Genomic DNA, 57671 nt, shown 5'->3' on the forward strand with positions numbered 1-57671 from the left:
TCATTAGGGGTGCTAGTTCCTACTGTATATTTTTTCTCATTCCTTGATTCATCAACACCTTTTAGGGTGTACAGAGCTCGTCCCTTATGATGATAATCTGGAACACCATATCCCTTCGCAATGGCGTATACATTTTTTTCTTCAGCAATCGGATTAAATCTATCCAAATCCCCTCGTAATATGAAAGGTAGTATGTATATAGGTAGGCCTATTCCTAGTATGCAAAGTATAAATTTCTTCATAAGCATTGCTCCTCTTGTTCATTTACATGATTCAGTATAGAAAAAAATTCTTATAAATATAGAGGGAAATTCCTTAAGGTTTTCTTAATAAAGTTTAACCGAGTGAAAAAAGATTAACTTGAGTATTAAGCTTAAGGAATGAATAGCCAAATAACCTGTTTTCTTTATTTTTGATGGTAAGTTATTTAGTTTTACATTGGTATGAGTGAATTAAGAAATAAGTGAGATTTAGGAACTAGAATAAATGTATTTTATAGTAATAAGAGAATTATCTAAATAAATTTATAGTGCGAACCATTAAAGAAAGCATCTAGCGAGATGCTTTCTTTTGGAATAGAGAATTCTATGGGATAGTTACATGTAATGCAGCGCTGTGCTTCTATGTCATTGGAAAATCCAATGATAAAAAAGAGGCTTGTCTTCTAAGTAAATTGTTATTTGTAACACTGTTATCAAAGCAAAGTTCTCATGACAGTGCTTGGATATTCAAAAACATTAATAACCTATTACATAAAATTTTTTGAAAATTTAGGTTTAACATCTTTAAAATAGGTGTATTACATATCACATAACAACTAAATAAAAAATCTAAAGGAGGAAAAATACAATGCATAAGAATGAAAGAAAACCGGTGGTTCATGAATATGAAAATGAACAGGAAGTAGTTATGAAAGTAAAAGAGCTAGAATTGCAAGGGATTCACCAAGATGACATTTACGTCTTAACACATGAAAAACATATAACAAAAAAGATTGCGGATGATACAAACACAAATACGATTGGAGTAAAAGAACAAGGATTGGGCACAAGTATTATCAACTTTTTCTCTAAAAAAGGGGACGAGCTCAGAAATCAAATGGAAGAAATGGGGTTGTCGAAGGAGGAAGCTAACTTATATGAAGAAAAACTAGATCAAGGGAGAATTTTACTCCTAGTAACAGATGGAACACTAACGGCGAGTGATAGGCAGCCGCAAAACTATCATTCTCTCTAATAGATTGCAATAGGTAAGGTAATTATTTTAGGTTGTAGCATGGAAGAAATTAAAAGTAGAGAAGGGTGAGAAAAATGAAACATACAATATTTAAATATGCTGTGATTGGGATTACGACCGGAGTGATAGTCTCCCTATTAAAAAAAGAAAATCGGAAAGCTATACAAACAACAGGAAAAAACGTAAAAGACAAACTACAAGAAGGAAACATAAAGGAAACATTAGAGAAGGTAACTGAGACAAGTAAACAATTCTCTGTAACTGCAGCTAATGTTGCAAAACAAACATTACCACAACTGCTTACAGCCACACCAGTTGTTATTTCTACCATTAAAGATTTAACAGAAAACGAAAATAATAAAAAGAAAAAAGATGAAAAGGATTACGAAAAAAATAAAAATAGTAAGGAAATAGACGGGGAAAAAACGAAAAATGAAAAGAAATATGTGAAAGAAGGGAAAGAAGAGAGTGCTTAGATTTAATTCTAAAAATAGAAAGTGAGGAAAAAAGTATGAAATCTTTGTATGCAATTGATGTAGGAATCGGCTTTACTAAGCGAGCATATCGACAGGATGAAGATTCTGAGGTGACGGTTAAGAGTGAAGCTTCCACACTAGCCCCTGTACCTAATCATGATGAAAGTGAAGATTTAACAAAGGTAAGTTTTATAGACTTAGACTTTGCATACTACATGGGAAATGAAGCGCATCAATCTGACGCTTCATTTCTTCCTCCATTTGAAGAAGAAATAGAACATTATTATGAAAGCGAACAGTTTAAACAACAAATATTTGGTTGCATTGCAAAGGATTATAAAGAAAATGTCGTGTTACCTTTAGTTGTTACCGGGCTTCCTGTCACTTATTTTGGTAGTCAGCATGAGCAATTACAACGTGCGCTAAAAAAAGAAACTTCCGTACAAATTGATGGCAAATTTATTCATATTACGGTGGAAAATGCTTTGATTCTTCAGCAACCGGTCGCTTTACATGCTTATTTCTTAAAAGAGGGAATCATTGAGGAACGAGATCGTATCTTAATTATTGATGGTGGATTTCGTACATTAGAAATGACAGATATGAAACAGAATGTCATTTTAAATCATTATGAGACGGAACTAGGATGTAGCAAGCCTTTGAAAAATATTAAGAATATCGTGCAGAATCATGCGGGTGAAAGTAATCAATTGCATATTAACGACATGCCAAACATATTAGAAAAAGGATATGGAGGTCGAGAAGAAAATCCTCAGGCAAGTCAGGTTGATACTTTGATTCAAAAAGAGTTGGATACACACTTCCAAGACGTTATGTGTGTATTACAAGAACAATTTAAGTTAGACCAGTATGACACTATTATTTGGACAGGAGGAATAGTAGATCTCCACAAAAAACGAATTGAAAAAATGCAAGGTGAAATTTCTTCTTTCCGTATGGTAGACGCTTCGAAAGAGGCTGCACTTCATGGGTACTATATGATTGGAAGTCAAGTATTTGATGACATCACCAATCAATCTGTATATGAATCTAAATTATAATAACGACCGAAATGGAGTTCGTTGAATAGACGTGCCACATATAAATAAGAAAAGATAAAAAGTGCTTGTATAGAGGAACTGTTTAAAATTGAGAATACAAATAACTAATATATAGGGGGTCTTCCTTGTAACAGAAGAAGACCTCCTATGCCATTTAGTTTGTAATGTAGAGGATCTAAAAACTTTTCCTCCAAGACATGAATACCTACATATAAATTTCATATTACGGATACTATTCAATGAAACATAAAACTATTCAGAAAGGAAGAATAATATGGAATGCATAAAAATGCCGAAATGGGATTGGTATCATGTGAAAACCAGTGAACTTGAAAAACCTTCTTCTATCATCCCTCGTGATGTAACACCTTATTTCTCTCAATTTGTAAAAAAAATAAGTTCTCCTTGTGAAAATGGATTATATGTTTATACGTTATCACCAAATCAAACTTGTGTATATGGTTCGTTTTTATATGATCAAGATAAAAAGGACGCCAAAATTCAAAAATTTCTTCATTATTTTGTAGCTCATGGAATACTGATAACGGTCCAGGAAAAAGAGGAAGAGGATTTCCAAAAATTAATACATAATTCCTCTTTTAGTGTGAAAAATTGTAATAGTTCCGCTGAAGGATTATGTGCTATCTTATCAATGTTTATATCTCACTACTTGCGAAAGGTTGACTATTTCGAAAACAATTTCAGAAATGTATTATGGGATTTTTATCATCATAATAACATAGCAGTTTTAGAAAGAATTTATCATATTCGTCATGAATTATTTATGAATACACATGTGTTTCGCTTAATACAAGAAGTGTTACAAGGCTTGGAGGAAGCTTGGTTAGAAAACTTAACAAACACCCTTTGTTATAAACAAACACACGTAAAATTAGAGCGTGGATTACAACTTGTTAAAGAGTACCAAGAAGAATTAGACACGATGATTCATTTACAAGAAGTTGTTTCTTCTCATCGTGGGAATGAAATTATGAAAGCCCTTACTGTATTAACTGCTGTAAGTACGCCGTTGACAGCTTTAGGAGCATTATGGGGTATGAACTTTAAATATATGCCTGAACTAGAATGGAAATATAGCTATTTAATCGCTCTCTTATTTATCATTTTTACAACAGGGGGTATGTATTTATATATGCGAGTCAAAGGATGGACAGGTGACTTATTACGAGTAAAGAAAAAGAAATCTTTTTTTAAATCTAATTAATCTTGTTTATAAAAAATATGATAGATATTAACTTAGAAATATGGTTAGTAATATTTATTAATTGGGGTAGTGCCACCCAACAAGCTAAGCTTATATAAGTTTAATTTCACATGAGATTTTTTTCTTTTTCTAAAGATCCAGTGTCAGTTCTTTAAGGATTTGCATACGAAATAAATCCTAACGAGTTTCCTTTTTTGAATTAATCCGCTTAATTATTAGACTTAGTACAATTGTAAACGACACCTAATATATCAAAGACTGTTTTCTTCCCATACCGATGAGATTTTCGTCCGTTTTGTTGTAGGTGATTGAACAGGCGAAGTAACACCTTTGATAGTTCTTGGGTGTTTTTCTGTATGGTTTGATAAATAAGAAGAAAATAATCTTTAATCATATATATGACCTTATATTCACTCAGTTCTTGTTTCTTTTCATAAGAAGTAATTGATGCATTTGAAACATAATAGCAGAACAGAGTAGGGCGCGATCAATTGACCATACAAATAGTAGGATGCTATTCCGATAATTGTAGTTTGCTAATAATTTTACCTTACATAAATGTAATACAAATGAAAGGTAAATGAATATGTGAAATTCCATAAAACAATTATTCTATATAAAGAGAAAATACAAATTAAAGAAACGGTATACGTATAGATGATGTGCAGCAATTATCTTAACTAGTTAAGCCACCTTTAAACAATAATTCTAAGGAGATTAAAAATGAGAAAAATCATTAACCTATGTATGATTGGAGCCATCTTATTTGGTTTATACTTGGCGTTCACGCCTAAAGAACCAAGAAATGGAATTTTGATGTTGGGAGATAAACAAGCTTTACAAGATATACGAAGTGAAAATAAAAGTAAAATTAAGTCTATCGATTTATATAAAGTTAAAACAGCACAATATAATGGAGAATCAGTATTTATTATGGATCAAAAAACAAGTGAAGCCGTAATAAAAAAAGGGATATTACGAGAGGGAGAAGATCATTTTACACCGATTTCAGATCCAATAAAGTCTATGCCTAAAATAACAAATGATACTGCTGTGTTATTTGCGAGTGAAAAAAATAAAAATATAAAAAAAGTAGTAATTGCTGACAAAGAAATACCGGTAAAATATGATAGTAATACTTGGTTTGGGCATTATCGTAACTCGAATTATGAACAGTGTATTTTAATTGTCAATAATTCTATGTTTACTCAAATTCCTATACAAGAAACCTATATGGGAATTTTTGAACTTAACAAAGTTTATGGAAATAATCATGGAGTTGTCGATACCGAGGATAAAAACTCAGTACAAGTGGAGAAAGAATTTCAAAGAATTATTGAGAGTAGAAAAGATAATTCACAGTTTTTAGAAGCGTTATCAATTATAAAATAATAAGCCTAAAAAAGGTGAAAATTAACTGAAAAATAATATAAATATTACGGAGGATTCATATGGCTGGCGTTATAGGACATACAGTAGTTACCGCAACTGTAGGATTAGTATATAAAAAACATTTAAATATCACAACTTTATTTTTCGGTATGGCGATTCCAGATGCTATAAGCATGTTCATTGGAAAGGTACCGCTTATACCAGGAGGAGCGGTAGATGAGAGTTTCATAGGTGGACTAGCTTGCGCTTTAGTGTTGACTTTACTAATTAATCTAGGTCTTAAAACAATACCTAGATTAATGAAACTGTTTACTTATAAACAGAGCTCTTCATTAAAAATTATTTTTATTTCTGCTTTAATAGGTACAGAATTACATGTATTGATGGACCTTATTGCTATAAACGGATGGCTGAATGGAACCATATTATAATAGTTTTATTTTAATGAAATATATAATTTAGGAATATCACTTCTTTTATTGTAAGGAGTGGTCTTTTTTATATATAGGCTAAATTCTCACAAATAACTGTAAAGGGAAAATTTCGTTATGGGGGTGTCTCAAAATCTTAGCTTGATGGTGATGGGGTAGTACTATATCCCACCAAGTTAAAGTTTTGATGTCTCCGCAATGATAAAAATGGTGAATATTTATCCCGCGTTAACGGACAGTAAAACCCCCACTGATTAAAGTTTCACTTTATATGAAAGATTAGAGCTCTCCTTTTTGTAGAAGGACTCTAATCTTTGTTTAAAAACTATATCATATACATAGGCAGACTCATCATCTGAAATTTGCCCAGATTCAATTTAGAATATGACAAAAGAGAACTTGCGTTAGACAACAAGCTCTCTTTAAAAGAAATGACGTAATTGAGATACTTATATAGTAACAATTAATTGTTTTCTTCTATTACACGTAGTGCTCAAATTTCAGACACATTAACAAGCACTCTTTTGTATAGCGAAGAGCTTGTCCTTGTCATTCCAAAAAAGCATCCTTTGAATGAAACATCATTTGTTTCTTTTCGAGAATTAGTAGGGCTCAGTAGAATAATGGTTTCATGTAGTTGTCGTGAATCTATTAAAATATATTGTGAGAGTTTAGGGTTATCTTTATCTGAAGCAAATATAGAAACAAAATCTTCTATTTCTTTATTGAGCCTCGTATACAATGGATAGAGTGTTGCCATAATACCTCTTTGACTAGTTGACTTTGTTAATAATGATAATTCGAGCATAGTTCGTATTATTGATCCGACACCAAGTTAAGATATTAATCTTATTCACTTTATGGTAACTTTGTTGTATCTCTTTAAACATACCTATATTAAAACCCAAATTTCTCAATTTAATGCTGAGAAATTTGGGTTTTTCTAAAGTAATCAATTTTTTAAAAAATTTTTAGAAATTTAAAGATAAAGTATTGTATACATGTAAGTATGATTAAAAATGAAAAGTTGTAAATGCTAAATTTAATGAAATACGCCTTACTCTCTTTACCATTGGCCTGAATGAATAGTTTATAGGAGATTACACTGGCTAAAGATGCGATAATTGTTCCAAGCCCTCCAATATTTACTCCTAGTAATAAAGCTTTCCAATCAGAAGTAAAGTTTGATAGAAGAATTGAAGTAGGAAAATTACTAATCAATTGACTCAAAAATATGGAACTAAAGAAGACTGAAGTATCTCCTCTTAAATTAGCGCGAGCGAAGGTCTCCAGCGCATCAGAATGAGAAATGTTTCCAATAAAAATAAAAAAACAGACAAAGGTTATTAGAAGAAAGTAATCAACTTTTAATAGTAAGTTTCTATCTAACGTAAAAGCCGCCATCAGTGTAACTATTAGCGCAATGTAATAATTAATGAAACCAAAAATAGATGCAATGATAGTGATAAGTATCAAAATCCAGATGGTAGCTTTTTTTCGATTCTTCACGGTAATAACAGGTAATTCTATTTTTAAATCTGTTTTTTGAAGTTTTTGAGTAAATATAAATAACAAACTAATTCCAAGTACAGCTAAAAGCAGGATTGAACCTAAAAATGGGATGAGCTTAATTCCATAGTAAGAATATAAGTATAAATTTTGTGGGTTTCCCATAGGCATCAAGCTACTACCGATGTTTGCCGCAATTGTCTGTAGGATGATTGTATCCATCATGTTCATTTGTGTTTTTTTACTAATGACAAGTGTTATTGGTACAAAAGTGAGAAGAGCGACATCATTTGTTACAAACATAGAGCAAATAAAGCATAACAAAATTAGAATAATAGATATTGACCTGCTGTTATTGCATTTATTTAAAATCGCAACGGCAAGTTTGTCTAATATCTTTAGCTGTTCAAAAGCCTTAATGGCCACCATTAGATTAAATAAACTAATTAACACTTCAAAGTTAATATATTCGATCTTTGGCGAATATATGAAGCAGCTTACAATTGCTAGTATCAGTGAAATGGTAAGTACTATATCCTTTTTTAAAAATCCGAATTTCATAAGGAGTCTTTTTTTATTTTGAACGAATACTATTTCTTTCACAATACACCACCTGTAATCAATGTTAGTAAATATACATTTTGGGGATAACTCGATATTGCTAGAAAAGAGGATGTCATAAGGTCCTAAATAAGAGTTTTGTAATGTTTCATCCCTTCAACAAAATCCTTTTTTGCTTAGTGTCTTTAATATTGTAAATATGGCAATATAGACGAATCCAACTAGAGGAATTAATTGAGAAAACAAATGTTTTTTGTATGATACCATAAAAAAAATTAAATGTTTTATTTTTTAAATATTCTTATAATGTCCTATTGATTTTTGATTTCAAATACTTTATATGAACTTCTAAAAGAGAAAAAGTATGCATGTTTTTATTAAGAAAATTGAGGCTTGTCAAAGGTTAGGTAGAACGGAATCCGCGATGTTTGAATTCTGTATAAAATTCACAAAACCTCACTGTTTTTTAGATGAAAAACCTTAAAATATTTTTTTGTTTTTATAAAAACCTGTACTTTTTCGTAACATTCTGTACTTTTGATTATAAATTAAAGACAAGCTTCTCTTAGTTGAAGATTGAAAGCGCTTCATAGTTTTTCTGTGAATTTTTTACCTAGCCTATTTTGGAGATTAGTAGTGAGAAAGGAGATATTTCCATGTTCTTGAGAAAATTAACAAAAAACCAGTTAATCACTAATGATTATTATGATTTAAATGTAAATCACCGGTAAACGAAACAAACATAATAGTACAACATTAGTGGATAAGAATATTAGTTTTACAGAAGGGGATAGAGCACCGGGTGTATAAACGTGAAGTTCTTCAAAATTTCAGTTTTACAGTTGCATATTGTAATGTTTGCTTAAACAGACCAATCCTATTAGTATAGGAAATTTTTATCCTTGTTGTATTTGAATATGAATGAAGTATTTATGCCAGGGAATATAGGTGATTTTATATAGATTATAATAGATAAATTTTTGGTATGGAGTGATGATATGGAAAGGTTTTTTGTAGATTTAGTTGGATCAACGAATGATTTTTTATGGTCTAAATTGTTAATTATTATGCTTGTTATTTGCGGAATTTATTTTACATTTAAATTGAATTTTGTACAGTTTCGAATGTTAAAAGAGATGGTCCGTGTATTAATGGAGGGGAAAAGTGGTTCTAAAGATCAAATCTCTCCTTTTCAAGCGTTTTGTATTGGTATGGCAGCCCGGGTTGGAACAGGGAATATTACAGGAATTGCAATTGCGATTGCATTAGGGGGTCCTGGAGCTGTATTTTGGATGTGGATTATTTCTATTATTAGCTCAGCATCCAGTTTTGTTGAAAGCACATTAGCACAGATATATAAAGTAAAAGATAAAACTGGCTTCCGCGGTGGTCCATCCTATTATATGGAAAAAGGGTTGAATAAACGTTGGATGGGGGTATTATTCTCTATTCTAATTACAATTACTTTTGGTCTTGTATTCAATTCAGTACAATCAAATACAGTTACAATTGCTTTTCAAAACTCATTTGGTACAGATCGTCTAACAGTCGGGATAATCATGGCCATTGCTTTCGCTGCGATCATCTTTGGTGGTGTACAACGTATTGCAAAAATGGCTGAATACAAAGTGGTATTTTTAGCGGTATTATACATTGGAGTTGCATTATTTGTTGTAGTTACCAACATATCAAAAATGCCGGAAGTTCTTTCTCTTATTGTTCAAAACGCATTTGGTTTTAAACAAATAGCAGGAGGTTCAATTGGTGCAGCACTTATGAATGGAGTTAAACGCGGTTTATTCTCAAATGAAGCTGGTATGGGAAGTGCACCAAACGTTGCTGCAACAGCAACAACAAGCCATCCGGTGAAACAAGGACTAATTCAAGCATTTGGTGTATTAACGGATACACTGATCATTTGTACTAGCACTGCCTTTATTATTTTGCTTTCTGATGCATATAAACAACCGGGATTAAATGGTATTGCACTGACACAAGCAGCATTAAGTGAACACATCGGTCCTTGGGCATCGGGTTGTCTTGCTATCTTTGTTTTTTTATTTGGATTTGGTGCGTTAATTGGCAACTATTATTATGGTGAAACAAATATTCGCTTCTTACATACAAGTAAAGTGTGGTTAATGATATACAGAATAAGTGTGTTGGCTATGATTGTATTTGGTTCTGTTGCAAAGATCCAAATTGTATGGGATTTAGCGGATTTATTTATGGGCTTTATGGTTATTATTAATTTAATTGCTATTACCTTACTTTCAAAAGTAGCATTTGCGGCGTTACAAGATTATATAAACCAGAAAAAAGCTGGTAAAGATCCTATTTTTTATAAAGAAAACATTAAAGGACTTGAAAATATTGAATGTTGGGATAGTTATGAGAAAACTTCAAAAAAGAAAAGTGTGTAATAAGAAAAATATTCAGACTGCAATATGTCTGAATATTTTTCTTGGTTCTAGTGCAAATAGTATCGATGATATTAAAGAAAAAATTATTTTATATCAAGTTAATAGTACGGGGGAATATTTTTAAATGATAAAAGATTATAACGTTCAAATTGAAGGTCAAGAAAAAGTTTGCTTAGATCAATGGGTAGCTCATTATCGAACGTATGCAACTAAGGGACGAAGCGCCAGTTATATTCCCGCTCTGGGAGAAATAAATGTATCGCAGTTAGGTATTTGTATAGTAAAGCCAGATGGAACAATGATAAAATCAGGAGATTGGAAGGTACCTTTCACATTACAAAGTATATCAAAAGTAATCGGTTTTATAGCCGCTTGTTTAAGTCGCGGTATTTCTTATGTATTAGAACGAGTTGACGTAGAGCCAACTGGAGATGCCTTTAATTCAATTATTCGTTTGGAGATACATAAACCAGGAAAACCTTTTAATCCTATGATTAATGCTGGAGCGATTACGATAGCTTCACTTTTGCCAGGGACATCGGTGCAAGAAAAATTAGAATCTATATACGTATTAATTGAAAAAATGATAGAGAAGCGTCCCGCTATTAATGAAATAGTATTTCAATCAGAATGGGAAACGGCTCATCGTAATAGAGCATTAGCATACTATTTAAAGGAGAATGGTTTTCTAGAATCAGATGTGGAGGAGACACTAGAGGTTTACCTAAAACAATGTTCGATTGAAATAAATACAGAAGATATTGCCTTAATAGGGCTTATACTAGCACATGATGGATATCATCCTATTCGCAAAGAACAAGTGCTCCCTAAAGAAGTAGCTAGGTTAACAAAGGCTTTAATGCTTACTTGTGGAATGTACAACGCTTCTGGAAAATTTGCTGCTTTCATTGGATTACCAGCTAAGAGTGGGGTATCCGGCGGAATTATGACACTTGTTCCCTCAAAATCTAGGAAGGATTTACCCTTCCAAGATGGATGTGGTATTGGTATTTACGGACCAGCCATTGATGAGTATGGGAATAGTTTACCAGGAATTATGTTGTTAGAACATATTGCAAAAGAATGGGATTTAAGTATATTTTAAAAAGGAGCACAGATATTTTGGTGTTAGAGCGAGTCCAAAAGTGTTCAGACCTTATATTGTGTCTGAACATTTTTGAGTTATAAAGTATCTTTCTAAAGTAGAAGAGTGTAATGAATACTCACAATCTATAATGCTTTCGTTTATATCTTATTTATCAGTTTTTGAAAAAAATAGAGTAAGTATTGTATTAATGCAAATAGGTTTGTATACTGACTGTTAGGCGAAAGTGAGAAGTGATTATTTTGAATCTTAGTAATTTAGTAAAAAAAGACATCTATATTCTCGTTTTAATGATACTTACAGTACCCTTAGTAGGTGAAATAAAGTCATTTCCTTTAAATGAAACATTTAGAATGAGCTTTGGTGCACCAACATTTTTCTTTTTTTTGTTATTGTTTCGACGAATTCCAGCATTTTTACCGGGTTTTTTAACAGCGATAGTCGTGGTAGTATTTCGTATCTCAATGGATGTCATTATAAAGGGAAATATGGATTGGCTAGCCGCTTTTCATACTCACTATCCTAGTTTTTTCTTTTATTTTACTTATTCGTATCTCTTTCATTTAGCCAAAATTAAACGTTTTTATCATCAACCACTAATGATTGGTTTGATTGGTTGCATGATTGAAATACTGTCAGACTGTGTGGAATTAATGATTCAATATTTCGTATTAAAAACATCGATCACATCCGAGGCAATAAATGAGATCATTGTTATCGCATGTTCCCATAGTTTTATAGTTCTAAGCTTTTTCAATATGATGAAATTGTATGAAGCGCAATCAAGGGAGAAACACATAAAGAAACAAAATGAACACATGCTCATGCTCATCTCTAATTTATATGAAGATGCTGTTCATTTAAAAAAAACATTACAAGATGCTGAGAATATAACAAAAAAATCCTATGATTTATATAAAACTTTAGACTCTTTTGAGCACAAACAGATGGATTTTCAGTTTGGGGATTTAAGGCAACAGGCATTACAAATTGCTGGTGAGGTTCATGACGTTAAAAAGGATAACCAACGTATTTTTGCAGGACTTTCAAAATTAATTTCTGATGAAAGTTTTACAGATTATATGTCTGTACATGAACTAGTAAATATCATTATACGGGCAAATGCGAAATATGCACGGTTGCTAGAGAAAGACATCCAATTTGTGTATAAAATTGATGGTGTGCATCCTCATTATCATATTTACACAATCTTATCTATTATAAATAATATCGTTACAAACGCTGTAGAAGCTATCCAAAGTATGGGAACCATCACAATTGACATTAATAAAGACCACCATTTTGTTGAATTTCAAATAGGCGATAATGGTCCCGGTATTTCTTCAAAATATAAAGATTCAATTTTTGAGCCTGGGTTTACTTCTAAATATGATGATTTAGGCAATCCATCGACAGGTATCGGATTATCGTATGTTAAAGAAATGGTCGAACAACTTGAAGGTGATGTTACGCTTGAGGACAGAACCGAAGGAAAAGGATCAATTTTTATAATTAGATTAGGGATTGATCATATAATTTCGAAAGGGTGATTCTATGTATTTTTATATAGTAGATGATGAAAAAGCGGTTCGCTCAATGTTGGCTCAAATTATCGAGGATGAAGATCTTGGGGAGGTTATAGGAGAAGCTGAGGATGGTTTATCTTTAGAGCAACAAATGCTAATCCTTAAAAATATAGACATTTTATTTATCGATTTGTTAATGCCGATTCAAGATGGAATAAAAACAATTCGTCAAATAAAGCCTTCGTTTAAAGGGAAAATCATCATGGTTTCTCAAGTAGAATCAAAAGAGTTAATTGCTGAAGCTTATTCGCTTGGCGTTGAATACTATATTATTAAGCCAATTAACCGGATTGAAGTCTTAACAGTTGTTCGGAAAGTCATTGAACGAATTCGTTTGGAAAAATCGATAAAAAACATTCAAGAATCGCTTAATATGGTATTAAAATTGGATAGTAATGCAAGTACGCAAGAAAAATACCGTAATGAAAAACATTTAAATACTTTTAATCACTTTCAAAATTCCATTCATTTTCTTTTGTCTGAATTAGGAATAGCCAGTGAAAGTGGAAGTAAGGATTTAATGGATATGCTAGATTATTTATATAAATATGAACAAGATAACACGTTGGAACAAGGTTTTCCTTCACTAAAAGAGATTTTTATGAATTTAGCTCAAAAAAAACTTGGGGATTCAGCTGAAGACGCCGAATTAAAAAGGTTCATAGAAGCTTCCAAACAACGGATTCGGAGAGCAATATATCAATCATTAAACCATTTAGCTTCCCTTGGACTTACTGATTTTTTAAACCCGAAGTTCGAAAATTATGCTTCTAGATTTTTTGATTTTACTACCGTAAGGAGAAAGATGACAGAATTGAATAATGAACCAACATTACCTGCTCGTATTGATACAAAAAAATTTATTCAAGTTCTTTATTTTGAAGCAAAACGAATACACTTGGAATTAAGATGATAAACTCTTGCTCATTAGTATTTTCAATTAATAGATTGATAGTTGTTTTCATGTTATTTGTTTTATATAGTCTTTCTAAGAGTGGATTTTCCTTTATTTCATATTGATTTTAAAATCAGAAAATTCCGTATCGATTTGGTAGAAGTGTATGAACTTAGAACAAAAGAATATGTATTTTTTATTTTTTTAAACATTAATATTCATTAAAAAAAACGAGTATTTCCACAATAAAATATAAATACATAGTAAGTTGAGTTGAAAAAAGATGCTATCTTCTAGCATCTTTTTTTCTTTAAGAGGAAATATCATCGATCCTTATATTATTTGAAATTCAAATGCGGGCATATAAATAAGGGAAAAGGAGATAATATTTAACAAATTATAATTGGAAATGGTATTTTAGGTCAGAAATGTTTTTATACTAACTAGGTTATTGGTACGAAATAAGCATAATGTCTTGCTTTTCTGCTCTTTAATCTTACAGTTATTTTTTATTAAGTACATACCGTTCTTTAGAAGTCTCAATCCTAGCAGAGTATATAAATTGGGTGATAAACATGTGGAACATAATTACTTCTTATCTTCCAGATTGGAAAGTCTTTGTACAAGCTTTTATCTTGTTTTTAATTCCGTATACTATCTCAAGATTTTTTCATTGGGTTCGTATGTCAGAGAAAGAGTGGGAAGAATGAGTTGGTGGAAGTCAAGAGACAAACAAGTGAAAAAAAATAATATTCAAAGTAAAACGAAACAAGAGTATAAACCTTCTCAAAATACAATCGTTCATTTCACAAATGATTTTGCCTCTAACTTAGAACTTATAAAGCAACAAATCGGACATAATTCTGATGTTCGCTTTCGGAAGTTTAATATTGGGCGCACAGATATTCAGGCTGGGATCGTTTTTGTTGATGGTCTATCAGATAAAGAGATAATTGACAAACATATTATGAAATTACTAATGGATGATTTTTCTGATGAATATAAAAATGAATCTTCTTATGTGGAGGGGACTGTTTCAAAAGAATATATTAAAAATAAAGTTCTTACAATTAGTGAAGTAGCAGAAGTCCATTACATAAAAGATTTAATACCTAAAGTATTGATAGGTTCAACAGCTCTTTTAATTGATGGTTTAGCAGATGTGTTTATTCTTGGTACAACAAAAGCAAATAAACGAAACATTGAAGAACCAGTATCGGAGGCATTAGTCAGAGGGCCACGGGTCGGTTTTACTGAAGTATTAAGTGATAATACCTCACTTTTGCGACGACATTGTGCGGATGAGAGTTTATCATTAGTAAAGCTACCAGTAGGAGAACGTGCAAAGAAAGAGTTAGTTGTCGCATTTATTAACGATCTTGCTAGTACAGAATTGGTGGATGAAATAAAAAACAGAATTCAGAAAATTGACATAGACAGTGTACTCGAATCTGGTTATATAGAGCAACTCATTGAAGATAATTATCTCAGTCCTTTTCCGCAGATTCAAAATACAGAACGACCTGATCGTGTTATTAGTGCTTTGATGGAAGGTCGAGTAGCTATTTTGTTAGATGGAACACCATTTGTTTTAATTGCTCCAGTTACATTTAGCATGCTACTGCAATCACCAGAAGATTATTATGAAAGGTGGCTTCCTGGTACACTTCTCCGCTTATTACGCTTCATGACAGCTTTTGTTTCATTATTTGCTCCAGCACTGTATATTTCTTTCATTTCATTTCATCCAGGATTAATTCCCACTAAGCTCGCTATTTCTATTATCGGATCGAGAGAAGGAGTTCCTTTTCCCGCTTTAATAGAAGCGTTAATTATGGAAGTAGCTATCGAAGTTTTACGAGAAGCAGGTTTACGTCTGCCTAAACCGATTGGACCGGCAATGGGAATTGTGGGCGGTTTAATAATTGGTCAGGCTGCCGTAGAAGCAGGAATTGTTAGTCCAATAATGGTTATCGTTGTTGCGGTAACAGCTATTTCTTCTTTTACTATTCCGCAATATAGTGTGGGAATTACGTTACGCATTCTTCGTTTTGTAGCTATGTTTTGTGCTGCGATATTTGGATTGTATGGAGTTATTCTCTTCTTTCTTTTACTTTGCAGTCATTTAGTGAAACTGAAAAGTTTTGGCGTTCCTTATACCAGCCCTGCTGTTCCATATCGATTCAGTGACTGGAAAGATTTTATGGTTCGCATGCCATTAAAAATAATGAGACGTCGACCGAAAATAATGCATACAAAAAAAACTATCCGCAAAAGGTAGCTGATGACGAAAGGAAGTGGCCTTCAGTGATTACTATACCTAAAGACCGAATAACAACTTCACAAGCAGTTGTTATTATTGTAAATTACATACTTGGGACAGGAATTCTTACTTTGCCCAGAGCATCTGTGGAAAAAGTGAAAACACCAGATGTATGGTTAAGTGTGATATTAGGTGGGATACTCGCAATGGTTTCAGGAGTAATTATGGTCAAATTAAGTCAGCAGTTTCCAGAAAAAACATTTTACCAATACAGTCAAGATATTGTAGGGAAATGGATAGGCAGATTGTTTAGTTTTCTTATTATAGGGTATTTTCTTACGACTTCAGCATTTCAAATTCGTTCAATGGCAGAAGTAATAAGCTTTTTTTTGCTCGAAGGAACCCCCACATGGGCTATTGTTATGCCTTTTATGTGGATAGGTCTCTATTTGATTATGGGTGGTATTAATTCAATTGCACGGATGTTTGAAATAATATTTCCTATTACTGTTTTTATTTTTTTAATCATTTCCTTTATGAGTATCGGAATATTCGAGATAGATAATCTCCGTCCCGTATTAGGTTTGGGAATTAAACCAGTGTTAGATGGGATAAAAACAACGTCTCTCGCATATACAGGTCCTGAAATTATGTTAATTCTTTTGGTATTTATGGAACAACGAAAGAAAGCAGTAAAAGCTATTTTAGTTGGAATTTCTATTCCGTTAATCTTTTATGTAATAACTGTTGTAATGGTCATTGGTGCATTATCAATTGATGGGGTTGTAACAAGAACATGGCCGACAATTGACCTTATGCGCAGTTTTGAAATTTCTGGTTTGATATTTGAACGTTTTGAATCTTTACTGCTTGTAATATGGATTATGCAAATATTTGCTACCTATACGATTAGTTACTATGCAGCTGCATTAGGATTAGCGCAACTCTTTAAAAAGAGTATTCATCCGTTTATTTTTGCTTTGATTCCAATCATTTACCTCATTGCTATGACTTCGAAAAATATAAATGACTTGCTTAAATTGGGGGATATGCTCGGTAATGTTGCATTATTTTTATTTGGTTTACTACCACTGCTTCTTCTTATTATTACGCGATTAAAAGGAGGAGTAGTGTGAAACATAAATTTAATTATATGCGGTTCTATTTGGCTTTGTTAGGGACGCTTTTGCTTCTATTTTTAACAGGATGTTGGAGCAGTAAAGAAGTAGAAGAGTTGAGCTTAACTGCAGGTATAGCACTAGATAAAGGGAAGGATTCAACAATTGAGAAAGAGGATGAGGAAGGAGGTTATCCTAAAAGAAACCTTATAACAGCTACTTATCAAATTGTTAGTTCGCAAGCACAAAGTAAAGGAAATGGACAACAAAAACGTTATATAAATGTTTCTGAGACTGGTGATTCCATTCATCAAATTGTTCGTGAGTTTTCATTGAAAAGAGAGAGCACAATGTTCAGCCCACATTTAAAAAACATTGTTATTAGTGATAATCTTGTACGTACATACAGTTTAGAACAATTACTTGAACAGTATCTCCGTGACAATGAAGTTCGGCTTAGCTGTATGCTCTTAATTAGCAAGGGTCTAGCGAAGGAGGTACTGGAATCAAACAAAAAAGGAGAAATCCCAGCATTTCGTTTGTCTGGAATTGCAGATAATAGAAATAGAACAACAAGGATTTTACCTCCTGTATCGCTCGCTAAATTGGAAGGAAAGATGCGGTCAGGGTCCAGTTTTCTTTTGCAAAATGTAATCTCGATAAAAGGAGAAACAAAATTTGCAGGAGCTGCTGTAATTAAAGGGAAGACAAAAAAGTTGATGGGCTTTTTAAATGAGCAGGAATTGGAAGGAGTAGTATGGATAAACGGAAAAAGGAATGGTGGTGTGGTAAAAACTTTTGATAAAGAATCAAAGAAACTCATTATATACGAAATAAAGTCAATAAAAAGCAAAATCATACCACATGTTAACGGAAATAATATTTCCTTTGATGTAAACATTGAATCAGAAGGGCGTTTGTCTGAAAATTGGATGCAATCAGGAAAAGATTTTGAAAATGAATTTTTAAAAAGAGAAGAAAAAGCTATTGAAAAAGAAGTAAAGTACTTAGTACATCATGTTACAAAAAAAATACAAAAAGAATATCAAGTCGATATTGCGGGTTTTGGAAACCAATTAAGAATTAAGCACCCGAGAACATGGGAGAAAGTCAAAAAAGATTGGGATCGAACATTTAGTAAAGTACCGATTAAATATCATATAAATGTAACTATACAAGATTATGGAGCATCAAGTTTAAAACGGTGAGACGTCTAAATTGACCTTATATTTACACAAAAACAAAAAGTTACAAAAATTTTAATTTGAAAATTTTTGTAACTTTTTGTTTTTTTATGTCCTTCTTATTATAGATTAAAGAAATGATTTTATTAAAAGTTCATTCTTTATCCTATACACTTCTTTTGCACTATAAAGTAAATAACAACCGTTACTAATGGTGTTTTATTTAGCGTTAGGAAAAAAAGAGGAATCGTTATATATCCTTTACAAGTTTGAATAGGAGGGAGTTTGAAGTGCAAGCGAAAGCAGTGCAAATAGAAGGGGATTTTGAAAATAAGTAATTATTAGAGGTATATGTAAGCTCTATATAGGAAGGAGAATTTTAAAATTCTATTGATAAACCCAGTAATTGTAATAGCCCTTATTTAGACTAATAATTTCAAAATCAATAAAATTTAGAGTAGAAGGAGCAAGAGCAAATTATTATGAATAAACAAATAGGATTCATCGGATGTGGAAACATGGGTATTGCTATGATAGGTGGGATGATTAAAAAAAATATAGTTTCTCCAGATCAAATAATTTGTTCAGATTTAAATGTCATTAATTTAAAAAATGCTAGTAATGAATATGGCATAACTATAACTACTAATAACAATGAAGTCGCTAACAGTGCTGACATTTTAATCTTATCAATCAAACCAGATTTATACTCATCGGTAATTAACCAAATAAAAGATCAAATAAAAAATGATGTAATCGTTGTAACTATTGCTGCAGGAAAAAGTATTAAGAGCACTGAGAATGAATTTGGTAGAAAGTTAAAAGTTGTTAGAGTAATGCCTAATACACCGGCACTTGTTGGAGAAGGAATGTCTGCGTTATGTTTTAATGAAATGGTTACAGAAAAAGATATAAAAGAGGTACTGAACATATTTAATATTTTCGGTCAGACGGAGGTCGTAAATGAAAAACTAATGGATGTTGTTACATCTATTAGTGGTTCTTCTCCAGCATATGTGTATATGTTTATAGAAGCCATGGCAGATGCTGCTGTACTTGGCGGTATGCCGAGAAAACAAGCTTATAAATTTGCGGCTCAGGCTGTATTAGGTTCTGCAAAAATGGTATTGGAAACAGGAATACATCCAGGTGAATTAAAGGATATGGTTTGTTCTCCAGGTGGAACGACGATAGAAGCTGTAGTAACGCTAGAAGAAAAAGGTTTAAGAACAGCTATCATTTCAGCTATGAAACGTTGTATGCAAAAATCTATGGAAATGTCTAGTTTAACTAGTAAGTGAGAAGCGAATTTATATAATATTTCAAATCTATTTAATGTAAAAGAAATATTATGAGGCTAGTTAATAACTAAGTAAATTTATATAAAACACTAACGAGACGAACAAACCTTATTTTAAAGGGGATACAGAAAATATGAGTAATTTACTAAAAAAGAAATCCGTTACACAATTGTTAGAGCATAATCAAAGCAAGACTTTAACGAAAACATTAGGAGCATTTGATTTAATTATGTTAGGAGTAGGCTCGATAGTTGGAACGGGTGTTCTTGTCTTAACTGGATTAGTAGCAGCAAGAGATGCTGGTCCAGCAGTTATTTTTTCATTTGTACTTGCAGCAATTATATGCGGATTTATAGCATTATGTTACGCAGAAATTGCTTCCACACTCCCGGCGTCTGGTAGTGTATATACGTACTCATATGCAACAATTGGTGAGTTTGTTGCTCATCTAGTAGGTTGGTCATTGCTGTTAATATATATCGTGGCAACAGCAGCTGTCGCTGCTGGATGGACAGGCTATTTCCACAATTTAATAAAGGGATTTGGATTAGAGATACCTAAAGCTCTAGTAACGATTCCTTCGCATGGTGGTATTGTGAATCTACCAGCAGTAATTATTACATTGATATTGGCATGGATGTTATCTCGTGGTACGAAGGAAAGTAAACGAATCAATAATATAATGGTATTGATTAAAATTGGAATGATTTTGTTGTTTATTACGGTTGGTATATTCTATGTAAAACCAATGAACTGGATACCAATTGCACCATACGGTTTAAGTGGAGTTTTTACGGGTGGAGCAGCTATTTTATTCGCTTTTACGGGTTTTGATATATTAGCAACTTCAGCAGAAGAAGTAAAAGATCCGAAACGTAATCTTCCCATCGGTATTATTGCATCATTAATCATATGTACAATTATTTATATTATGGTATGCCTTGTTATGACAGGAATGGTTTCCTATAAAGAATTAAATGTTCCTGAGGCAATGGCTTATGTAATGGAAGTTGTAGGACAAGGGAAAGTCGCTGGTGCAATTGCTGCAGGTGCTGTAATTGGCCTTATGGCTGTTATTTTTTCAAATATGTATGCGGCAACACGAGTATTCTTTGCAATGAGTCGTGATGGATTGTTACCGAAATCATTTGCGAAAGTTAATAAGAAAACTGGAGCACCCACTTTTATAACTGGATTGTCAGGAATAGGGAGTTCTATAATAGCTGGGTTTATTGATTTGAAAGAATTGGTTAATTTAGTTAATATAGGTAGTTTGGTGACGTTTGCGTTAGTTTGTCTATCAGTTATTATTCTCCGTAAATCTCACCCAAATTTAAAACGTGGATTTATGGTACCTTTTGTACCTGTATTACCAAGCGTTTCAATTGTTTGTTGTGTGTTTTTAATGCTAAATTTACCGTTAAGAACATGGTTGTACTTTAGTATTTGGATTACTATTGGGGCGGTCATATATTTCTTTTATTCGATAAAACACAGTAATTTAAATGAGGAAACGATCTCGAAATTACATGATAAAATTGCGAGATAATAATGATAGAAAATTTTATTAATAATCATATTGATAGTTGAGTAAAATAGAAACAGTTTTTTGACATTTAGCAAGAAATAAAATGAAAAATCCTAGGACAGCTGAGTGCCTTTTTTAGAAACCTTGCCTGTTTTTCATGATTTAAAACTAATAAGGAGAGGAAAGTATGAGTGAATTGCATTTTATGAGTCTAGAAGAACTGGATAATGAATTAGAAAAAGATGACAGTGGTATTTATTTTATTAAAGATTATAATGACAATATTATTTATATAGGCAAGGCTTTTAGTATAAAAAGTAGAGTATTAGCTCATTTTAATAGTTATTCCAATATTAAGGAATATGTACATTTATTTAATAAAGTAGCGTATCTCATTGAAGATAGTTTGTTAAAACGCTCATTGTTACAAGTTACTTATATGATTAAATATAAACCAGTATTAAACAAAGAAGTCCAAAAAGAATTCCCAGAGTTATATACTCAATACATTAAGCAAACAAATAAAAAATCCATGTTGTTAGAAATTGATGAAGCTAAAGAAAAAAGGGATGAGTTAAAGAATAGATTAGTAAAATTAGTGGGTGGAAAAACTATGTTTTATGACATAATTTCTCTGTTAAACAATGGATATAACTATCATGTCCTCGCAAAAGTATTGAGCATAGAACTTCAAACTTTAATTATAATGAAAGAACACCGAAACAAATTCCCGATACCACATAATTATAAGAGAACAATCAAGCATCAAGATATAATGTATGCTTTATCTGGAAAAAAGAATTTAAGTACGTCAAGGTTAAACACTTAACTTTAAAGTAGTAAATTCGTTGCTTTTGTAGCTTTTGTTGTTATATTGAAATGCAATGTACATTTGTGTTTCAAATTTAATTGGTGGAATAAGGGGAGAGAAAGAGTTCCCATAAAAGTACTAGAAGAAATTAGGTTGCTCATGCTTAAATAGCATAATTAGGCACATGTTATTTATTAATATATTGGAAGTGCAATTATAAATATTCAAAGATACAAAAGTAATACAAATGAAATTCTTACTTCTGCTACTACAAGTACTATTGAGCAAATGAAGTATGAAACTGCTCCTTGAACTAGGAGTCACACTGGGACCTGATACATCATCATTTTGATCGGTGGAGAGATTACAAAACGCTTAGTTCGAATGGCTGAAAAACAGTTAACAGGTCAATACAGATTACACTAAGAAAATAATCCGTATATATATACGGATTATTTTTCCTTTAATTTACAAAAAATAAATTTTGAAATTGAAAAAACATCTCAGATTCCTTTGTAATAACCTTTTGTGGTCGCGTTAATGTAATAGGTATCGAAAGAAGATTTGTTCGATACAAGCGATGTATGGGCCCTTAAAAGAGTTTTGGTGTTATTTGTAATTTTAATTCCATAATACTTAAGCCAATATAATAAAATGTTTTATGTCTAAATCGATATAAGGTAATGATTATTAAGAGATATTTCTTTTTTTATAGAATAAGTAAAACTAATGTTGCGACCAGTAATATAATGCCATTTTTTTGAATATTCCATTCGTTATTTTTAGTTGATGAAAAGACCTTTCTCTCAATTAAAAGTTTAATTGAGTACTTGAATTTCCTTCACTTTGTACTTTTCAAAGCATAGTGCTTCAAAAATAGCCTTATCACTTTCAGCTGTTTCCAATTTTATGACTTCGTTATTATCTTTTTTTAAATTTGGAACGAAGTGGTTTTTCAGTTTCACATTTAAATTAGCAGTATGTATTTTTGGAATTCAATTTGTATAAGTGATTGAATTGGAACTTTGTCTGTTGTTTCTTGCGGTGGTACAGTATCTCCTGTTACTTTCGCTGTATTTTAAATCTTTTTCCAGCTTGGTCCTCGCATTGACTACCACTGTATTTTGTAGTACTTCACTGTTTTCTCAAGTTCAATAATTATATCTTGTAGAATTAAGAAAAGAACTTAACTTATTTCATTTACTTATCTACTCTGATGTTTAGATGCTAACTACAATTAAATAATATATGATTTTTATAAAAAAGATATAGTAATATTTTGTTGTGAATTGTACTAATTTGATATTTTATAGTATTATTTGTCGTGAATTATATATAACAGAATATATTTTATGGATCTATAAAGGAGAATGTAATGAATACTTCTATCGATATACAACACTTGTGTGATCTTGCACATAAAGCATTTAATGCCCCTGTACATATTTTATCTGCAGACAGAAAGATTTTATATCATTCTACATCTGATAATGTTTGTAGTCCTTTTTATTCTTCAAAAGAAGAACATCTTACTGATATTTATCAAGAAAACGATCCCTGTAACTTGCCACTTTTCCGAAGTAACAACTATCTTGAAAATTTTGTTCTAATTCATATAGAAAATCATGATGATATTAAAGGGACAATTATAATCGGTCCTACTATACATTCAAAAGATTCAGATGATATGATCATAAAATTTCAGAAAGAATTTAAATCAAATGATAACATTCAAGAAAGACTTGCCTATTATCAGTGTTTATCTGAGATTAAAAAAACTACATTAATTGATATGGGAATTTTATTACATTACATGATTTTCAATGAAAAGTTAGATGTAGATATTGTCTTGGAAAAAAATAAAGTACTAGAGGAAGTTCCTAATAAAATTGTGAAACCTGATTTATATATTTTAAAACGCCGACAAAACAAACCTAAAACGCACAATATGGCATTAGTAAATGATTTCTTTTCGACTATCAAAGAAGGGAATAAAAAAAAGTTAATACAGTATATGTATGCGGTTTCGCAAGAAGATGTTGAACTTATGCTAATAGAGGATCCGCTCAGGAATCAAAAAAACCTTGGAATTATTGCGATTACCTTAGCCACTCGATATGCAATAGAAGGAAACCTGCCACCAGGTATTGCTTTTGCTCATAGTATTTTATATATACAAACCCTAGAACAATTAGATAATGTAGAATCTGTAAAGCGATTGTCAGGGGACGCTTTACGTACCTTTGCAGATCGTGTGAAAGAATACAATGCAAAAAAGTATTCTTACGCGGTTACTACATGTATAAAACATATTAATAAAAATGTTTACGATGGAATATCTCTGAATGAACTTGCTAATCATTTAGAAATTACGCCTACTTATCTGTCTAAACTATTTAAAAAAGAAATGGGAATTACTTTGAGCGAATATATTCAAAGGGAACGAGTGGAAGAAGCAAAAAAATTATTAACACTCACTACTTATTCGTTATCAGATATCTGTGCGTGGCTTAACTTTAATGACCAAAGTTATTTTATAAGGGTTTTCAAAAAAATCACTAGTATGACTCCTAGGCAGTACCGTGAAAAATATACAGTAATATAAGCTTGTTATATACTGTCTCCAATGTAAAGACTTAAACAGGGGTATAAGTATCCCAAAAAATGAAAATTCACTAACCATTATTTTGTTAAAGGAAATAAAAAGATAGAAGGCTGCAAAGTGCTCCAAGGAAACTTTGCAGCTTTTTTGTAATTTAAAACCTATGTTTATAACGATGATAAGTTTATAGACTAATATCTTCATACTAAATATTTATTAATTATTATATTAGGATGTTTTGTGAAAAAATCAACAATATAACATATATTACTAAATATATCTACATGTTATGCAATTATACATAACTAAATAAAGGTAAAAAAGTATAAAAAGACCTATTATATTATTCTATAAGTATTTTTTCTAAAATAAAATTTCTTGGTTGAGCTAAAATAGTTATTTTTAATCGTATACACATTAATTTGTAATCATTCCAATTACAGAAATGAAATTTACGAATAACTATATTTATATAATTTTTTTCGGGGCATATTTTTATTTAACAGTAAATTATCGAGCTTAATCGACAAAATTTTTCTATTTACGCATTAAAAATTTAATGTTTTAATGAACAACATAACTGGTATGACCAGACAGAAAGGAGAAGGTTACGCTAATAGGAATTATAGTGAAGTTGTAAGTAACATTATGTCGTTAATAATTTTCTAAATAGTCAATTTATTTATAGGAGGTCAAGAATCAAATTGGTAATAAACGTGTTCTAAGTTTCTGCATAACAAAAGTGAAGTTATTCCGCAATAAAAGTATAAGCAATGTACAGTATAATTTCATCTTTCGTTGTCTAGTAAGGAGTTTGCTGACAAAACTAAGAGGGATATTATCAAATTGAAATTAAACAATGTTATGACAAGATTAACTGTAAGCATTGGTTTATTGATCCTCACGATTCTGTAAGTTAAACCGCAACTTTAGGAAAGAATTAATAATTTACTACTCATAAGGTGCCCGATTCAAATATAGTTAATAAATTTTTGTTATTTATATTTTAAAAAATAGAGTATCGAAATGAGAGATAAATAAAATCCTTACATCCTATTAGAAGTAAAAAACAACGATATTAACGTATCTGAAAGATTTCTCCTTCTTATCCAGTTTACAAAGAGAGCGGTCGTACAAGTTATATGAATTAAGTTATAAAAACAATGGTAAAGGAGTGTACGGAATGAAAACTAAAATAATGACAGGATTATTAGTCACATCCATTGTAACTGGAGCAACTATTCCTATCAATACTCTCGCAACACCAATCGTTCAAGCGGAAACTCAACAGGCAGGCATGGATATTTCCTCTTCATTACGAAAATTAGGTGCGCAATCTAAATTAATCCAAACGTATATTGATCAATCTTTAATGAGTCCTAATGTACAGCTAGAGGAAGTCCCAGCTTTAAATACGAATCAATTCCTAATCAAACAAGATATGAAGGAATGGTCATCGGAACTCTATCCACAGTTAATTCTATTAAATTCAAAAAGTAAAGGATTTGTAACAAAATTTAATAGTTATTACCCGACATTAAAATCGTTTGTAGACAATAAAGAAGATAGAGAAGGGTTTTCGGATAGACTTGAAGTACTTCAAGAAATGGCTATGACGAATCAAGAAAATGCGCAACGACAAATCAATGAATTAACAGATCTTAAATTACAGCTTGATAAAAAATTAAAAGATTTTGATACTAATGTGGCAACTGCGCAAGGCATACTAAGTACAGATGGAACAGGAAAAATAGATCAGTTAAAAAATGAAATATTAAATACCAAAAAAGCAATTCAAAATGATTTACAGCAAATTGCATTAATACCAGGAGCTTTAAATGAGCAGGGATTTGCCATATTCAAAGAAGTTTATAGTCTTTCAAAAGAAATTATTGAACCAGCTGCTCAAGCAGGGATGGCAGCGTATAACAAAGGAAAAGAAATTAACAACTCTATTCTAAAAGCGGAGAAAAAAGCGGCGCAAGAAGCGATAGAACAAGGTAAAACTGCTCTAGAGATTGAATCAGCAAAAAAAGCAGCTCGCGAAGCAATTGAGAAAAGCAAACAAGGTGAAATAGCTGCCGCTGCTGCAGCCAAAACACAAGAGTACGACCTGGTGAAGGCCATTGATACCGAAAAGATTAAGAAAACATTTGGTGTTTTTGCTGAAGTAAATAAATTAACAGCAGAACAGCGAGCATATTTAGATGATTTAGAGAAACAAAATCAAAAAATATACGATTTAACAACGAAATTATCAATAGCTGATTTACAAAAATCAATGCTTCTTCTTACACAAAATGATTTGCATACGTTTGCAAATCAAGTAGAGGTAGAACTTGAGCTACTAAAGCGCTATAAAGAAGATTTAAATTTAATAAAAAATAGCATTACAAAATTATCTACTAATGTTGATACAACTAACGAGCAGTCTCAAAAAGATACATTAAGACAATTAAAAAATGTAATAAGTTACCTCGAAGAGCAAGTATATAAATTTTGATATTACATTTTTGGATAATTCATAAAGATTATAACTATTTAGCGAAAGAAGGAGAATAGTCATGAAAAAATTTCCATTCAAAGTACTAACTTTAGCTACATTAGCCACTGTTATAACTGCTACTACTGGTAACACTATTCATGCATTTGCACAAGAAACGACCGCTCAAGAACAAAATGTAGGAAATTATGCATTAGGTCCCGAAGGACTGAAGAAAGCATTGGCTGAAACAGGGTCTCATATTCTAGTAATGGATTTATACGCAAAAACAATGATTAAGCAACCAAATATAAATTTATCTAATATCGATTTAGGCCCAGAGGGAGGAGAGCTGCTCAAAAATATTCACCTTAATCAAGAGCTGTCACGAATCAATGCGAATTACTGGTTAGATACAGCAAAGCCACAGATTCAAAAAACGGCCCGTAATATTGTAAACTACGATGAACAATTTCAAAATTATTACGACACATTAGTAGAAACTGTACAAAAGAAAGATAAGGCAGGTCTAAAAGAGGGTATAAATGATTTAATTACTACAATCAATACAAATTCAAAAGAAGTTACAGATGTGATTAAGATGCTACAAGACTTCAAAGGGAAACTATATCAAAATTCTACAGATTTTAAAAATAATGTTGGTGGTCCAGATGGGAAGGGTGGATTAACTGCAATATTAGCAGGTCAACAGGCAACGATTCCACAACTCCAAGCTGAAATTGAGCAACTTCGTTCTACTCAGAAAAAACATTTTGATGATGTATTAGCATGGTCAATTGGTGGTGGATTGGGAGCAGCTATTTTAGTTATTGCAGCTATTGGAGGAGCGGTAGTTATTGTTGTCACTGGCGGTACAGCAACACCAGCTGTTGTTGGTGGACTTTCAGCTCTTGGAGCAGCTGGTATCGGTCTAGGAACTGCGGCTGGTGTTACAGCATCTAAGCATATGGACTCCTATAACGAAATTTCTAACAAAATCGGAGAATTAAGTATGAAAGCAGATCGTGCTAATCAAGCAGTTCTTTCGCTTACTAACGCGAAAGAAACATTGGCATATTTATATCAGACTGTAGATCAAGCGATATTGTCTCTAACAAATATTCAAAAGCAATGGAATACAATGGGCGCAAATTATACGGATTTACTGGATAATATCGATTCTATGCAAGACCACAAATTCTCTTTAATACCAGATGATTTAAAAGCTGCTAAACAAAGTTGGAATGATATTCATAAAGATGCAGAATTCATTTCAAAAGATATTGCTTTTAAACAGGAGTAGAACTGAAATTTAAAACCTAAATTGGAGGAAAATGAAATGATAAAAAAAATCCCTTACAAATTACTCGCTGTATCGACGTTATTAACTATTACAACTGCTAATGTAGTTTCACCAGTAACAACTTTTGCAAGTGAAATTGAACAAACGAATAATGGAGATACGGCTCTTTCTGCAAATGAAGCGAGAATGAAAGAGACCTTGCAAAAGGCTGGATTATTTGCAAAATCTATGAATGCCTATTCTTATATGTTAATTAAGAATCCTGATGTGAATTTTGAGGGAATTACCATTAATGGATATGTAGATTTACCTGGTAGAATCGTACAAGATCAAAAGAATGCAAGGGCACATGCCGTTACTTGGGATACGAAAGTAAAAAAACAGCTTTTAGATACATTGAATGGTATTGTTGAATACGATACAACATTTGATAATTATTATGAAACAATGATAGAGGCGATTAATACAGGGGATGGAGAAACTTTAAAAGAAGGGATTACAGATTTACGAGGTGAAATTCAACAAAATCAAAAGTATGCACAACAACTAATAGAAGAATTAACTAAATTAAGAGACTCTATTGGACACGATGTTAGAGCATTTGGAAGTAATAAAGAGCTCTTGCAGTCAATTTTAAAAAATCAAGGTGCAGATGTTGATGCCGATCAAAAGCGTCTAGAAGAAGTATTAGGATCAGTAAACTATTATAAACAATTAGAATCTGATGGGTTTAATGTAATGAAGGGTGCTATTTTGGGTCTACCAATAATTGGCGGTATCATAGTGGGAGTAGCAAGGGATAATTTAGGTAAGTTAGAGCCTTTATTAGCAGAATTACGTCAGACCGTGGATTATAAAGTAACCTTAAATCGTGTAGTTGGAGTTGCTTACAGTAATATTAATGAAATGCACAAGGCGCTTGATGATGCTATTAACGCTCTTACTTATATGTCCACGCAGTGGCATGATTTAGATTCTCAATATTCGGGCGTTCTAGGGCATATTGAGAATGCAGCTCAAAAAGCCGATCAAAATAAATTTAAATTCTTAAAACCTAATTTAAATGCAGCGAAAGATAGTTGGAAAACATTACGAACAGATGCTGTTACATTAAAAGAAGGAATAAAGGAATTAAAAGTGGAAACTGTTACTCCACAAAAATAGGGAAATATTAATTCTGTTGTAAAGTGAACTAAAACATAGAAAGTCTATGATTACACTGTTAAACAGAAAAGTAATAATTAATAAATCCTTATATAACAGAAAGGCGGAGTCTCATTAAAGACTTCGCCTTTCAATTATATAAGTATGATTCGAATAAAAAATAAGCTTGTAGTTTCATTGCTTTTTTAAATTTGCAACAGAATCGGTTAATTTGAAGCAGGTTATATACATTTTCTTTAATACTTAATGATTTGAAGGCTGCTAAAGAAAGTTCAAACGATAGTGATAAAAGATGTAGAACTTATTTTGAAAGACATCGCTTTTTAATAAGATTAGAACTTGAAACCATACTCTATAGAGGAGGAATACGAAATGATGAAAAAAATCCCTAATAAACTACTCGCTGTATCAGCGTTTTTAACTATAACAACTACTTATGCAGTCATACCACTAGAAACTTTTGCAATTGAAATTGAACAAACGAACAATGAAAATATATCTCTTTCAGCAAATGAAGAACAGATGAAAAAAGCTTTGCAAGATGCTGGTTTATTTGCAAAAGCTATGAATGAATATTCTTATTTGCTAATTCATAATCCAGATGTGAGTTTTGAAGGAATAACTATTAATGGAAATGCAGATTTACCTAGTAAAATTGTACAAGATCAAAAGAATGCAAGAGCACATGCTGTTACATGGAATACACAAGTAAAAAAACAACTTTTTGATACATTGACAGGCATTATAGAATACGATACAAAATTTGAAAATCATTATGAAACATTAGTAGAGGCGATCAATACTGGAAATGGAGATACTTTAAAAAAAGGGATTAAAGATCTACAGGGAGGAATTCAACAAAATCAAAAGTCTGCAAAAGCATTAATAGAAGAATTAATGCAATTAAAAAATGCTATTGGAGAAGATGTTAGAACATTTGGAAGTCATAAAGAGACATTGCAATCGATTTTAAAAAACCAAGGTGCTGATGTGGAGGCGGACCAAAAGCGTCTAGAGGACCTTTTAGGACAAGTAAAATATCATAAAGACATAGAATCTAAGGGGTTAGACATGGTGAAAATCCCTTTTATTCCAACCTTGATTGCTGGTGGCATAATGATAGGTGATGCAAGAGGTAAGTTAGGTTGGCTAGAACCTGAATTAGCAAAATTACGTCAGACTGTAGATTATAAAATAACATTGAATCGTATAGTTGGAGTTGCATTTCATAATATTAGTGATATGCATAGTATGCTTGATAGTGCTATCACTGCTCTTACTTATATGTCTACACAATGGGAGGATTTAGATTCTCATTATTCGGGTGTACTGGGACATATTGATAAAGCTGATCAAAAAGCTGATCAAAATAAATATAAATTCTTAACCCCTAGCTTGAATGCAGCGAAAAACAGTTGGAAAACATTAAAAACAGATGTTGTCACTTTGCAAGAAGGGATAAAAATTGCAGAGAAAAAAGAACAGGATTTTTTGAATCAGCTTCGTCCATCAAACGTTTTCTACTTTTATAAAAAAATTCATAACGCATACACTTTTGAAATAAAGACTGGAACAAATGCGCCAAATGCGTCTTATAAAGTTATGAATTTAACTAAAAACACTGTTCATAATATGTGGAGTGGAGGGGCTAATACTAACATGTGGGCTGATTGGCTTTCATTCAATCCAAATGATGAATTTGCGGTAGTAGCAGTAGTGGATGGTAAAGAATATGTTGTGTATAAAGACAAAGTACAAAATATAATGAACTGAATCTGAAAAGTAACGAAGTAATTGGAGCTGGACAATAAACTGGACACCAAGTTAATTGAAAAATCTCCTTATATCCTAGAATACTTTGCACAAGAAAAAGAATTTGTTCAACGAAAAAGTAAATATTGAACCAAGGAGTTAGTTGTATTATGTGTATGGTTTTAACGAAAGGTTTCAAGTGCTTTACTCATACAATTATGTAGTTATCCTGAAGTATCTACAGGTGTTCTAATCAACCCTGAAGAATTACTTAGCTTCCTAAGTGGAGTAATTTTATACAAAATTAAGTGAACGTTTTTGTACATAGATTAGTTGACATTTATATAGGCTTTTTCTAGTTTTAAAGATAGTTTTGTTTTTTGTGTTATTTTTCAAAAATTACAGATGGAATTTCTATATTCATGAACTTAGCGCATAATGATTGTTCGATGAAATGACATACCACGTCCCTTAGAGTTTTAGACATATTACGATAACTTAAAGAAAAAGATAATAGTAGTCAACGGTTACTATTATCTTTTTTGAACTATTTTTCATTAAAATATCTCATCTGCTGTGCCCCTTATTTACTTTTCTAGATTTTATCCTAGTTTAAAATTTATGCATTTGAACTGTTTATACAATTTGTAGGATTTTTAGCTTTTTTGTCGAATGCACTTAATGCAAGGAGGGACATTACATGATTATTAAAGATTATTTCATCAACCTTTCTATTTTTTCTTTATTAGTTAGCGCAGCAATATTTATTCAAGTGTTTACAATTAATTCTAGTCGATATTTCGAAAAGCTCTATGGAGGGATTATTGCAGTTACGTTAATGTTCTTTTCTTTTCCATACATGGGATTTTCCTACGATCTTCGAGTTGTTCCTCTTATTCTATCTTTTATTTACTTTGGTCGTATTGCTGGTTGGATTACGTTAATTAGCATAATTTTAATGCGTATCTTTTTCACTGGAGGGTATTGGGAACCTCCTGTGATTGCTTATTTAGGTATGGGGATTCTATTTTCTACTTTTAAAACTTATTTTAAAAAACTACATCCTTTTAAAAGTGCATCTTTATATTTTTCTGTTTTTATTGGAATAAAGTGGTTAGTTGGCGTATTATTTAATACTACATTACTTTACACAGGAGGCTTATTATATATAGCGTTAGGACTTTTAATTGGGCTATTTCTTATGGAAGCCTACCAGAGATTGTATTATTTAACCCAGGACTTATCTAAAATAAATCGAGAATTAAAAAAATCGAAGCAAGAACTTGCAGATACCGTACATGAGCTTCAAGGAGGAATTTTTAAATTTAAAAAAGTGGGTAAGCACTTTATACACACTTTATGTGATGGACAGTTTTATTATCAAAACGGATTTTATTCTGAACAGGTGGTAGGAAAAAGCTTACGTACTATTGATGCTTCTATTGTTCCTCCACATTTAGTTCCACAATTGATGAAGTACTATCTTCAGGCATGGGAAGGAAACGAAATTATATTTGAATTACCTTGGCCAAATGATAAAACTATTATTCTTATTGCGCTTAGGCCGATTAAACGAAATGGACAAGTTATTGAAGTTGTTGGTTCTACAGTTGATATAACTGAAAGGAAAAAGGTAGAATCAGAATTAAGCGCTACCAAAGAATTATTAGAATCATTTATAAAGCACAATCTAGATGCTATTACCATTTCTGATCGAGAAGGGCATATTTTACAAGCTAATAAAGCTTATGAAAAGATATTTGGGTGGTCATCACAAGAAATCATAGGTAAGAGATTACCGTGTGTACCAGATTTTTTAATGGAAGAATCGCTTGAAAATATTCGGAAAATTCTAACAGGTGAATCGGTAGTTACTAGATTAGAAACTGTTAGACAACGGAGCGATGGGAGTCTTCTTGATATTAGTCTGACAGTTTCTCCTATACTAGATGTAAGAGGAAATGTGATAGCTTTATCAGCAATATGTAGAGACATCTCTGAAAGAAAACAAGCAGAAAGAGAACGGCATCGATTACACCAGCAATTAAGAGATAGTGAAATGAAGTACCGTGCACTAATCGAACAAGCAACTGATGCGGTATATGTAGTAGAGCTGAATGAAGATAATGTTCCAAGTCGATTTATTGAGGTAAACCCTGTTGGGTGTAGAAGATTTGGATATAGTAGAGAAGAGTTGCTCTCATTATCATTTTCAAATATAGTACCACAAGATTCTCAAATGATTGTAAAGCTATTAGAAAAAATTAAAAAGGGACAAACTTCCTTCACTTTGCAAGATGAATATGTTTTTCCAACAGGAAAAGTAATAACAACTGAGTTTAGTGTTCGTGTTTTTAACTTAAATGGGAAAAAAGTTTTCCTAAGTATTTCTCGTGATATCACTGAACGGCTAAAAACAGAAGAATTATTACGAAAATCTGAAAAACTTGCTGTTGTAGGACAATTAGCGACTGTAATGGCTCATGAGATTAATAATCCATTAACTGCAATGAAAGGGTTCATGCAATTACTAAAATCAACGGAAAATGAGAATAATCAGGGTTATATTAATATAGTATCATCAGAGATTGAGCGTATAGAGAGCATAACAACTGAATTTATGGCGGTAGCCAAACCACAGGTGGTAAAAATGCAACCTAATAATATTAGTGTGCTAATGGATCAAGTTTTAATGCTACTACAACCTCAAGCAATGATGCATAATATAAAATTTAGAATCGATCTTAACCCTGGTATTCCATTGATTTCATGTGAAGGAAATCAATTAAAACAAGTATTTGTTAATATATTAAAAAATGCAATTGAATCTATGCCGATGGGAGGAGAAATTCTCATTCAATTAAATATACTTGATAATAATCAATTAAGCATTCGTTTTATCGATCAAGGGTGTGGGATTCCAAAAGAACGTATACCATACCTCGGAGAACCTTTTTATAGTATTAAAGAAGAGGGGATTGGCTTAGGGTTAATGATCTGTTATAAAATTATTGAAACACATCAGGGAAAGATATTTATTGAGAGTGAAATGAATACGGGGACTATAGTTGAAGTCACTCTTCCTATTTGTACACTTCAAAATTAATATATTCTTTTACTGAAATTTTTTAAGAAACCATACAGAATGTAATGCTAATGTTACTTAATGAAATAATAAAGAGAAGAACACTGGTAAATGTACCCGATAGAATAGACACTTGAAAAAGCTTGTTATAAAAACATCCTTTCTTTAGAACCAAAAGAAAGGATGTTTTTAATATTGTAATTATGCTCGAAAAAATTTCTGGTTTTTACTTTTAATACATTTTTTAACTAATTTTGGTTAAGTTATTTTCAAAGACGTTATTATTAATTCAATAAGTATACTTACATATCACCATCCCTAATTTTAAAAATAGCAATTTCCTGAAAACTATATAGTTTCTTTTTGAAAGGAAGGGTATTATCAATTGAAACCGTATGAAAGAGTATCTGTTTACTCTATAGAATCTTTACAGGAGTTAATGAAATTACTAAAAAAATCTAAAGATTTTATAACGTTGGAAATTGCTTCTAATAATTCCTCTATAGTCATTTCATATTTTAGAACATTAATCGATATAAATATATTTCATGAAGAGGTTTTAACTTATATAAAAGAGAAGAGCTTCGATTCATTACAAGATATTCGGTCTGTCTTACCCTTTGAAAATTCAAAAATAACAAATCAAATGGAAGATATTCAGGATAGTATTTTAAACGGCTATATACTTATTCAGTTCGATACAGATGAATCAAATGGCTTGTTAATAAATGTGTCAAAGAAAGAAAAAAGAGATATTACAAAAGCTGAAATTGAATACAATATTGTGGGTCCGCAAATCGCATTTGTCGAAGATTTAGATGTAAATTTAAATTTAGTACGTAGAAAGCTCCCAACACCTTATTTACAAATGAAGGAATTGAAAGTAGGCTCTCTCTCTAACACAACTGTTGCGATTGTATTTATTGAGGGAATTGTAAATGATCAAAATCTACAAGAAATTATAAAAAGGGTAAGTCAAATAAAAACAGACCATGTTTTGGATAGTACTTATTTGATGCAGTTAATTGCAGACAACCCAAATTCTATATTCCCTCAATTTTTGAATACAGAACGTCCGGACCGTGTGGCAGCTGTATTAGCAGAAGGGAAAATTGCACTTTTTGTAGATGGCTCGCCTTATGCCATCACTCTTCCAACAACATTAATTGACTTTTTTTCTACGACAGAAGATTACACCATGCCTTGGATTATTGCCTCTTTTTTTCGTCTATTAAGGCTTTTTGCTTTTATGTTTTCTGTCTTAACGACTCCATTATATGTTGCAATCTTAACATATCATTACGAGCTTATTCCAAAAGAACTTCTTGAAACGTTAATCATATCGAGAAGTAAAGTACCTTTTCCTCCATTAATTGAAGCGCTTTTTTTAGAAATAACGATTGAATTACTGAGAGAAGCGGGGGCACGTTTACCAACTAAAGTGGGTCTAACTGTCGGTATCGTAGGTGGTATTGTAATTGGACAGGCATCGGTAGAGGCAAGTCTTACAAGTAACGTATTAATCATCATTGTTGCACTTTCAGCTCTTAGCTCATTTACAGCACCAATATATCGAATTGGTAATACAATTCGAGTAATTCGTTTTCCTTTTATAATATCTGCACACCTGCTGGGCTTATTAGGAATTGTTTTAACAAGTTCTTTCCTTTTAGCACGCTTATTACGTACAGAATCATTAAGACGTCCTTATTTGTTTCCTTTTTATCCTACACGCCCTACAGATTGGAAAGACAGCATTATCCGTTTGCCAATCTCAACGATGTTCCGACGCCCAATTTTTTCAAGATCTAAACAGCGTTTTCGTTTTAATCCAGAAGAGGTAGAGAAAAATAAAATCAAATCACGAAATGATTTTGATGATTGAAATTAACAGGGAGGAGCATTATGAAACAGATCCCAATTGAGTATCAAGTCTCTCCATATATGGTGTTTTTTTTAATTATTACTATACAGATGGGGGTTGGTATGCTTGGTTTTGAAAGGATTAGTGCAAAATTAGTTGGAAATGATGCGTGGATTAGTACGCTGCTTTTTGGAATATCTGTTAATCTTATGATTTGGATCATATATCAGATTTTAAATCAGGGTAATGGAGATATCATTGCAATCAATCAAGACGTACTTGGAAAATGGATTGGTGGATTGTTCAACTTCATTTTTTTATCCTATATTGTATTGTTAGGTGCAACAACACTACATACATATATTGAGGTAGTACATGTTTGGATGTTTCCTTCCATTTCATCTTGGGTTATAGCAGGGACTTTTTTGGGCTTATGTTATTACATTGTGACTGGAGGATTTCGTGTGGTAGCCGGGATTGGCTTCTTTGGAATCGTTATCCCAAGTATCCTAGTTTTCACATTTTTTTATCCTTTGCAGTATGCAGATTTTCAAAATTTATTTCCAATTGCACAGCATTCATTCCTAGAAATTATGAAAGGAATGAAAGGAAATATGTTTAGTTTTTTTGGATTTGAAATGTTATTGTTGTACTACCCATTTATTAAAAAGGCAAGAACGTCTCAAAAATATGCGCACTATGCAAATTTAGTAACGACTATTGTCTACACATACCTTATGATTTTAACTCTTGCGTTTTTTAGTGAAAAACAACTAGCGAGCGCAATATGGGCATATTTAAGCATGATTAAAATTATACAATTTCCCTTTATAGAGCGGTTTGAATACATTATTGTTTCTGTCTGGGCTTTTTTTATATTACCTAACGTTTCCTTTACATTATGGGGAGTAAGTCGTGGTATAAAAGAGGCACTGGGAATAAAGCAAAAATATGTTTTGCCAGTTATCATCCTGTTCATCTTTGTTTTATCATTTTTCTTGAATAACCGTAATAAAATTAACTTATTAAATACTTGGACAGGTCAAATTGGCTTTGTATATATATATGTATACCTACCTGTATTATGGCTAATTCAAACCGCCAAAATAAAGTTAAGGAGATAAACATGAAGCGATGGATACTTTTCCTTATAGTAAGTGTCTTCTTAATAGGGTGTGCTAAAACGAAAATTGTGGATGACATTGACTTAGTTCAAGTTGCGGCATATGATACTGAAGCAAAAGGTAAGCTAAAAGGAACCTTTGCGATTTCAGCTTATAAAGGAGGCGGGGAAGGTGAAACGAAAATCTATTCAGCATCAGGCCAGACTGGTAGAGAAGTTCTTGCAAGAGCATCCGAAAAGTCTTCTGGACCTCTAGAGTTGGGGCAATTGCGTGTTATTATATTTAATGAAAAAATAATTGAAAAGGGAATGCAGGAAATTTTAGAGACTTTGAACCGAAATCCTAGTGTAGGAAATGCAATTTATTTAGCAATTACAAATGTAAAAGGGGAATCATTATTAAAGGGGAACTATTCTAAAGAAAAAGAAATTGCTTCCTATCTATCCTCTTTACTGGAGCAAAATATGGACAATGGAACGCAACCAAAAACAAATTTTTTTATGTTTTTAAATCAACTTAATGATGATGCGAGAGATTCTTATTTACCGATGATATCTAAAAAAGGTAACGTGTTGGAGTTAGATGGAATAGCACTTTTTAAAAGATGTAAAATGGTTGATAAAGTGAACCCTAAAGATTTATTTGTATTTAAATTGTTGACAGATAATTTTAAACAAGGTACATACCAATTCAAACTACCTGGTTCTTCAAATACGTACGCCACGATAGAGAATATAAAGGCTAGAACAAAATATAAGATGGCGGGAAATAGTAAGCATCCATTCGTAAATGCTTATATTCAAGTTAAAGGTGAAATTCAAGAATTTACAAAAACAAAAAATCTAGATAATCCTAAAGAAATAAAAAAATTAGAAAAAATTATGGAAACAGAAATAGAAAAAAAGGCAACTACATTGATAAAGAGATTTATTAAAAAAGACACAGATCCTATAGGACTTAGAAAGCTTGGTAGAACTCACGTAAGAAAATGGAACAGTCAAGAATGGGAAGAATCCTATAAACATTTACGTTTTCGTGTAACAGCTGATGTAAAAGTAACCCAATCTGGTGTTACAGAATAAATAAATCAAATAAGATATAGGAAATTTCAATAAAAAAATATAGTCTCGCAGGAGATTAGGGAGAAGAGAAACGATTAACAAAGCATTTCATAAACATTAAGATGCTTTGTTAATCGTTTTTATATTTGTAGCTTTATCACTTGCAGTAATTATAATAAAAGAACAACGAAACAAATTCCCGATACCACATAATTATAGGAGGACAATAAAGCATCAAGATATAATGTATGCTTTGTCTGGAAAAAAGAATTAAGTACTTCAAGGTTAAACACTTAACTTTAAAGTAGTAAATTCGTTGCTTTTAGCAATTCAACTAGAATGTGCCCCCCGAAATTTAGAAAGATCGGTTTATTAGGTAGCCTTTAGGGAATGAGCTTAGTACAATACTGGGTTCATTCCCTTTGATTTTCCCTTGATTCTTTCATGATTATAGTACTCTATATACTTTGCTAATTGTTGTTTGAAATCTGTTATACTTCCAAATTCTTTCGATACAGAAATAGACATACAAAAACGCCATCCTTTCTTATAAATCTACAGAAAGAATAGCGTATTTTTTACAAATGAGTTCCTTTATTGAAAAGCTTTAGTTCTATATGACTGATAAAAGGGCAAGTAACGCTAAAATAGCGGGAAGTCCTTGTTTTTAGAAGAATATTTTGCATATGCAAAATATTAAAATGTAATTTATAAATATAAAGTTAATAAAATAAATTACATTTTAATAATATTCCTAAAGCTAATCCTATATATACCGTTTACAAATTAATTGTCTAAGTATTTTTTAGTTTAAAAGTGCAGTGTATTCGTTTTTTATTGAATCAATTTTTACATGTTGGTTCAATATTTTCTATTCTCTTGGAACTTAGTTCTCGTTTACTCCTCACAAAAGCAATAAAATCTATTATCTCTTCTGTTGACAGTGCTTCTCCATCTATTAAAAGTGTTGGATCTGGATCGTTTAGGAGTCTTGTTATATCAATTACATCTTTGTTTGGATGTGAATGTTCAATTCGACCTAATATATAATCTACAGACGTATCAAATAAATCGGCTATTTTTGATAAAGATTGTAAGGAAGGTAATCTATAACCATTTTCATAACCAGCATAGGTGCTTTTCGCAATCCCAAGTCGATCTGCTGTCTCTTGTAGGGACCATTTTTGATTTTTTCTTAATTTAGATAAACGTTCCAGCATTCGTCTCATACCCCATCTAATTTTATTAAATTAATTATAACATAGAAAAAGAATCAAGAATAGAAAAAAAGTACGCGTATTGAATACAAAATCTTGATTAATTTAAATTAAGTTCTATAATGATAAATATAAATACGCATTACGCGAACGATATATTGTTGTTTATTTTATGGAGGGGTTGTGTATGAAGAAAATTTTATTACTTGCAACTGGTGGGACAATTGCATCTGTGGAGGGGAATGAGGGGCTTGTTCCAGGATTGTCTGCTGAGGAATTATTGAATTATTTTTCGAAGTCTTCTCGAAACTTAGAAATAGATTGCAAAATCTTAATGAATATTGATAGTACCAATATGCAACCTGAGCACTGGAAAGAAATAGCTAATGCTGTTTTTAATCACTATGATGACTATGACGGGTTTGTGATTACACATGGAACGGATACGTTAGCTTATACATCTTCTGCGTTATCTTATATGCTGCAAGGTTTAAGAAAACCAGTTGTTTTAACAGGTTCACAAGTACCTATTAGTTTTAAAAAGACAGACGCAAAGAAAAATGTAGCTGATGCTCTTAGGTTTGCCTGTGAGAATGTTGGCGGTGTGTTTATTGTTTTTGATAGTAGGGTGATTATTGGGACGAGAGCAGTTAAAATGCGAACAAAAAGTTATGATGCATTTGAAAGTGTGAATTATCCATATGTTGCTGAAGTAAATGAAGATGAAGTGAAATATCATTGGAAGCCAACGTCCCCCCATAATGAACTTTCAATAAATACTAATTTATGTACGGATGTTTTTCTTATGAAATTGTATCCAGGTACAAAGCCAGAGATATTTGATTGTTTAAAAGGTTTGTATAAAGGGATTATCATTGAAAGTTTTGGTAACGGTGGATTACCTTTTGAAGGAAGGAACTTGCTTTCGAAAATTCAAGAGTTGACTGAAATGGGGACAGCTGTAGTGATTACTACTCAATGCCTGGAAGAAGGAGAAGACATACTTCTCTATGAAGTAGGACGGAAAGTGGCACAACATCAAGTAATATTATCTGGAGATATGAATACGGAAGCCATCATAGCAAAATTGATGTGGGCGCTTGGAAAAACTAATAAATTAGAAGAGATTAAAAAAATTATTGAAGAGCCTTTAGCCTACGATTTAACAATAAAATCTGATAAGGATTGGTAATGACTTCATATGATTTATTCAGGTTTTACATTTAATATGGGGGAGAAATTAAAATGGCAATGACAAACAAGAATATGCGAGTGGAGAAGGATTTTTTGGGAGCAAAGGAATTACCTATTAAGGCATATTACGGAATTCAAACTTTACGCGCTGTTGAAAATTTCCCGATTACAGGGTATAAAATTCATGAAAGTTTAATTAAAGCGTTCGCAATTGTAAAAAAAGCAGCAGCGCTTGCGAATACAGATGTAGGAAGATTGGAATTAAACAAGGGCGGTGCGATCGCAGAAGCTGCTCAAGAAATTCTTGATGGAAAATGGCATGATCATTTCATCGTAGATCCAATCCAAGGCGGAGCGGGTACTTCAATGAACATGAATGCAAATGAAGTCATTGCCAATCGTGCTCTTGAATTATTAGGAATGGAAAAGGGAGACTATCATTATATTAGTCCAAATAGTCATGTAAATATGGCCCAATCAACAAATGATGCATTCCCAACGGCGATTCATATCGCAACGTTAAATGCATTAGAAGGCTTATTACAATCGATGGGTTATATGCATGATGTATTTGAATTAAAAGCAGAACAGTTCGATCATGTGATTAAAATGGGACGTACACATTTACAAGACGCTGTGCCAATTCGCCTTGGACAAGAATTTAAAGCGTACTCTCGTGTACTTGAACGTGATATGAAACGCATTCAGCAATCACGTCAACACTTATATGAAGTGAACATGGGAGCAACTGCAGTTGGTACAGGCTTAAATGCAGATCCAGAATATATTGAAGCAGTTGTAAAACATTTAGCTGCAATTAGTGAACTGCCACTTGTCGGTGCAGAAGATTTAGTAGATGCGACGCAAAATACAGATGCTTATACTGAAGTATCTGCAGCACTTAAAGTATGTATGATGAATATGTCTAAAATTGCGAATGACCTTCGCTTAATGGCATCAGGTCCACGCGTTGGCTTAGCGGAAATTATGCTACCTGCTCGTCAACCAGGTTCATCTATTATGCCAGGGAAAGTAAATCCTGTTATGCCAGAAGTAATTAATCAAATTGCGTTCCAAGTCATTGGTAATGACCATACAATTTGTCTTGCTTCAGAAGCAGGACAATTAGAATTAAATGTAATGGAACCAGTACTTGTTTTCAACTTACTTCAATCGATTAGCATTATGAATAACGGTTTCCGTGCCTTTACAGATAATTGCTTAAAAGGAATTGAAGCGAATGAAGATCACTTAAAAGAGTATGTTGAGAAGAGTGTAGGAATTATTACAGCCGTGAACCCTCATATCGGTTATGAAGCAGCAGCTCGCGTTGCGAAAGAAGCAATCGCGACAGGGCAATCCGTTCGAGAACTTTGTGTGAAAAATGGTGTACTGTCACAAGAGGACTTAGAATTAATTCTAGATCCATTCGAAATGACACACCCAGGGATTGCAGGAGCAACTCTTTTAAAGAAAAATTAAAAGAAGAGGGGAACAAGCCCCTCCTCTTTGTTTACAATATAAGGATGTTATAAGTAAGTAAACGGTGGCGTCTAATGGTTCATAGAAACAAAATTAAGAGGAGCAGAAATATAATCAACATCACTTTTAAATAAAGAGGATTTCTTAAAACATCCAATTATATTAACAACAAGCTTACATGAATTTTTATTAAGAACTATGGCCAACCATGAATAAATAGTTGGCCATAATGATCTTAAAGATCCATATCTTTTAATCCGGGACTATGCTCATTTGGCATTTCAGGAAGTTCTGGTACAGGAAAACCTTTTGGCGGTTCCGTTACTGTTAATGTTCCTTTATTTCTACTTGGAGATTCACCTTGGAATATTTCTCCCATTCTTGTTGGATCTAAGCTGAAATTAAATTGTGCATTATGGAATCCCATGTCTACATATTTTCTACACTCTGGATATTTATTAATATCATAGTTCGGCACAGGAAAGAGTTTTCCCCATTCAACGCCTAGTGTCTCTAAAGCTTTTGCAAAAGCATTTTGATGTGCATTATCACGTACAATTAAGAATGCAAGTGTTTCTCTAAAGGTTTGATTAGAACTCATTTCATAAATTCTAGTTTTTTGAAGTACACCTGTAGATTCAAGTACGACATTATCTAGTAAATCGCTAATTAAGTTTCCATGACTATATACCCAAGATCCATTCCATGGATTTCCAGCTGCATCAACAGGTAATGAACTTTGAGCCCCTACAATAAAGTGATGAGGATTTGCATGTTTAACCGCTTCGTCAAGTGGTGCTGTGTCAATACCAGCATTTCCTGGCATAGGTTCACCAGATCCAGTTAATAGTTGGTTAATTGTATGTTGTACAAGTTCTACATGGCTTATTTCCTCTAAAAAAACACCTCGAAGTAAATCACGATATTGCTTCTCTTTCCCTCTAAAATTTGAGCTTTGGAAGAAGTATTGCATCATTGTACGCATTTCACCATAATGCCCACCTAATATTTCTTGTAAAACTTTTGCAGCAGCTGGATCTGGTTTATCTGGCTTAATCATATTAATTATTTCCTCTTTATAATAAAACATGAAGTACACCTCTTTTTAAGTTAGTTAACATTGTTATCGTTTCCGTTAATTGGTTACTTAATACTTGAATTCATTTTTTTACCAATAAAGTGTTGCATCAAAATGCAAAATCTTTTTGCAATAACTATTTTCGATGTGAGATGAAAATGGGGGAATAGATACTTAAAATTTAATAAAAAAGATAAGATTACGGAGTGTAATCTTATCTTTGCACTAAGAATAATGAATTGTAGCTTCAAGGTTTCAGAATGACTTTTATACAGTCATCTTCACGATTATTAAAAATTTGATAACCGTAGCTCGCTTCTTCAAGGGGGATTTTGTGTGTAATAATCTCTTTTGGATCAAATTCTTTATTTGTTATTTTTTCAAATAGTTCCGGCATAAAATGAATGACAGGTGCTTGTCCCATTTTAAGGTTAATATTTCTAACCCAAAATGCCCCGAGTGGAAATGCATTATAATTACCACCATAAACGCCGGTCATTTGAACTGTTCCATATTTTCTTACCGCTTTCGTAGCGATTTGAATAGGGCCGAGAGTTCCGCCTTGTAATTTTAATTTTTGTTCCAGAAATTCTAAAGGCGATTTTTTTCCATCCATCCCCACGCAATCAATGACTACATCGGCACCACCATGTGTAATTTCCTTTAAATGTTCTCCCATATCTGGGAATTTTGTAAACTCAAATACCTCAACATTGTTAATCTTTTTTGCATAATTCATCCGATAATCTAAGTAATCCACTGCAATTACACGTTTAGCACCTTGCATCCAAGCAAATTTTTGTGTCATTAATCCAACAGGTCCACAACCAAGGACGATAACAGTATCACCTGGCTTAACGCCTGCGTTTATTACACTCCAATAGGCTGTTGGTAAAACATCTGATAAAAATAGTAGGGATTCATCTTCAAGTTCGCATGATTCCGGTATAACAAATGGAGTGAAATTTCCAAAAGGAACTTTCAAATATTCAGCTTGTCCACCTGGATGGTTACCAAATTTCTCTGTATAACCAAAGTATCCACCAGAATCATAATGAGGATTGGAGTTATCACATTGACTTTCCATTTCATGTTGGCAATAAAAACAATGTCCACAAGCAATGTTAAAGGGGATCACAACACGGTCTCCTTTTTTTACGTTCGTAACATCTGGACCAACTTCTTCAACAATTCCCATTGGCTCATGACCAATAATGTACCCTGGAGGTAGCGGCATGTTTCCTTGATATAAATGTAAATCAGAACCGCAAATAGCGGTTGAAGTAATTTTTACAATAATATCATCTTTTTTCTCTAACTTTGCATCATCCACCTGTTTCACTTGTACTTGGTTTGGCCCTTGATAGGTTACGGCTTTCATCTCAAATCTCCTTAGGAATCATTTTTTATAATTTATATGTATCTCTTGGCAAAACAGAAATCTTTAGTAAAGAGGAATCAATACATAGTGTTGTTATGAAAGTATGGTATAGCAACTCTTCTTTCTTATGTCTTTTTCCCTATTTTAAGAAGAAACCCAATATTTATACATAATTCAATTTCCATAAAAAGGATACTTATTATTTCATAATTTGTAGCATATTAAAAACATCGGAGGTGAAACGATATGGCAAACAATAACAGTGGAAGTCGTAATGAATTGTTAGTTCGAGGCGCTGAACAAGCTCTTGATCAAATGAAATATGAAATTGCACAAGAGTTTGGTGTGCAACTTGGTGCAGATACAACAGCTCGTTCAAATGGATCTGTTGGTGGTGAAATTACAAAACGTTTAGTAGCAATGGCTGAACAACAACTTGGTGGTAGAACTAACCGTTAAGTGAATTGACATAAAATATAGTAGATATGTAAATCAATTTCTTTTGTATATGTATAAAAAACAAACCCTTATAGTAAATGAATTTTCACTCAAAGATTATTGATAATCTTCTTTCATAATCTTTGGGTATTTTATTTGTAAACTACTTTCCTAAACAATAAACACGTGGTGTTGGAAAGGTGTTTTCCATGCATAGTAGAAAATCTTTTGCAGGAAAAAGCATACTTAAAAATTTGATTTCAACATTGAAATCGATATTTATTATGATATTTTCGAAAGGGAGGAATTTAAAAATGGGTATATTAAGTGGAAATCCTCAAAATGAGCCGTTACATTACGGAGAAGTATTCGACATTTGGAGTTATCTTCTTGCTGCACAGGGTGCGATTGCAAGTCATCAAGTGTTTATGAATCATACAGGTGATGAAGATTTGAAGAAGTTTTTAGAAAGCTTAATTGAAAATGATATGAATTCGGAAATAGAAGAATTAAAGGCGCTTTTAAAAGTTAATGGGGTTGCTTTACCGCCTGCTCCTCCAGAACGACCAGTTGCATCTATCGAAGACATTCCTCCTGGAGCACGTATTAATGATGCAGAAATTGCAGCAGCTGTTTCTACAGGATTAGCAGCTGGACTTGTCACATGTAGTCAAGTAATGGGAAAATGCCTTCGAGAAGATGTAGGTATGTTATTTGGACAATTTCATATGAAAAAAGCGCAGGCAGGTGTAACTCTGCTACGTTTAAGTAAGAAAAAGGGATGGGTAGTTCCACCTCCATTACATGTAAGGAATTCTGATCAAGCGTAATAAACAAAAATAAAAAAGTGGCGTTGGCCACTTTTTTATTTTTTAGGTGTATCCTTAAGCTTGGACTTATTTATTGTGGAAGAATCTATATATTCATCTGATATTTCCATAGCATATTTATCATGATGAATATGCTTGTGATTTGTTAATTCATTGTCGTTACGCAATACTAGCCTCTTCATATAAATGTGGAAGAAAATTTCTGTTCCACCAATAATTAAAGCTGCTATAAATGAAGAAAGTCCAATATTACGAGTAGCATCTAAATCAGTAAATAAGGATGTTAGTAACCAAATGCCAAAGAAGCTTAAGCCTAAATCTGCTATTGTAGCAATCATATTTCCGTATTTAGGTAAAATGAAGAGATCTCCAATTAAATAGGCAGCTCCTGTAAGGAAAAGAGAAATTAGTAATACTCTAGGAATTGAAATGCCTTTAAAGATACTAAGTATGATTAGTAATACTGCAGTTATCGCTGTATATTTAATTAATAAAGCAACAATATGTTTCATCATTTTCCTCCATTGTTTAAATTTATAAGGAATAAAGTGGAACTTTAATCAGTGGGGGTTTTGTTCATCCCCCACTGATTATCAGCCCTCACCAATCGGACTTTTACGAAGGGTTGATCCCCCACCTGACTTCTTTGCTTCCGCTGAATTTTGAGGTGGGGGTCTTACTGCCCGTTAAAGCGGAATAAAATATTTCATTAAAAATGGGTTATGCTTTTATAGAGCGTAACCCGTTTTAATCATCCTTAAATGGTAAGAAGTACAAGCCGGGTAAGAAGCAGGCTTATACTAGGGATAGTATTTGCGGAATATCGAGCTTTATTCACAAAGGGACGTTCCACTCTTATAATCGAGATGTTGCCTAAGTACAGTATTTTTTTACTAAACTTAATAATTTTTGCAGTTTTAATTCTTTAATATAAAAGCCAAAGTTTCTTGTGCTTAATGTATCTTTTTATCTACATATTTCCCGTAATTGGGTACAGCAATTTTATCAAATTCCTTAACGAGTGTTTTGAGGCTTGTTGATAGCAATTCACCTGACATTGGTATTCCATGTCCTGTAACAGCGGCTAGAGGGTTTAACTTCTCTAGCTTAATAACTGATTCTTTAGCAGCGTTCCAGTCTGTTGTTAAATAACGAGGCGGACCGCTTATTTCCTGTTCCTGAGTAATTACCTTATATAGATATTCTTGCTTCACCGTAACAAAAGCGTCCCCAGCAATTAAAGTTCGGTCTTTTTCTCGGAATAATGAAATATGACCTGGAGTGTGTCCTGGTGTATGCACCCATCTAAACTCTGGCATATGAGGAACAGTTCCATCTGCAGGTAGTACTTTTACGCTATTTCCTAAATCAATCGGTTCATTAGGGAACAGAGGCGACATTTTCGCTACCATACCACCTTCAACTGTTGGATCTGGTTCAGGATAGCTTTGTAGTCCAGTCAGGAAAGGTATTTCCATTTGATGGGCATAGACTGGAATATCCCAATACTTAATGAGTTCAATTATTCCCCCAACATGATCAAAATGCCCGTGAGTTAAAATAATTGCTTTTGGGCGACTATTTGTACCAAATCGCTTCTCAGTGACAGAGATAATTTCATTTGCACATTTAGGCATTCCAGCATCAACTAAAATAAAATCATTGGTATGCGGATGTCCAACAAAACAAATGTTGACGATTTGAATCGTGTAACAAAATAAATCAGGCAATACTTCGAGGCCATGACCACTTTCAATTGAAGTTGCCGGAATAAACTTATAATCACTTCCATAATTCATTTCATTGTCCAATTTTTCTCCCCCTTAATTTATTCCAATATGACATTATAGTTCCCTAATTTTGAAAATCCATTTTGGAGCATTTGAGAAAAGAATGAGTGGGGGATTACAAAAAACAATAACTTAGTCTTAGAATTAAGGGGGAGATATGTCAATTTATATAAAATGTAAACAAAGAATATTGATTTTAAAGTCGTAGTTTATATTATTTTTTTGAGTTTAAGTGTATATCTTTTAAGAGGACATACCAAGTTCTTTTGTTTTGATAATTACTTGAAACTTGAACGGGAAAAACATGATCAAGCGCCCATTCTAATTTGTTTATTTCATTTTCAAATCCTGTTGGATAGAGTAAAAGGATCTTAAAATTATTTTTAACAATAATACAATCATCCTTTTTTAGAAAAATTAGAAGGTATATATAAATTCTAAAAAGCGTTATTATGACACAAAATATGCTTTTGAAAAATAGGAGAACGGGTTAATTATAAATAATATATGTATGTATAAAACCTCCTGTGAAAAGGCTCACAGGAGGTTAAACTAAGGCGTATTTTGAGTTATGTACCATTTGTTGAGATAAGAATTGTGTGATAATTCATGGCGTTTCTATAATAAAAGGAGAAAACAGAAATACATTGAAGTTAGTTGTGAACAAATTGTAATTTAAAATTGAGAGGAAATAAGAAGCTCTAGCTGCTTCGTTATGCAACTAGGGCATTATTTAATCTCTTCCTAACTTAATTATATCATGTAAATCAAATTCGAAATAGACTGTTTCTTCTCATTTACTCCTGCTACAATCAAGAACACATGCATAGTAAGGAGAGATGTTATATGAGTTCTTTCGTTCTCGATTTTCAGGAAATAGAAAAGGGGCAGCTTTCACTCGTCGGCGGAAAAGGTTTGAATTTAGGGGAGTTATCTAACATTCAAGGTATACAGGTGCCAGAAGGATTTTGTGTTACAACGGTAGGATATGAAAAAGCCATCGAGCAAAATGAAGAGCTTCAAACTTTGTTGCAGCAGCTGACCAAGTTGAAACTTGAAGACCGAGCTCAAATTGGTGAAATGAGTAAGGAAATTAGAGAAGTCATTATGGCAGTACAAATCCCTTCTGATGTAGTGGAAGCGGTAGCTCATTATCTCTCACGTTTTGGAAATGAACATGCGTATGCCGTGCGTTCTAGTGCGACGGCTGAAGATTTACCGTATGCCTCGTTTGCAGGTCAACAAGATACGTATTTAAATATTATCGGAAAAGAAGCGATTTTACAGCATGTAAGAAAGTGCTGGGCGTCTTTATTTACAGAGAGAGCCGTTATGTACCGCATGCAAAATGGTTTTGAACATAATCAAGTTTCTATATGTGTTGTCGTTCAAAAAATGGTTTTCCCTGAGGCTTCGGGAATTTTATTTACGGCTGATCCGGTTACTTCTAACCGAAAGGTGCTATCAATTGATGCCAGTTTTGGACTTGGTGAGGCGTTAGTATCAGGACTGGTCTCTGCCGATAATTATAAAGTAAAAGAAGGTAAAATTACTGAAACGATGATAGCGACTAAAAAATTAGCTATTTATGCTGTAAAAGAGGGCGGAACAGAGACGAAACAGATTGATCCGGCTCAGCAAAAGGTTCAAACATTGTCTGAACAACAAATATTACAACTAGAACGGATCGGAAGACAGATAGAAGCTTATTTTGGCTGTCCGCAAGATATTGAATGGTGTTTAGCCCGTAATACAGTTTATATTGTTCAAAGCAGGCCGATAACGACTTTATATCCAATTCCGGCAGAAAATGATGGGGAAAATCATGTATATATATCAGTTGGTCACCAACAAATGATGACCGATGCGATGAAACCATTAGGGTTATCTTTTTTCCTGTTAACGACAAGTGCCCCAATGCGTAAAGCGGGAGGACGGCTGTTTGTTGATGCTACGCAACAATTAGCTTCACCTGCTAGCAGAGATTATTTAATAAATACTTTAGGAAAATCAGATCCACTCGTAAGAGATGCATTAACGACTATAATCGAGCGAGATAATTTTATTACATTGTTGCCGGATGATGAAAAAGAAAAGAGTGTTGGTAAAGGTGTGCCACCTGTAAGCACGCAACCAGAAATCGAAAATGATCCAGCAATCGTTACGGAATTAATAAAGAATAGTGAAGCATCACTTGAAGAGTTAAAACAAAATATGCAACTGAAATCAGGAGTGGACGTACTTAATTTTATTTTGGAAGATATTCAGCAATTAAAAAAAGTATTATTTAACCCGCAAAGTATCGCTGTTATTATGGCAGGTATGAATGCTTCAACATGGATAAATGAAAAAATGAAGCAATGGCTGGGCGAAAAGAATGCAGCAGACACGCTTTCTCAATCGGTACAAAATAATATTACATCTGAGATGGGTTTAGCATTAATGGATGTCGCTGATGTGATTCGCCCATATCAAGAAGTTATTACGTATTTACAACATGTAGAAGATGATAGCTTTTTAGATGAATTGGTTCAGTTTAAAGGCGGGGAGAAAGCTCGAGATGCAATCTCTACTTTTCTAAATAAATACGGAATGAGATGCAGCGGAGAAATTGACATTACGAAAACCCGCTGGAGTGAAAAGCCAACTACAATTATCCCGATGATTTTAAATAATATAAGAGATTTTGAATATGGTGCGAGTAAGCGGAAATTTGAAGAAGGACTGCAAGAAGCTTTGAAAAAAGAAGAAGAGTTAATAGAGCGATTACAGCACTTACCGGATAGTAAACAAAAAGTAGAAGAGACGAAGCAAATGATTCGTAATATCCGTAATTTTATCGGTTACCGTGAATATCCAAAATACGGTATGATTAATCGTTATTTCATATACAAGCAGGCATTATTGAAAGAAGCTGAACAACTTGTGCAGAGCGGTATCATTCGTGATGTCGATGATATATACTATTTAACTTTTGAAGAACTTCACGAAGTAGTCCGCACGAATAAACTAGATTACGAGCTTATCCAAAAACAAAAAAATGATTATAAATTATATGAAAAACTAACGCCTCCTCGTATCATGACGTCTGATGGAGAAATCATTACAGGAAAATATAAACGAGAAAATCTCCCAGCTGATGCGATTGTAGGTTTGCCTGTTTCCTCAGGAGTGATTGAGGGAAGAGCTCGCGTTATTTTAAACATGGAAGATGCGAATTTAGAAGAGGGAGATATATTAGTTACGGCTTTTACTGACCCTGGCTGGACACCATTATTTGTATCTATAAAAGGATTAGTCACTGAAGTCGGCGGACTTATGACGCACGGAGCAGTGATTGCACGTGAATATGGATTACCAGCAGTCGTTGGGGTAGAGAATGCTACGAAATTAATAAAAGATGGCCAACGAATTCGGGTACATGGGACTGAAGGGTATATTGAAGTGTTGTAATGAAGTAAAAGATCATCCGCTATAAATAGTGGATGATCTTTTTATTTTGCAATAACTCACTTCTTTAAGCCAGCTGCATAAAAAGGTCCATGAACTGCGATTGTTGATAAAATACGAGCAATTTCCTCAGGTGTTTCTTTTTGGCCACTATTTAACCATTGCTGAATGACACCAATATGAGCAGATGCCATATAAGAAGCTAAATATTGGCTTGGGACAAGTAAGTTATCCTTATTAATGAGGGCACCGTTCGTATCTTCAAATAATGTTTTCCACATAAAGTCTTTCAGTTTTGTTTGGAAAGATAAATCTCCTTTTGGGCTTAATACAGCTTTCATAAAATCACTATTTTCATTTAGAAATTCAAGAATAGAAGTGATAAGTAGAAACGGCATTGTAGGAGAAGGGTTCGATCCGAGATCCGCAATCACTTCTGGGAATCTCTTTTTTGCAATGCTAGAAAACTCATACATAATGTCTTCTTGGCATTTTGTCATTAAATCAAATTTATCTTGATAGTGCGCATAGAAAGTACCGCGATTAATGTTTGCTTTCGTTGTAATATCTTTCACTGTAATGGCGTCAAAACCTTTTTTTTCAATTAATTCCACCAATGCATTTCGTATGGCAGTTTTCGTACGAACAACACGTAAATCTAAATTACTATCTCGCAAAGAATGTCCCTCCTTCATTTTAGCCAACACATTTCAAGAATGTGTATGATAACCGACACATTCACGATTTTTGATTATTGTATAAGGTTCAACTCGAACATATAATTCAAAATATAAATAAACAACACGTTGTTGGTTATTATAAATCAAATGTAAGGAGGAGGAAAGAAAATGTTTAAAAATAAACTTTTATTATTATCACCAGTTGTTGCACTACTTGTAGTTTTTATTTTTTCATTAACATTATTTCCAACCGTTCAACCTAATCCGAAAAATTTGCCAATCGCAATTGTAAATGAGGATCAAGGAGTAGAAATTCCAAATCAACCGAAAATGAACATGGGGCAAACAATCGTTGATAATATGAAAAAGACATCAAAATCAGAGAAAGAACCTGCGGTAAAGTGGGTAGAAGTAAAAAATAAGGAATCCGTACAAAAAGGTTTAAATAATCAAGAGTATTATGCAGCATTAGTCATTCCGAAAGACTTTAGTACAAAACAAGCATCATTAAGAACACCACAGCCATCTTCGCCAGAAGTAGAAATATTCATCAATCAAGGAATGAATACAGCGGCATCAACTATGGCAGGACAAATGTTAAATACTGTAGTTGATAATATGAACAACAATGTTCGTAAACAAATATTAGAAGGACTGAAAGCAAAAGGAGCTACATTAACAGCAGATCAAGTTTCAAATGTAGTAACACCGATTACAAAGAAAGTGACAAATGTAAATGAAACCGGAAAAAATAGTGCGAACGGTAATTCGCCAATTTCTTTATTTCAACCGTTATGGATTGCAAGTTTAGCGAGCGCGGCACTTATCTTTATTGCGATAAGTAAAATGCCAGTAGGCACAAGAAAAGAAAACTTCGTATTAAAACTAAAACAAATTATTACAGGGGCTGTCGCGGCACTTGTCATTGGATTTGGTCTTACATGGATTGCGGATGGTATGGTAGGGTTAAATATTTCGAATTTCACTGATACGGCTTTATTTTTAGCCATTACATCGTTTAGTTTCTTCTTAATGATATCGGCGGTACTTTCATTAGTTGGACTAAAGGGAATCGGTGTATTCGCTCTCTTACTATTCTTCGGTGCACCGTTATTATCATTAGCACCGGAAATGTTATCGCCATTTTACCAAGACTGGGTGTACGCATGGTTGCCAATGCGATTTATGATTGAAGGACTTAGAGAAATCTTCTTCATCGGAAAAGGGTTAAGCTGGAGTACACCTGTAACAGTGCTCGTTTGGATAGGCGTAGTAAGTATCGTTATTATTTTAGCGACTGCTTTCAAACGTAGTGTAGTAAAGGAACATAAAGCGGAAGTAACTGCATAAAAGATAAGAACGTTTCACTAGGAGTGAAGCGTTTTTATCTTTTATTAACTTATAGGTTAAAGGGAATAGAAGAGTTTGGATTTGCGGTTCCTTATTTAATACATGCTCCTGCTATTTCAAATTGCATAAAATGTTATGCGAAATAATGGAGGGGATACGATGTATAATTCGAATGATTATGATTGGTATAGGCAAAATGATAAGCTGATTCGTGATATTGAGAAAGCAATTAATGGAGAGTTTAGTGCTATAAATTGCTATGCAAAATTAGCTAACATGGCCCCAAATGCGGCGGAACGAAATCAAATTCTTGAAATTCGTAACGATGAAATAAAGCATTTTCATCAGTTTGTACAAATCTATACAAATGTAACTGGTCAGCAGCCGAAACCAAAAATTACGGAAGAATGTCCAAATACGTACTTACAAGGATTAGAATTCGCTATACAAGATGAACAGAAGACAGTGGATTTTTATTTGGAAATTGCAGATGAGACATCAGATACACATTTGAAAGAGTTACTGCGTAGAATAGCTGCCGATGAACAAAATCATGCGGTGTGGTTTTTATATTATTTTGTGAAGACGAAGTGAATGCTTAAGGAATTAAAACCGTTTCACTAGTAGTGGGACGGTTTTTGTGATGAAATACAAGTTATATATAGTAGCTGAATTTCGTATATAATGTATGAAACAAAAATGGAAACAAATATGTTAGGAGTAAACATATGAAAAGAGGAATCTTTGTAGAAATTCCAAATGAATATAATAATTTACTTTGGAAAGTATTAAAGCCAATTCATATTCCTTCATATGATTGGTGGGTAGGGAGTGAGGAGTCATACTTAGTAGCACGTGGTGGATTGGATGAAGCGTTATTTCCAGAAGAACCAAGTGTAATGGAAGGATCGGATTTGAACAGGTTATTTAAAAACAACGTATATTATCTTATTTTTGCAGATTTAAAAGCATATCTCAAAGGAGAAATAGTACTAGATATTGAAACATATGAAGAGTTTATGGAAAGTAAGTGTGAGATAGTCGTATTAGTAGCAGATGGCGATTACATACAAATTTATGCGAAAGATCAAAAAGTGATTGAATTGATGTATGAAAATGCACTCAATCAAGGTTTTTATGTTGAATATGTTACAGACGAAAATGATGGTAGAACACGTTTGTCAGTATAGTAGTAAATTGAAAGGGGAACGGCAGTATGGAGAGAAACACCATAACGAAAGAATACACAATTCGAACCGCTACTGAAGAGGAAAGTGATAACATTATCACTCTATTAAAAGAGGTAGCGCAGTGGCTACAACATAAAGAAGTAGATCAGTGGCAGTATCTGTTAGGCGGAGAGGCTACGGCTGAAATACTAGAAGGTATAAGAGAGAAATATACATATGTGGTTACGAAAGAAGATGAAATTATCGGTACAGTTACAGTATCTCCTAAACAAAATGAATGGGATGAATATATTTTTGGTAAAGAGGAAGTTTCAAATTCATTATATATTCATAGATTTGCGGTGAACCGGAAGTATAAGGGGAACGAAATCGGAGAATGGATGTTACGGTGGATAGAAGAGAATATACAACATGACAAAGAGTTTTTAAAACTAGATTGTGTAGGGCATAATCGCATATTGAATGATTTTTATAAGAGCAATGGTTTTGAATATGTTGGCAGTACAGATGGATTTAGTAAGTTTCAAAAGAAAAGGGGAGAGTAAATGAATCAAATTGATACTGGTTTAGTTAAAAGATTAATAGGGGGAACAGTTTCCTGAATGGACACATTTAGAGGTGAAACCTGTAAAGTTTAGTGGGCATGATAACAGAACATTTCACTTAGGGGATGAGTGTAAGATTGCCAAGTGATGCAGCGATGTCATGGACGTTTTTTGATAAAAGTAGTAGAAAGATATGTAAAGAAGTACTACAAATAGATGAAGAAACGTGGAATAGAGCGAGAGGATGGGCACTTTGGAAGGCGTTAATTACATATGATGCGAATAAGAGTAGTAATAAGATAGTGGCAGAAGAATCGTATCGTGTCATTCAAGTAATTGTGGATGATTATGGACAGTAATAGAAAAAGCCTATTTTGAATCATACAATCAAAATAGGCTTTTTTATATGATTAATCGATACTTAAAGCTTTTTTACCCATTTGATTATAACTGTGCTCAAATCGGGATTTTACCATTGGCTGGTCTTTTTTACCGTCTAGTGGGTCATTATAATAAATGTTACGATCATCTACACCAGTTATGATAATAGTATGTGCATTTCTGTATCCATTTACGGTTTTTCCTTGAGGTGTTTTCCAAGTTTGTTCTAGTTGTGGAGCAGTTATTTTGTTTCCTACCCACGCTACAACTGGTTTACCATTACGTACATAGCTTTCTAATACAGAGAAATCCTGTCCTGTTAAATCTGTACCTCTTGCATGTTTATCAAGTAATTGTTTCAATGGTGCCGGGTTAATAGAGTAACCCAATCTTTTTCCTGTTACGTCACCAACGAATCCGATGTCTGGATCACCCCAAACTGTAATTTTTCCGCCTTCTTCCATCTGATATCTCGTTGTATCAAATGGCATTTGATTAGCAAAGTCTACTTTATTTAATGAACGTCCTGTATAGTATTCTAAAAGCATTTGTAGTGAAACAACTGCACTTCCTTTTTGTAGTTCGGGCAATTGATTAATGGTAGGAACATTTAAGAGGAGCTTTGGACGTAAGAGATAAGACATGTTTATCCATTTTGGTCCTTTATCTGTACGAATTTGTACCCATCCGTCATCTCCCATAGCTAATTCTTCGATGCCGCCTTGTGGAGCATACTTTCCAGATATTTTAGAAGAAAAATTAGGGCTATCGTAAGCGAAAAATGTTCGTGGTATGTATGTTAGTTCTTTTCCTTCACCCTCTTTTAAATATGGATTCATCCATTGAAGCCCTTCGCTGGTGCGAATTTTTAACCAGATGCTATTTTCTTCAACAACTGTTACAGTTTGAGGGGGATATTTACCAACCACGTATCCTGTTCTTGACGGTCTATCAAAGGTAACAAAGTTTTTATCAATGTATACTTGTTTCTCTTTTAATGGTGTCCACTTTAACCCATGATCCGTAGCAATTTTAATCCATCCATTTTCAGATTCATCGAATACAGTAACGGTTTGTGGTGCATATTCAGCAAGTATACCTGAATGAAGAGAGGTTTCAGGATAAATAAAATAATGTTGTTTCATAGTAACTTGCTTTAATTTAATTTCTTTATCTTTCGATTGGTCTGTGCGAGCAACTAAACTTGCAGCTTCTGCACGGGTAATCGTGTTATCTGGATACCAATGACTACCACCATAGCCCAGTGAAATACCAAGAGCAACAAGAAGATTAGCCGATTTTTCACTCCAATGTCCTTTTAAATCTCGGAATACAGTAGGTAGTTTTTCAGTGGCTTTTTTGTCTAAGTTATATGCATGAACAAGCATAGAGGCCATAGCAGCTCTCGTTAGCTTTCCAGAAGGTTCGAAATTTCCATTCCCGACGCCTTTAATAATCCCAGCTTTTTCAACTGCAGCAATATAAGGAGTAGCCCAATGTTTTTGGGAATCTTTAAATGATGGCTTTGCTGAAGCGTCTATTTGTAAGTTTAATATTTTTGCCATGATAATTGCGGCAGAAGCTCTATCAATTTCAAGATTAGGTCCAAATGTACCGTCTGGTAAGCCAGATAAGACTTTTTTCTTTACTAAATAATCAACGGACGGCTTTGCCCAGCCAATAACATCAGGAAATTGATAGTAGTAATCGTCTTCGTCTTCGTAATTCTCCAATTGCGCATTATTTTTTTGTGTTACAGTTTCACTCACAGCGAAAGAACTAGATGGAGCGATGATAGCACCAAATAGCAACGCACTTGCCATAGTTATTTTTATTGTTTTCAAATTTCCATTCTCCTTCTATTTTTATGTAGGTTAATTTAAAGAGTAAATTGAAAAAAGAAATAATTTAGTTACAAAATATATGTTTGAAATGAGTATATGTAACATATACGAAAGATATTATATGATAATTTTTGGAGACTGACAATAAAAATGTAAGATTATTGCTTGTGTCATTTTCAAATGAAAAGAAGGGATTTAATATAATTATACAGAATATTTAGATAAATAGGGGGTGTCGAATTTTGAGTGAAATTGAATTAAAAAGGAATGTAATTAAGA

Annotated in this window: 44 protein-coding genes and 8 pseudogenes (2 of these 52 only partly in view); 40 read left to right on the forward strand and 12 right to left on the reverse strand. The window is 32.8% G+C overall.

Going from position 1 to position 57671, the window contains the following annotated elements; translation table 11 throughout:
• Window positions 1-242 carry the 5' portion of a YxeA family protein gene (locus tag MR070_RS11275; RefSeq protein WP_242261286.1) on the reverse strand. Its footprint begins 124 nt before the window's first position, so 242 of the gene's 366 nt are visible here — the first part of the coding sequence; it begins with the start codon at window positions 240-242; its stop codon lies off the left edge, out of view.
• Between the two features lie 607 nt (window positions 243-849).
• Here MR070_RS11275 and MR070_RS11280 point away from each other — a divergent pair.
• From MR070_RS11280 to MR070_RS11295, 4 genes are all read left to right on the forward strand, one after another.
• Complete coding sequence (locus tag MR070_RS11280) at window positions 850-1236, forward strand: YflT domain-containing protein (RefSeq protein ID WP_000549425.1); 387 nt, start codon at window positions 850-852, stop codon at window positions 1234-1236.
• A 74-nt stretch (window positions 1237-1310) separates the two neighbouring features.
• Window positions 1311-1712, forward strand: a complete 402-nt coding sequence (locus tag MR070_RS11285) for a peptidase U61 (protein ID WP_242261287.1) — start codon at window positions 1311-1313, stop codon at window positions 1710-1712.
• A 35-nt stretch (window positions 1713-1747) separates the two neighbouring features.
• Window positions 1748-2773, forward strand: coding sequence for a ParM/StbA family protein (locus MR070_RS11290; RefSeq protein ID WP_242261288.1), 1026 nt, complete (start codon window positions 1748-1750; stop codon window positions 2771-2773).
• 274 nt (window positions 2774-3047) lie between these two features.
• Window positions 3048-3998: a magnesium transporter CorA family protein gene (locus MR070_RS11295; RefSeq protein WP_000388886.1), complete on the forward strand. Its 951-nt coding sequence runs from the start codon at window positions 3048-3050 to the stop codon at window positions 3996-3998.
• Window positions 3999-4206: 208 nt separating this feature from the next.
• Here MR070_RS11295 and MR070_RS11300 read toward each other — a convergent pair.
• Window positions 4207-4504, reverse strand: a pseudogene (locus MR070_RS11300) (IS4 family transposase); the annotation flags it as partial.
• Between the two features lie 217 nt (window positions 4505-4721).
• Here MR070_RS11300 and MR070_RS11305 point away from each other — a divergent pair.
• The 3 genes and pseudogenes from MR070_RS11305 to MR070_RS11315 all read left to right on the forward strand — a co-directional run.
• Entirely contained in the window at window positions 4722-5390 is a 669-nt protein-coding gene (locus MR070_RS11305) for a lipoprotein BA_5634 family protein (RefSeq protein ID WP_044793047.1), read from the forward strand.
• Between the two features lie 59 nt (window positions 5391-5449).
• Window positions 5450-5821 carry a hypothetical protein gene (locus MR070_RS11310; RefSeq protein ID WP_044793046.1) on the forward strand — a complete coding sequence of 124 codons (372 nt, stop codon included), beginning with the start codon at window positions 5450-5452 and terminating at the stop codon, window positions 5819-5821.
• A gap of 479 nt (window positions 5822-6300) precedes the next feature.
• Window positions 6301-6657 (forward strand): annotated as a pseudogene (locus MR070_RS11315) (LysR family transcriptional regulator substrate-binding protein); the annotation flags it as partial.
• 124 nt (window positions 6658-6781) lie between these two features.
• Here the strand turns inward: MR070_RS11315 and MR070_RS11320 are convergent.
• Window positions 6782-7933 (reverse strand): anion transporter, encoded by a 1152-nt coding sequence (locus MR070_RS11320; RefSeq protein ID WP_242261289.1) that lies wholly within the window; start codon window positions 7931-7933, stop codon window positions 6782-6784.
• 956 nt (window positions 7934-8889) lie between these two features.
• On the opposite strand from MR070_RS11320, the gene MR070_RS11325 reads away from it, so the two are divergent.
• The 22 genes and pseudogenes from MR070_RS11325 to MR070_RS11430 all read left to right on the forward strand — a co-directional run.
• On the forward strand, window positions 8890-10314 hold the full coding sequence (locus tag MR070_RS11325; protein ID WP_000439277.1) for an alanine/glycine:cation symporter family protein: 1425 nt from the start codon (window positions 8890-8892) through the stop codon (window positions 10312-10314).
• Between the two features lie 124 nt (window positions 10315-10438).
• Entirely contained in the window at window positions 10439-11419 is a 981-nt protein-coding gene (gene glsA, locus MR070_RS11330) for a glutaminase GlsA (protein WP_242261290.1), read from the forward strand.
• A gap of 233 nt (window positions 11420-11652) precedes the next feature.
• The gene (locus MR070_RS11335; protein ID WP_242261292.1) at window positions 11653-12969 is read left to right on the forward strand and encodes a sensor histidine kinase; all 1317 of its coding nucleotides are present in this window, start codon (window positions 11653-11655) and stop codon (window positions 12967-12969) included.
• Between the two features lie 4 nt (window positions 12970-12973).
• A complete protein-coding gene (locus MR070_RS11340; protein WP_242261293.1) occupies window positions 12974-13918 on the forward strand; it encodes a response regulator in 945 nt (314 codons plus the stop codon).
• 688 nt (window positions 13919-14606) lie between these two features.
• Complete coding sequence (locus MR070_RS11345; RefSeq protein ID WP_000119243.1) at window positions 14607-16181, forward strand: spore germination protein; 1575 nt, start codon at window positions 14607-14609, stop codon at window positions 16179-16181.
• Window positions 16182-16207: 26 nt separating this feature from the next.
• Entirely contained in the window at window positions 16208-17299 is a 1092-nt protein-coding gene (locus tag MR070_RS11350) for a spore germination protein (RefSeq protein WP_000628603.1), read from the forward strand.
• Window positions 17296-18489 carry a Ger(x)C family spore germination protein gene (locus MR070_RS11355; RefSeq protein WP_000680787.1) on the forward strand — a complete coding sequence of 398 codons (1194 nt, stop codon included), beginning with the start codon at window positions 17296-17298 and terminating at the stop codon, window positions 18487-18489. Before MR070_RS11350 ends, MR070_RS11355 begins: the two co-directional genes overlap by 4 nt.
• Window positions 18490-18947: 458 nt before the next feature.
• Complete coding sequence (proC, locus tag MR070_RS11360; RefSeq protein ID WP_001041295.1) at window positions 18948-19766, forward strand: pyrroline-5-carboxylate reductase; 819 nt, start codon at window positions 18948-18950, stop codon at window positions 19764-19766.
• Between the two features lie 133 nt (window positions 19767-19899).
• Window positions 19900-21315 carry an amino acid permease gene (locus tag MR070_RS11365; RefSeq protein ID WP_242261294.1) on the forward strand — a complete coding sequence of 472 codons (1416 nt, stop codon included), beginning with the start codon at window positions 19900-19902 and terminating at the stop codon, window positions 21313-21315.
• A 166-nt stretch (window positions 21316-21481) separates the two neighbouring features.
• The gene (locus tag MR070_RS11370; RefSeq protein ID WP_001292174.1) at window positions 21482-22123 is read left to right on the forward strand and encodes a nucleotide excision repair endonuclease; all 642 of its coding nucleotides are present in this window, start codon (window positions 21482-21484) and stop codon (window positions 22121-22123) included.
• Window positions 22124-22321: 198 nt separating this feature from the next.
• A pseudogene (locus tag MR070_RS11375) lies at window positions 22322-22531 on the forward strand (small, acid-soluble spore protein, alpha/beta type).
• Between the two features lie 949 nt (window positions 22532-23480).
• Window positions 23481-24710, forward strand: a complete 1230-nt coding sequence (locus MR070_RS11380) for a helix-turn-helix domain-containing protein (RefSeq protein WP_242261295.1) — start codon at window positions 23481-23483, stop codon at window positions 24708-24710.
• A 1180-nt stretch (window positions 24711-25890) separates the two neighbouring features.
• Complete coding sequence (gene hblC / locus MR070_RS11385) at window positions 25891-27210, forward strand: hemolytic enterotoxin HBL lytic component L2 (protein WP_242261296.1); 1320 nt, start codon at window positions 25891-25893, stop codon at window positions 27208-27210.
• Between the two features lie 61 nt (window positions 27211-27271).
• Window positions 27272-28492, forward strand: a complete 1221-nt coding sequence (gene hblD / locus MR070_RS11390) for a hemolytic enterotoxin HBL lytic component L1 (protein ID WP_242261297.1) — start codon at window positions 27272-27274, stop codon at window positions 28490-28492.
• Between the two features lie 36 nt (window positions 28493-28528).
• Window positions 28529-29656, forward strand: coding sequence for a hemolysin BL binding component B (hblA, locus tag MR070_RS11395; RefSeq protein ID WP_000591969.1), 1128 nt, complete (start codon window positions 28529-28531; stop codon window positions 29654-29656).
• Between the two features lie 372 nt (window positions 29657-30028).
• Entirely contained in the window at window positions 30029-31429 is a 1401-nt protein-coding gene (gene hblB / locus MR070_RS11400; protein ID WP_242261299.1) for a hemolysin BL regulatory component HblB, read from the forward strand.
• A 21-nt stretch (window positions 31430-31450) separates the two neighbouring features.
• Window positions 31451-31678: pseudogene (locus MR070_RS27300) on the forward strand (hypothetical protein); the annotation flags it as partial.
• A gap of 430 nt (window positions 31679-32108) precedes the next feature.
• Window positions 32109-34514 carry a PAS domain S-box protein gene (locus MR070_RS11410; RefSeq protein WP_242261301.1) on the forward strand — a complete coding sequence of 802 codons (2406 nt, stop codon included), beginning with the start codon at window positions 32109-32111 and terminating at the stop codon, window positions 34512-34514.
• A 364-nt stretch (window positions 34515-34878) separates the two neighbouring features.
• Complete coding sequence (locus tag MR070_RS11415) at window positions 34879-36378, forward strand: spore germination protein (protein ID WP_242261302.1); 1500 nt, start codon at window positions 34879-34881, stop codon at window positions 36376-36378.
• Window positions 36379-36398: 20 nt separating this feature from the next.
• Window positions 36399-37481 (forward strand): GerAB/ArcD/ProY family transporter, encoded by a 1083-nt coding sequence (locus tag MR070_RS11420; RefSeq protein ID WP_044793030.1) that lies wholly within the window; start codon window positions 36399-36401, stop codon window positions 37479-37481.
• Between the two features lie 2 nt (window positions 37482-37483).
• Entirely contained in the window at window positions 37484-38563 is a 1080-nt protein-coding gene (locus MR070_RS11425) for a Ger(x)C family spore germination protein (RefSeq protein ID WP_000832877.1), read from the forward strand.
• 145 nt (window positions 38564-38708) lie between these two features.
• Window positions 38709-38839 (forward strand): annotated as a pseudogene (locus MR070_RS11430) (excinuclease ABC subunit C); the annotation flags it as partial.
• A 99-nt stretch (window positions 38840-38938) separates the two neighbouring features.
• On the opposite strand, the pseudogene MR070_RS11435 reads toward MR070_RS11430, so the two are convergent.
• Window positions 38939-39052: pseudogene (locus MR070_RS11435) on the reverse strand (IS3 family transposase); the annotation flags it as partial.
• A gap of 332 nt (window positions 39053-39384) precedes the next feature.
• Window positions 39385-39762, reverse strand: a complete 378-nt coding sequence (ansR, locus tag MR070_RS11440) for an HTH-type transcriptional regulator AnsR (protein ID WP_000893565.1) — start codon at window positions 39760-39762, stop codon at window positions 39385-39387.
• 184 nt (window positions 39763-39946) lie between these two features.
• Here ansR and ansA point away from each other — a divergent pair, with 184 nt between their 5' ends.
• Entirely contained in the window at window positions 39947-40951 is a 1005-nt protein-coding gene (gene ansA / locus MR070_RS11445; RefSeq protein ID WP_000722305.1) for an asparaginase, read from the forward strand.
• Window positions 40952-41004: 53 nt separating this feature from the next.
• Window positions 41005-42435 (forward strand): aspartate ammonia-lyase, encoded by a 1431-nt coding sequence (aspA, locus tag MR070_RS11450; RefSeq protein ID WP_242261303.1) that lies wholly within the window; start codon window positions 41005-41007, stop codon window positions 42433-42435.
• Window positions 42436-42670: 235 nt separating this feature from the next.
• Here aspA and MR070_RS11455 read toward each other — a convergent pair whose 3' ends face one another.
• Both MR070_RS11455 and MR070_RS11460 read right to left on the reverse strand, forming a co-directional pair.
• Window positions 42671-43525, reverse strand: coding sequence for a manganese catalase family protein (locus MR070_RS11455; RefSeq protein WP_000500335.1), 855 nt, complete (start codon window positions 43523-43525; stop codon window positions 42671-42673).
• A 235-nt stretch (window positions 43526-43760) separates the two neighbouring features.
• Entirely contained in the window at window positions 43761-44894 is a 1134-nt protein-coding gene (locus MR070_RS11460; RefSeq protein ID WP_242261304.1) for a zinc-dependent alcohol dehydrogenase, read from the reverse strand.
• Between the two features lie 246 nt (window positions 44895-45140).
• On the opposite strand from MR070_RS11460, the gene sasP reads away from it, so the two are divergent.
• Window positions 45141-45353 carry a small acid-soluble spore protein, SasP family gene (gene sasP / locus MR070_RS11465; RefSeq protein WP_000002842.1) on the forward strand — a complete coding sequence of 71 codons (213 nt, stop codon included), beginning with the start codon at window positions 45141-45143 and terminating at the stop codon, window positions 45351-45353.
• Window positions 45354-45646: 293 nt separating this feature from the next.
• Window positions 45647-46162 (forward strand): DUF3231 family protein, encoded by a 516-nt coding sequence (locus MR070_RS11470; protein WP_000512126.1) that lies wholly within the window; start codon window positions 45647-45649, stop codon window positions 46160-46162.
• A 35-nt stretch (window positions 46163-46197) separates the two neighbouring features.
• On the opposite strand, the gene MR070_RS11475 is transcribed toward MR070_RS11470, so the two are convergent.
• The 3 genes and pseudogenes from MR070_RS11475 to MR070_RS27305 all read right to left on the reverse strand — a co-directional run.
• Window positions 46198-46674, reverse strand: coding sequence for a YndM family protein (locus tag MR070_RS11475; RefSeq protein WP_000680656.1), 477 nt, complete (start codon window positions 46672-46674; stop codon window positions 46198-46200).
• Between the two features lie 441 nt (window positions 46675-47115).
• Window positions 47116-47973, reverse strand: a complete 858-nt coding sequence (locus MR070_RS11480) for an MBL fold metallo-hydrolase (RefSeq protein ID WP_242261305.1) — start codon at window positions 47971-47973, stop codon at window positions 47116-47118.
• 193 nt (window positions 47974-48166) lie between these two features.
• Window positions 48167-48343 (reverse strand): annotated as a pseudogene (locus MR070_RS27305) (DUF1796 family putative cysteine peptidase); the annotation flags it as partial.
• A 455-nt stretch (window positions 48344-48798) separates the two neighbouring features.
• Between MR070_RS27305 and ppsA the strand changes: the two are divergent.
• Window positions 48799-51405, forward strand: a complete 2607-nt coding sequence (ppsA, locus tag MR070_RS11485; protein WP_000094167.1) for a phosphoenolpyruvate synthase — start codon at window positions 48799-48801, stop codon at window positions 51403-51405.
• Window positions 51406-51461: 56 nt separating this feature from the next.
• On the opposite strand, the gene MR070_RS11490 is transcribed toward ppsA, so the two are convergent.
• A complete protein-coding gene (locus MR070_RS11490) occupies window positions 51462-52079 on the reverse strand; it encodes a TetR/AcrR family transcriptional regulator (RefSeq protein ID WP_001205701.1) in 618 nt (205 codons plus the stop codon).
• A 171-nt stretch (window positions 52080-52250) separates the two neighbouring features.
• On the opposite strand from MR070_RS11490, the gene MR070_RS11495 reads away from it, so the two are divergent.
• The 5 genes and pseudogenes from MR070_RS11495 to MR070_RS27215 form a co-directional block, all read left to right on the forward strand.
• A complete protein-coding gene (locus MR070_RS11495; protein ID WP_242261307.1) occupies window positions 52251-53432 on the forward strand; it encodes a YhgE/Pip domain-containing protein in 1182 nt (393 codons plus the stop codon).
• A gap of 159 nt (window positions 53433-53591) precedes the next feature.
• Complete coding sequence (locus MR070_RS11500; RefSeq protein ID WP_139895245.1) at window positions 53592-54026, forward strand: ferritin-like domain-containing protein; 435 nt, start codon at window positions 53592-53594, stop codon at window positions 54024-54026.
• A 134-nt stretch (window positions 54027-54160) separates the two neighbouring features.
• On the forward strand, window positions 54161-54622 hold the full coding sequence (locus MR070_RS11505) for a DUF2691 family protein (RefSeq protein ID WP_000820159.1): 462 nt from the start codon (window positions 54161-54163) through the stop codon (window positions 54620-54622).
• Between the two features lie 26 nt (window positions 54623-54648).
• Window positions 54649-55167 carry a GNAT family N-acetyltransferase gene (locus MR070_RS11510; protein ID WP_000440840.1) on the forward strand — a complete coding sequence of 173 codons (519 nt, stop codon included), beginning with the start codon at window positions 54649-54651 and terminating at the stop codon, window positions 55165-55167.
• A 146-nt stretch (window positions 55168-55313) separates the two neighbouring features.
• Window positions 55314-55526, forward strand: a pseudogene (locus MR070_RS27215) (aminoglycoside phosphotransferase); the annotation flags it as partial.
• A 51-nt stretch (window positions 55527-55577) separates the two neighbouring features.
• Here the strand turns inward: MR070_RS27215 and MR070_RS11520 are convergent.
• Window positions 55578-57392, reverse strand: coding sequence for an S-layer homology domain-containing protein (locus MR070_RS11520; RefSeq protein ID WP_242261308.1), 1815 nt, complete (start codon window positions 57390-57392; stop codon window positions 55578-55580).
• A gap of 242 nt (window positions 57393-57634) precedes the next feature.
• Here MR070_RS11520 and MR070_RS11525 point away from each other — a divergent pair, with 242 nt between their 5' ends.
• Window positions 57635-57671, forward strand: partial view of a YjiH family protein gene (locus MR070_RS11525; protein ID WP_242261309.1) — the beginning only. It continues 1292 nt past the right edge of the window; the window shows 37 of its 1329 coding nt (coding positions 1-37); the start codon lies at window positions 57635-57637; its stop codon lies beyond the right edge, outside the window.

This window comes from Bacillus cereus group sp. BfR-BA-01453 (assembly GCF_022662915.1).
GTDB classification, from domain to species: Bacteria; Bacillota; Bacilli; order Bacillales; family Bacillaceae_G; genus Bacillus_A; species Bacillus_A paranthracis.

Excerpts from the sequence above, each read along its gene's own strand:
- MR070_RS11365 (WP_242261294.1), top strand. The coding sequence starts at position 19,900 with ATGAGTAATTTACTAAAAAAGAAATCCGTTACACAATTGTTAGAGCAT.
- MR070_RS11505 (WP_000820159.1), top strand. The coding sequence starts at position 54,161 with ATGAAAAGAGGAATCTTTGTAGAAATTCCAAATGAATATAATAATTTA.
- MR070_RS11495 (WP_242261307.1), top strand. The coding sequence starts at position 52,251 with ATGTTTAAAAATAAACTTTTATTATTATCACCAGTTGTTGCACTACTT.
- ansR (WP_000893565.1), bottom strand. The coding sequence starts at position 39,762 with ATGCTGGAACGTTTATCTAAATTAAGAAAAAATCAAAAATGGTCCCTA.
- MR070_RS11310 (WP_044793046.1), top strand. The coding sequence starts at position 5,450 with ATGGCTGGCGTTATAGGACATACAGTAGTTACCGCAACTGTAGGATTA.
- MR070_RS11370 (WP_001292174.1), top strand. The coding sequence starts at position 21,482 with ATGAGTGAATTGCATTTTATGAGTCTAGAAGAACTGGATAATGAATTA.
- sasP (WP_000002842.1), top strand. The coding sequence starts at position 45,141 with ATGGCAAACAATAACAGTGGAAGTCGTAATGAATTGTTAGTTCGAGGC.
- MR070_RS11280 (WP_000549425.1), top strand. The coding sequence starts at position 850 with ATGCATAAGAATGAAAGAAAACCGGTGGTTCATGAATATGAAAATGAA.
- MR070_RS11305 (WP_044793047.1), top strand. The coding sequence starts at position 4,722 with ATGAGAAAAATCATTAACCTATGTATGATTGGAGCCATCTTATTTGGT.
- MR070_RS11325 (WP_000439277.1), top strand. The coding sequence starts at position 8,890 with ATGGAAAGGTTTTTTGTAGATTTAGTTGGATCAACGAATGATTTTTTA.
- hblB (WP_242261299.1), top strand. The coding sequence starts at position 30,029 with ATGATGAAAAAAATCCCTAATAAACTACTCGCTGTATCAGCGTTTTTA.
- ppsA (WP_000094167.1), top strand. The coding sequence starts at position 48,799 with ATGAGTTCTTTCGTTCTCGATTTTCAGGAAATAGAAAAGGGGCAGCTT.
- glsA (WP_242261290.1), top strand. The coding sequence starts at position 10,439 with ATGATAAAAGATTATAACGTTCAAATTGAAGGTCAAGAAAAAGTTTGC.
- proC (WP_001041295.1), top strand. The coding sequence starts at position 18,948 with ATGAATAAACAAATAGGATTCATCGGATGTGGAAACATGGGTATTGCT.
- MR070_RS11410 (WP_242261301.1), top strand. The coding sequence starts at position 32,109 with ATGATTATTAAAGATTATTTCATCAACCTTTCTATTTTTTCTTTATTA.
- MR070_RS11380 (WP_242261295.1), top strand. The coding sequence starts at position 23,481 with ATGAATACTTCTATCGATATACAACACTTGTGTGATCTTGCACATAAA.
- MR070_RS11500 (WP_139895245.1), top strand. The coding sequence starts at position 53,592 with ATGTATAATTCGAATGATTATGATTGGTATAGGCAAAATGATAAGCTG.
- MR070_RS11285 (WP_242261287.1), top strand. The coding sequence starts at position 1,311 with ATGAAACATACAATATTTAAATATGCTGTGATTGGGATTACGACCGGA.
- MR070_RS11475 (WP_000680656.1), bottom strand. The coding sequence starts at position 46,674 with ATGAAACATATTGTTGCTTTATTAATTAAATATACAGCGATAACTGCA.
- aspA (WP_242261303.1), top strand. The coding sequence starts at position 41,005 with ATGGCAATGACAAACAAGAATATGCGAGTGGAGAAGGATTTTTTGGGA.
- MR070_RS11295 (WP_000388886.1), top strand. The coding sequence starts at position 3,048 with ATGGAATGCATAAAAATGCCGAAATGGGATTGGTATCATGTGAAAACC.
- hblA (WP_000591969.1), top strand. The coding sequence starts at position 28,529 with ATGATAAAAAAAATCCCTTACAAATTACTCGCTGTATCGACGTTATTA.
- MR070_RS11460 (WP_242261304.1), bottom strand. The coding sequence starts at position 44,894 with ATGAAAGCCGTAACCTATCAAGGGCCAAACCAAGTACAAGTGAAACAG.
- MR070_RS11425 (WP_000832877.1), top strand. The coding sequence starts at position 37,484 with ATGAAGCGATGGATACTTTTCCTTATAGTAAGTGTCTTCTTAATAGGG.
- ansA (WP_000722305.1), top strand. The coding sequence starts at position 39,947 with ATGAAGAAAATTTTATTACTTGCAACTGGTGGGACAATTGCATCTGTG.
- hblC (WP_242261296.1), top strand. The coding sequence starts at position 25,891 with ATGAAAACTAAAATAATGACAGGATTATTAGTCACATCCATTGTAACT.
- MR070_RS11455 (WP_000500335.1), bottom strand. The coding sequence starts at position 43,525 with ATGTTTTATTATAAAGAGGAAATAATTAATATGATTAAGCCAGATAAA.
- MR070_RS11345 (WP_000119243.1), top strand. The coding sequence starts at position 14,607 with ATGAGTTGGTGGAAGTCAAGAGACAAACAAGTGAAAAAAAATAATATT.
- MR070_RS11290 (WP_242261288.1), top strand. The coding sequence starts at position 1,748 with ATGAAATCTTTGTATGCAATTGATGTAGGAATCGGCTTTACTAAGCGA.
- MR070_RS11470 (WP_000512126.1), top strand. The coding sequence starts at position 45,647 with ATGGGTATATTAAGTGGAAATCCTCAAAATGAGCCGTTACATTACGGA.
- MR070_RS11340 (WP_242261293.1), top strand. The coding sequence starts at position 12,974 with ATGTATTTTTATATAGTAGATGATGAAAAAGCGGTTCGCTCAATGTTG.
- MR070_RS11510 (WP_000440840.1), top strand. The coding sequence starts at position 54,649 with ATGGAGAGAAACACCATAACGAAAGAATACACAATTCGAACCGCTACT.
- MR070_RS11420 (WP_044793030.1), top strand. The coding sequence starts at position 36,399 with ATGAAACAGATCCCAATTGAGTATCAAGTCTCTCCATATATGGTGTTT.
- hblD (WP_242261297.1), top strand. The coding sequence starts at position 27,272 with ATGAAAAAATTTCCATTCAAAGTACTAACTTTAGCTACATTAGCCACT.